53 protein-coding genes and 1 pseudogene (1 of these 54 running past the window's edge) are annotated in these 56,839 nt (G+C 65.0%); 24 read left to right on the top strand and 30 right to left on the bottom strand.

Features of this window, described 5'->3' with window-relative positions:
• Positions 1–233 precede the first annotated feature (233 nt).
• On the top strand, positions 234–2,198 hold the full coding sequence (locus tag ABIC16_RS07965; RefSeq protein WP_354290682.1) for a glycoside hydrolase family 84 protein: 1,965 nt from the start codon (positions 234–236) through the stop codon (positions 2,196–2,198).
• 42 nt (positions 2,199–2,240) lie between these two features.
• Here the strand turns inward: ABIC16_RS07965 and ABIC16_RS07960 are convergent, their stop codons facing one another.
• Positions 2,241–3,302, bottom strand: a complete 1,062-nt coding sequence (locus ABIC16_RS07960; RefSeq protein WP_354290681.1) for a lactonase family protein — start codon at positions 3,300–3,302, stop codon at positions 2,241–2,243.
• A 161-nt stretch (positions 3,303–3,463) separates the two neighbouring features.
• Between ABIC16_RS07960 and ABIC16_RS07955 the strand changes: the two genes are divergently transcribed.
• On the top strand, positions 3,464–5,209 hold the full coding sequence (locus ABIC16_RS07955) for a M1 family metallopeptidase (protein ID WP_354290680.1): 1,746 nt from the start codon (positions 3,464–3,466) through the stop codon (positions 5,207–5,209).
• Between the two features lie 19 nt (positions 5,210–5,228).
• Here ABIC16_RS07955 and ABIC16_RS07950 read toward each other — a convergent pair whose 3' ends face one another.
• Positions 5,229–6,431: a penicillin-binding protein activator gene (locus ABIC16_RS07950; protein WP_277971348.1), complete on the bottom strand. Its 1,203-nt coding sequence runs from the start codon at positions 6,429–6,431 to the stop codon at positions 5,229–5,231.
• Between the two features lie 11 nt (positions 6,432–6,442).
• Here ABIC16_RS07950 and rsmI point away from each other — a divergent pair, with 11 nt between their 5' ends.
• From rsmI to ABIC16_RS07925, 5 genes are all read left to right on the top strand, one after another.
• Positions 6,443–7,276: a 16S rRNA (cytidine(1402)-2'-O)-methyltransferase gene (gene rsmI, locus ABIC16_RS07945; protein WP_354290679.1), complete on the top strand. Its 834-nt coding sequence runs from the start codon at positions 6,443–6,445 to the stop codon at positions 7,274–7,276.
• 160 nt (positions 7,277–7,436) lie between these two features.
• Entirely contained in the window at positions 7,437–7,790 is a 354-nt protein-coding gene (locus ABIC16_RS07940) for a YraN family protein (protein ID WP_354290678.1), read from the top strand.
• A gap of 76 nt (positions 7,791–7,866) precedes the next feature.
• Positions 7,867–8,817: a glutathione synthase gene (gene gshB, locus ABIC16_RS07935; protein WP_354290677.1), complete on the top strand. Its 951-nt coding sequence runs from the start codon at positions 7,867–7,869 to the stop codon at positions 8,815–8,817.
• Positions 8,818–8,830: 13 nt separating this feature from the next.
• On the top strand, positions 8,831–9,430 hold the full coding sequence (locus ABIC16_RS07930) for a DedA family protein (protein ID WP_354290676.1): 600 nt from the start codon (positions 8,831–8,833) through the stop codon (positions 9,428–9,430).
• 90 nt (positions 9,431–9,520) lie between these two features.
• Positions 9,521–10,198, top strand: coding sequence for a type 1 glutamine amidotransferase domain-containing protein (locus ABIC16_RS07925; RefSeq protein WP_354290675.1), 678 nt, complete (start codon positions 9,521–9,523; stop codon positions 10,196–10,198).
• 42 nt (positions 10,199–10,240) lie between these two features.
• Here the strand turns inward: ABIC16_RS07925 and ABIC16_RS07920 are convergent, their stop codons facing one another.
• Positions 10,241–11,125, bottom strand: a complete 885-nt coding sequence (locus tag ABIC16_RS07920; RefSeq protein ID WP_354290674.1) for a tyrosine recombinase XerC — start codon at positions 11,123–11,125, stop codon at positions 10,241–10,243.
• 248 nt (positions 11,126–11,373) lie between these two features.
• Here ABIC16_RS07920 and ABIC16_RS07915 point away from each other — a divergent pair, with 248 nt between their 5' ends.
• Positions 11,374–13,542 (top strand): primosomal protein N', encoded by a 2,169-nt coding sequence (locus ABIC16_RS07915; RefSeq protein ID WP_354290673.1) that lies wholly within the window; start codon positions 11,374–11,376, stop codon positions 13,540–13,542.
• 93 nt (positions 13,543–13,635) lie between these two features.
• Here ABIC16_RS07915 and ABIC16_RS07910 read toward each other — a convergent pair whose 3' ends face one another.
• The 3 genes from ABIC16_RS07910 to ABIC16_RS07900 all read right to left on the bottom strand — a co-directional run bounded on the left by ABIC16_RS07910 (position 13,636) and on the right by ABIC16_RS07900 (position 16,691).
• Positions 13,636–13,893 (bottom strand): hypothetical protein, encoded by a 258-nt coding sequence (locus ABIC16_RS07910; protein WP_354290672.1) that lies wholly within the window; start codon positions 13,891–13,893, stop codon positions 13,636–13,638.
• Positions 13,890–15,107: a PepSY-associated TM helix domain-containing protein gene (locus ABIC16_RS07905; protein WP_354290671.1), complete on the bottom strand. Its 1,218-nt coding sequence runs from the start codon at positions 15,105–15,107 to the stop codon at positions 13,890–13,892. The genes ABIC16_RS07910 and ABIC16_RS07905 overlap by 4 nt, the downstream gene beginning before the upstream one ends.
• A gap of 117 nt (positions 15,108–15,224) precedes the next feature.
• Positions 15,225–16,691, bottom strand: coding sequence for a DUF389 domain-containing protein (locus tag ABIC16_RS07900; RefSeq protein ID WP_354290670.1), 1,467 nt, complete (start codon positions 16,689–16,691; stop codon positions 15,225–15,227).
• 212 nt (positions 16,692–16,903) lie between these two features.
• Between ABIC16_RS07900 and ABIC16_RS07895 the strand changes: the two genes are divergently transcribed.
• Complete coding sequence (locus ABIC16_RS07895) at positions 16,904–18,490, top strand: S1C family serine protease (protein ID WP_354290669.1); 1,587 nt, start codon at positions 16,904–16,906, stop codon at positions 18,488–18,490.
• On the opposite strand, the gene ABIC16_RS07890 is transcribed toward ABIC16_RS07895, so the two are convergent.
• From ABIC16_RS07890 to ABIC16_RS07875, 4 genes are all read right to left on the bottom strand, one after another.
• The gene (locus tag ABIC16_RS07890) at positions 18,479–19,366 is read right to left on the bottom strand and encodes a CPBP family intramembrane glutamic endopeptidase (RefSeq protein WP_354292276.1); all 888 of its coding nucleotides are present in this window, start codon (positions 19,364–19,366) and stop codon (positions 18,479–18,481) included. The genes ABIC16_RS07895 and ABIC16_RS07890 overlap by 12 nt on opposite strands.
• A 61-nt stretch (positions 19,367–19,427) precedes the next feature.
• Positions 19,428–20,465, bottom strand: a complete 1,038-nt coding sequence (ada, locus tag ABIC16_RS07885; protein WP_354290668.1) for a bifunctional DNA-binding transcriptional regulator/O6-methylguanine-DNA methyltransferase Ada — start codon at positions 20,463–20,465, stop codon at positions 19,428–19,430.
• A gap of 59 nt (positions 20,466–20,524) precedes the next feature.
• Positions 20,525–21,199 (bottom strand): dienelactone hydrolase family protein, encoded by a 675-nt coding sequence (locus tag ABIC16_RS07880; protein ID WP_354290667.1) that lies wholly within the window; start codon positions 21,197–21,199, stop codon positions 20,525–20,527.
• Between the two features lie 68 nt (positions 21,200–21,267).
• Positions 21,268–23,049 (bottom strand): methyl-accepting chemotaxis protein, encoded by a 1,782-nt coding sequence (locus ABIC16_RS07875; RefSeq protein WP_354290666.1) that lies wholly within the window; start codon positions 23,047–23,049, stop codon positions 21,268–21,270.
• A 220-nt stretch (positions 23,050–23,269) separates the two neighbouring features.
• On the opposite strand from ABIC16_RS07875, the gene ABIC16_RS07870 reads away from it, so the two are divergent.
• From ABIC16_RS07870 to ABIC16_RS07845, 6 genes are all read left to right on the top strand, one after another.
• Positions 23,270–23,824 carry a F0F1 ATP synthase subunit delta gene (locus ABIC16_RS07870; protein ID WP_277969600.1) on the top strand — a complete coding sequence of 185 codons (555 nt, stop codon included), beginning with the start codon at positions 23,270–23,272 and terminating at the stop codon, positions 23,822–23,824.
• Positions 23,825–23,831: 7 nt separating this feature from the next.
• Positions 23,832–25,361 carry a F0F1 ATP synthase subunit alpha gene (atpA, locus tag ABIC16_RS07865; protein WP_277969601.1) on the top strand — a complete coding sequence of 510 codons (1,530 nt, stop codon included), beginning with the start codon at positions 23,832–23,834 and terminating at the stop codon, positions 25,359–25,361.
• Positions 25,362–25,506: 145 nt separating this feature from the next.
• Positions 25,507–26,385: a F0F1 ATP synthase subunit gamma gene (locus ABIC16_RS07860; protein WP_354290665.1), complete on the top strand. Its 879-nt coding sequence runs from the start codon at positions 25,507–25,509 to the stop codon at positions 26,383–26,385.
• Between the two features lie 41 nt (positions 26,386–26,426).
• Positions 26,427–27,887 carry a F0F1 ATP synthase subunit beta gene (atpD, locus tag ABIC16_RS07855; RefSeq protein ID WP_277969682.1) on the top strand — a complete coding sequence of 487 codons (1,461 nt, stop codon included), beginning with the start codon at positions 26,427–26,429 and terminating at the stop codon, positions 27,885–27,887.
• 126 nt (positions 27,888–28,013) lie between these two features.
• Positions 28,014–28,265 carry an ATP synthase F1 subunit epsilon gene (locus ABIC16_RS07850; RefSeq protein ID WP_354290664.1) on the top strand — a complete coding sequence of 84 codons (252 nt, stop codon included), beginning with the start codon at positions 28,014–28,016 and terminating at the stop codon, positions 28,263–28,265.
• An 83-nt stretch (positions 28,266–28,348) separates the two neighbouring features.
• Positions 28,349–29,878 (top strand): TadA family conjugal transfer-associated ATPase, encoded by a 1,530-nt coding sequence (locus ABIC16_RS07845; RefSeq protein ID WP_277969604.1) that lies wholly within the window; start codon positions 28,349–28,351, stop codon positions 29,876–29,878.
• Positions 29,879–30,013: 135 nt separating this feature from the next.
• On the opposite strand, the gene ABIC16_RS07840 is transcribed toward ABIC16_RS07845, so the two are convergent.
• Positions 30,014–30,766, bottom strand: a complete 753-nt coding sequence (locus ABIC16_RS07840) for an NF038120 family PEP-CTERM protein (protein WP_354290663.1) — start codon at positions 30,764–30,766, stop codon at positions 30,014–30,016.
• A gap of 363 nt (positions 30,767–31,129) precedes the next feature.
• Between ABIC16_RS07840 and ABIC16_RS07835 the strand changes: the two genes are divergently transcribed.
• Positions 31,130–31,621 (top strand): cupin domain-containing protein, encoded by a 492-nt coding sequence (locus tag ABIC16_RS07835; RefSeq protein ID WP_354290662.1) that lies wholly within the window; start codon positions 31,130–31,132, stop codon positions 31,619–31,621.
• 33 nt (positions 31,622–31,654) lie between these two features.
• On the opposite strand, the gene ABIC16_RS07830 is transcribed toward ABIC16_RS07835, so the two are convergent.
• Positions 31,655–31,831: a hypothetical protein gene (locus ABIC16_RS07830; protein WP_277969607.1), complete on the bottom strand. Its 177-nt coding sequence runs from the start codon at positions 31,829–31,831 to the stop codon at positions 31,655–31,657.
• A gap of 12 nt (positions 31,832–31,843) precedes the next feature.
• Entirely contained in the window at positions 31,844–32,416 is a 573-nt protein-coding gene (gene phaR, locus ABIC16_RS07825) for a polyhydroxyalkanoate synthesis repressor PhaR (protein ID WP_277969608.1), read from the bottom strand.
• A 20-nt stretch (positions 32,417–32,436) separates the two neighbouring features.
• Here phaR and ABIC16_RS07820 point away from each other — a divergent pair, with 20 nt between their 5' ends.
• Both ABIC16_RS07820 and ABIC16_RS07815 read left to right on the top strand, forming a co-directional pair.
• The gene (locus ABIC16_RS07820; protein ID WP_502958292.1) at positions 32,437–33,537 is read left to right on the top strand and encodes an alpha/beta fold hydrolase; all 1,101 of its coding nucleotides are present in this window, start codon (positions 32,437–32,439) and stop codon (positions 33,535–33,537) included.
• A gap of 58 nt (positions 33,538–33,595) precedes the next feature.
• Entirely contained in the window at positions 33,596–34,768 is a 1,173-nt protein-coding gene (locus tag ABIC16_RS07815; protein ID WP_354290660.1) for an acetyl-CoA C-acetyltransferase, read from the top strand.
• Positions 34,769–34,890: 122 nt separating this feature from the next.
• Here the strand turns inward: ABIC16_RS07815 and ABIC16_RS07810 are convergent, their stop codons facing one another.
• Positions 34,891–35,931 carry an alanine racemase gene (locus ABIC16_RS07810; RefSeq protein WP_354290659.1) on the bottom strand — a complete coding sequence of 347 codons (1,041 nt, stop codon included), beginning with the start codon at positions 35,929–35,931 and terminating at the stop codon, positions 34,891–34,893.
• 33 nt (positions 35,932–35,964) lie between these two features.
• Positions 35,965–37,594 (bottom strand): annotated as a pseudogene (locus tag ABIC16_RS07805) (MFS transporter).
• 871 nt (positions 37,595–38,465) lie between these two features.
• Here ABIC16_RS07805 and ABIC16_RS07800 point away from each other — a divergent pair.
• The 4 genes from ABIC16_RS07800 (at position 38,466) to ABIC16_RS07785 (ending at position 40,980) form a co-directional block, all read left to right on the top strand.
• Positions 38,466–38,612, top strand: a complete 147-nt coding sequence (locus ABIC16_RS07800; RefSeq protein ID WP_354290658.1) for a hypothetical protein — start codon at positions 38,466–38,468, stop codon at positions 38,610–38,612.
• Positions 38,613–38,707: 95 nt separating this feature from the next.
• Entirely contained in the window at positions 38,708–39,166 is a 459-nt protein-coding gene (locus tag ABIC16_RS07795) for a hypothetical protein (RefSeq protein WP_354290657.1), read from the top strand.
• 99 nt (positions 39,167–39,265) lie between these two features.
• The gene (locus ABIC16_RS07790) at positions 39,266–40,753 is read left to right on the top strand and encodes a DEAD/DEAH box helicase (protein WP_354290656.1); all 1,488 of its coding nucleotides are present in this window, start codon (positions 39,266–39,268) and stop codon (positions 40,751–40,753) included.
• Between the two features lie 11 nt (positions 40,754–40,764).
• Positions 40,765–40,980, top strand: a complete 216-nt coding sequence (locus tag ABIC16_RS07785; RefSeq protein WP_354290655.1) for a DUF1289 domain-containing protein — start codon at positions 40,765–40,767, stop codon at positions 40,978–40,980.
• A 13-nt stretch (positions 40,981–40,993) separates the two neighbouring features.
• Here ABIC16_RS07785 and ABIC16_RS07780 read toward each other — a convergent pair whose 3' ends face one another.
• The 9 genes from ABIC16_RS07780 to ABIC16_RS07740 all read right to left on the bottom strand — a co-directional run bounded on the left by ABIC16_RS07780 (position 40,994) and on the right by ABIC16_RS07740 (position 47,872).
• Complete coding sequence (locus tag ABIC16_RS07780) at positions 40,994–41,614, bottom strand: glutathione S-transferase family protein (protein ID WP_354290654.1); 621 nt, start codon at positions 41,612–41,614, stop codon at positions 40,994–40,996.
• A 67-nt stretch (positions 41,615–41,681) separates the two neighbouring features.
• Positions 41,682–42,554 carry a dienelactone hydrolase family protein gene (locus ABIC16_RS07775; protein ID WP_354290653.1) on the bottom strand — a complete coding sequence of 291 codons (873 nt, stop codon included), beginning with the start codon at positions 42,552–42,554 and terminating at the stop codon, positions 41,682–41,684.
• Between the two features lie 49 nt (positions 42,555–42,603).
• The gene (locus ABIC16_RS07770; protein ID WP_354290652.1) at positions 42,604–43,695 is read right to left on the bottom strand and encodes an MBL fold metallo-hydrolase; all 1,092 of its coding nucleotides are present in this window, start codon (positions 43,693–43,695) and stop codon (positions 42,604–42,606) included.
• Positions 43,696–43,751: 56 nt separating this feature from the next.
• Positions 43,752–44,246, bottom strand: a complete 495-nt coding sequence (locus ABIC16_RS07765; protein WP_354290651.1) for an EF-hand domain-containing protein — start codon at positions 44,244–44,246, stop codon at positions 43,752–43,754.
• 2 nt (positions 44,247–44,248) lie between these two features.
• On the bottom strand, positions 44,249–45,283 hold the full coding sequence (queA, locus tag ABIC16_RS07760; protein ID WP_354290650.1) for a tRNA preQ1(34) S-adenosylmethionine ribosyltransferase-isomerase QueA: 1,035 nt from the start codon (positions 45,281–45,283) through the stop codon (positions 44,249–44,251).
• A gap of 34 nt (positions 45,284–45,317) precedes the next feature.
• The gene (locus tag ABIC16_RS07755) at positions 45,318–46,076 is read right to left on the bottom strand and encodes a peptidylprolyl isomerase (protein ID WP_354290649.1); all 759 of its coding nucleotides are present in this window, start codon (positions 46,074–46,076) and stop codon (positions 45,318–45,320) included.
• A 131-nt stretch (positions 46,077–46,207) separates the two neighbouring features.
• The gene (gene coaD / locus ABIC16_RS07750; RefSeq protein ID WP_277969683.1) at positions 46,208–46,726 is read right to left on the bottom strand and encodes a pantetheine-phosphate adenylyltransferase; all 519 of its coding nucleotides are present in this window, start codon (positions 46,724–46,726) and stop codon (positions 46,208–46,210) included.
• A gap of 2 nt (positions 46,727–46,728) precedes the next feature.
• Positions 46,729–47,622: a polyprenyl synthetase family protein gene (locus ABIC16_RS07745; RefSeq protein ID WP_431358388.1), complete on the bottom strand. Its 894-nt coding sequence runs from the start codon at positions 47,620–47,622 to the stop codon at positions 46,729–46,731.
• Positions 47,623–47,632: 10 nt separating this feature from the next.
• Positions 47,633–47,872, bottom strand: a complete 240-nt coding sequence (locus tag ABIC16_RS07740; RefSeq protein WP_277969624.1) for an exodeoxyribonuclease VII small subunit — start codon at positions 47,870–47,872, stop codon at positions 47,633–47,635.
• 111 nt (positions 47,873–47,983) lie between these two features.
• Here ABIC16_RS07740 and ABIC16_RS07735 point away from each other — a divergent pair, with 111 nt between their 5' ends.
• Complete coding sequence (locus tag ABIC16_RS07735; protein ID WP_354290648.1) at positions 47,984–49,330, top strand: NAD-dependent succinate-semialdehyde dehydrogenase; 1,347 nt, start codon at positions 47,984–47,986, stop codon at positions 49,328–49,330.
• A 127-nt stretch (positions 49,331–49,457) separates the two neighbouring features.
• On the opposite strand, the gene leuB is transcribed toward ABIC16_RS07735, so the two are convergent.
• The 5 genes from leuB to ABIC16_RS07710 form a co-directional block, all read right to left on the bottom strand.
• Positions 49,458–50,510: a 3-isopropylmalate dehydrogenase gene (gene leuB, locus ABIC16_RS07730; protein ID WP_277969626.1), complete on the bottom strand. Its 1,053-nt coding sequence runs from the start codon at positions 50,508–50,510 to the stop codon at positions 49,458–49,460.
• Positions 50,511–50,562: 52 nt separating this feature from the next.
• A complete protein-coding gene (gene recO / locus ABIC16_RS07725; RefSeq protein WP_354290647.1) occupies positions 50,563–51,189 on the bottom strand; it encodes a DNA repair protein RecO in 627 nt (208 codons plus the stop codon).
• A 108-nt stretch (positions 51,190–51,297) separates the two neighbouring features.
• Positions 51,298–52,254: a polysaccharide deacetylase family protein gene (locus ABIC16_RS07720; protein ID WP_354290646.1), complete on the bottom strand. Its 957-nt coding sequence runs from the start codon at positions 52,252–52,254 to the stop codon at positions 51,298–51,300.
• Positions 52,255–52,327: 73 nt separating this feature from the next.
• Positions 52,328–53,731, bottom strand: coding sequence for an NAD(P)H-dependent flavin oxidoreductase (locus tag ABIC16_RS07715; RefSeq protein WP_354290645.1), 1,404 nt, complete (start codon positions 53,729–53,731; stop codon positions 52,328–52,330).
• 67 nt (positions 53,732–53,798) lie between these two features.
• Positions 53,799–54,935 (bottom strand): glycosyltransferase, encoded by a 1,137-nt coding sequence (locus ABIC16_RS07710; protein WP_354290644.1) that lies wholly within the window; start codon positions 54,933–54,935, stop codon positions 53,799–53,801.
• Positions 54,936–55,373: 438 nt separating this feature from the next.
• On the opposite strand from ABIC16_RS07710, the gene ABIC16_RS07705 reads away from it, so the two are divergent.
• A complete protein-coding gene (locus tag ABIC16_RS07705; protein ID WP_354290643.1) occupies positions 55,374–56,057 on the top strand; it encodes a GGDEF domain-containing protein in 684 nt (227 codons plus the stop codon).
• Positions 56,058–56,298: 241 nt separating this feature from the next.
• Here ABIC16_RS07705 and ABIC16_RS07700 read toward each other — a convergent pair whose 3' ends face one another.
• On the bottom strand, positions 56,299–56,839 hold the 3' portion of the coding sequence (locus ABIC16_RS07700; protein ID WP_354290642.1) for a hypothetical protein. 596 nt of this gene lie beyond the right edge of the window; the window shows 541 of its 1,137 coding nt (coding positions 597–1,137); its start codon lies off the right edge, out of view; the stop codon is at positions 56,299–56,301.

The raw sequence follows: 56,839 nt of genomic DNA, 5'->3' as shown, positions 1-56,839 counted from the left end.
GGCTAGCGCCGCCGCCATCAATCGTCACGCGATTTTGCAGCGGTGCAATGGCCCCATCATGCCGCGTCATCGCCGGTCGCGACATGGTTGCGCATCGGGATCTTTCGACTCCGGATTGAAAGATTGGGCTTATTTTGGTTTTATCGCGAGCTGTCGCGATCGCTCGGGTTGCCGATCTGCTTAAAGAAGGTTAGGTTATTTAATAAGACCACAACAATACCGGGGAAGTAGCGATGCGACGTTGTGCCAAGTTCGGACCGCTGACCGCGCTCGCGACGGGACTGGCGATCATCGCCGCAAACACGATCGCTCCCTCGGCAGCCACGGCCCAACCCGACGCGGCATCGTCGCGCCTCCCGGAAATTTTCCCCGCGCCCGTATCGATGACGCTCGGCGCGCGCAGCTTTGCACTCGGCGAGGCGGTGGAACTGGTAGCCGCCCCTGGAACCGAAGCCGGCACCCTCACGCTGCTCCGGCAAATCCTGACGTCGGCCGGTGTCGAAACGATCACCACTGCGAAAACCCCGTCTGCAAGGCCTGATGTCACGCAGATCCTGGTCGGGCTGGCTAGTGCGCCCCAGATTCGCGCGACGCTTGGTCGCAGCGGAACCGTCGTCGACGACCACGCCGAAGGCTATACCATCGCGATCGTTCCTGCCGGGCGTGCGGGCAAGGTCACGCTCGCGGGGCACGATGGCGATGGCCTGTTCCACGCGGTCCAGACGTTCCGCCAGCTCGTCCAGCGGCAACGGCTTCCGGCGCTCGTCGTCCAAGATCATCCGGCTATGCCGATCCGCGGCACGATCGAGGGATTTTACGGCAAACCCTGGTCGATGGCGGAACGCTCGAAGCACCTCGACTTCCTGGCCACGGTCAAGGCGAACACCTATGTCTATAGTCCGAAGGACGATCCCTTCGCCCGCGATCGCTGGCGCGAAGCCTATCCCGCCGCGACGCTGCAATCGCTGGCTGCGCTGGTTGCGACCGCGCGGCGCAACCATGTCGACTTCGTCTATGCGGTTTCCCCAGGCCCGTCGGTCTGCTTCTCGGATCCCGCCGATGCGCAAGCGCTCGAGCGCAAGTTCGCTGCGCTGCGAACGATCGGCGTGCACAGCTTCTACGTCGCGCTCGACGATATCGAATATAAGAAGTGGAATTGCGCGCGTGACCAAACCGCTTTTGGCGCGTCCGGCGCCGAGGCCGCCGGAGTGGCGCAAGCGCGATTGCTCAACGCAGTGCAGGCGCATCTGATCGCGACCGACCCCGCGTCGCGCCCGCTGATCATGGTGCCGACCGAATATTACGACGCGAAGGAAACGCCTTACAAGGCGGCGCTTAGAAAGACCCTCGACCCGCGTGTCGTCGTGCAATGGACCGGCACCGATGTCGTCCCGCCCGCGATCTCCATCCCGGATGCGCGGACGGCGACCAAGGCGTTCGGTCGAAAGACCCTGTTGTGGGACAATTACCCGGTCAATGATTACGCGCAGACCACCGGACGCCTGTTGCTTGCGCCCTATGCGCGGCGCGAGGCGGGCCTTTCCGGCGAACTGACCGGAATCCTGTCCAATCCGATGAATCAGGAGGCACCGAGCCGAGTCGCCGTCACGGGTGTGGCGGCATTTGCGTGGAACGACACCGGTTATGATGCCGAGCGGACGTTGCATTTCGCAGCGCGAGAGCTTGCGGGCGGCGATGCGCGCGCTGCCGATGCGTTGCTAACCTTCTTTGACACGCAGCATATGGCGCCGACGTTCGGAAGCCAGCCATGGCAGGAACAAGCCCCGCGCTTGAAGGCGACGCTGGATGCCGTGCGCGAAGCGATCGCCAGCGGCGACCAGACCGCACGCCATAAGGCCATCGCCACGTTGACCACGCAGGCCGACGCGTTGACCAATGCTCCCGACGCAATTCGCGCAGGGGTTGTCGACCCGAGCTTTGCGCAACAGGCGCGACCGTGGCTCGACGCGATGCAGCTCTGGGGCCGCGCCTTGCAGTTGACCGCGGCGGGGCTCGACGCGGCGGAGAGCGGCAACACCGCCGCCTCGCGCTATTTCACGGATGCGGGCACGTTGGCGGCGCAAGCGGCGGCAGTCCAGAGCATCCCCGGCGCGACTCGCTTCGACGGACCGATCAAGATCGCCGACGGTGTGCTCGATCGCTTCGTGAAGGATGCGCCTTCGCTGATTGCGCAGTGAGGGTCGGTCAGGCCGTCGTTCCCCAGATGGCGGGTCGAGACATCACCCGCCGCTAGGCGCAACTTCGAGCACATACGCCACGCCGGGAATGGCGAGCTCGACGCCCGTTGGCGCCAGCCGCCCCGTCTGGTCGATTGCGAGCGTCGTCACCGTCTGCGATTTCTCATGCGCCACGACCATCGTCTGCCGATCCTCGAGCAACAGGAAAAATCGGGGATACGCACCCCCGCTCGCGATATGCTCCAGCACGGTCGGCACACCGTCCGCATCCAGAGCGAACACTGCGATGCTGTCATGCCCCCGGTTCGAAACGTAGAGCCGCGTCCCGGCAGCGTTGATCGCGACATGCGCAAGGATACTCTCGCCGGTCCAACCATCGGGCAGCGTCGACTGGATGCGCGGGTTGCCGAACGTTCCGTCGTCGGCGCGGTCCAGCGTCGTCAGGGTGCTAGCCATTTCGCTCACGAGATACGCGCGCGCCTGCAGATGCGGATGCAGCAGCAGATGCCGTGGCCCGGACCCCGGCGGCGCAGCGTATGCGATGCGCGGTTCGCCCACCGCCCCCGCCGCGTCGATCGCAAAGGCAAGCACTGCGTCGGTCCCGAGGTCGGTCTGGTACAACCACCGACCGTCCGGGCTGAACCCGACCCAGTGGGCGTGGGGCCCTTCCTGCCGTTCGACGTTCGGCCCGCTGCCGCGGTTGGCGCGGACGTGCACGGGGCCTTCCGGCAAACCACTGCGCGGATCCAGCCGAACCACCGACACGCTACCGCTCGCGTAATTCGCAACCGCGAGCAGCGTCCCGGCGGGATTGAGCGCGACATGGCACGGCGCGCTCCCCCCGGTTTCGACCGAGGCGAGCTTGTCCCACCCGTCCGTCGTGTGCCGGAAAACCCCGACGCGCCCGACAGCGCCTTCGTCGACGATGTAATGCAGCGCATGCCGCGCCAAATGGACGCTGAAGGATGCGTTGGGCGCGTCACTATAGCCGTTCCCGACGCGCCACCCTTCGCCATCACCGGGCCAGAGCGGGTGCACCCCCTGCCCGCCGCCGCCGGCATAGGTTCCGACAGCAAGGACAGGCACGGCGGTGGAGTCGGTCATGGCGCAATCCTGTGCTTCGATCTCAATGCTCCCGCGCGATTGCCCGATCCCGGACAGAATGCAGCGGACGCAGGTGCGTTCGCGCCGGTTTGTGCGTATCACGCCAGCAGGCCGCTTCCGTGCGGTCACGATCCTGGAATATCAAGGGAGTTCGGTTCGGCATGAAGGTGTCTCGGGTTGCAGTCGTGCTGGCCTCTCTGGCGTCGACCGCCGCCGCACGTCCGCAGGACACGCTCCCCGGCAAGGGCGAACCCGCGATCACGGCCCAAACGCAGAAGTCGGGCGGGCCGATCGATCCCGACCAGCAGAAACTCACCTTCGCCGCGGCCGACCTCGCGTTCGAGGTGCTGCCCGATACGCAGACGCTGCGCGGTGTCGCAACGCTCGACTTCGCTGCGCGCGCGCCGCTCGATCGGCTCGTGGTCGATCTGGACCGCAACCTCCCGGTCGATGCGATCACGATCGACGGCACCCCGCTGCCGCGCGATGCGTGGAGCAACCCTGAAGGCCAGTTGCGGATCGCGCTGCCGCGCCAAGTAGCGACCGGACGTCACGTGATAGCGCGGATCGTTTACGGCGGGCAACCGCACGTCGCGGTCAACGCGCCGTGGGATTCGGGGATGGTCTGGTCGAAGACGCCGGACGGTGCGCCGTGGTTCGCGACGACGGCGGAGGGCATCGGCTGCGACCTGTTCTGGCCGTGCCTCGACTTTCCGTCGGGCAAGCCGGGCGTCGTCACGGTGCACATCACCGTACCCAAGGGCCTCAAGGCACCCTCCAACGGCATCCTGCTCGGCGTGGATCAGCTTGCCGATGGCCGGTCCCGCTGGAACTGGCGAATCAAGCGCCCGACGACCTACGGCATCGCGCTCAACGTCGGGCCGTATGAGGAGATCTCGGGCGTCTACAAAAGCCGCTACGGCAACACGATCCCGATGTTCTACTGGTACCTCCCCGGCGAGGCGGAGCAGGCCCGCGCGCTGTTCGCGGAATTCGCCCCGACGCTCGATTTCTTCGAAAGCGAAATCGGGCCGTACCCGTTCGGCGGCGAGAAGGTCGGCGTGGTCGAAACGCCCCACAAAGGCATGGAACACCAGACGATCAACGCTTACGGCAACGGCTATGCGCAGGCGCCCGAAGGGTTCGACTGGCTGTTCCAGCACGAATTCGCGCACGAGTGGTTCGGCAATCAGCTCACCGCCGCCGATTGGGACGATTACTGGCTCCACGAAGGTTATGCGCAATACATGCAGCCGTTCTACGGCCGCTGGCGCGAGGGTGAGGCGCGCTATGCGGTCATGCTCGACGATCAGCGCAACCGGATCGCCAACTTGCGGCCGATCGTCTCGGGCACGGTCCGCACCGAAGAGCAGGTGTACGAGATCGCCAAGGGCGGCCCCGGGCAGGATATCTATTACAAGGGCGCATGGATGCTCCATACGCTGCGCGACCTGATCGGTGACCGCGCGTTCCGCGAGGTGACGCGGCTCGCGGTCTATGGCCGGCTCGATCCGCGTCCGGGCAATTTCGCGCCGCGCTATGGGAACACCGCCGAATACGAACGCTTCGTGCGCCGGGTCACGGGGAAGGACTATGGCTGGTTCTTCGACGTCTACCTGCGACAGGCCGCGTTGCCGCAACTGGTCGAAACCCGCAGCGCGGGACGGCTGACGCTGCGCTGGGACGCACCAGGCGGGCGCCCCTTCCCGCTGCCCGTCGAGGTGCAGGTCGGATCGCGGATCATTCGGGTACCGATGACCGCTGGGGTCGGTAGCGTGGCGGTTTCGGCAGGAACGCACGTCGTCATCGATCCGAACGCGCGCGTCCTGCGCCGCTCGGAAGCGGTCGAACGCTATCAGGGTTGGCGCGACGCGCAGGTGCGCAAAAAGGCACCTGCGCAGAACTGACCGGCGCGAACGGTCCCGTTCAGAACCCGCTAGGTGCGGGTGATACGGTGATCGTCGTCCCGCCGCGAATCTCCTGCACTTCCAGCGCGCGCTCGGCGACGCTGTCGCGACCGAAGCGGAAGGCGCCGTCGATCCCGGAGAAACCACCGCGATCGCGCAGCCGGTCTTCGGGGAAGGTCGCCGCCATCGGCCAGTCGCGCATGATGCGGATCGTCAGCAGCACCGAATCATACCCCAGGCTCGACAGGCGGAACGGTGCCGCCCCGAAGCGTGCGCGGTATTTGGTGGCATATTGCCGATACAGCCCATCCGACACGCTCGCGAACCAGGCGCCTTCCAGCGCGGGCTTGCTCGCGATCGAACTGTCCGAATTCCACAATTCGGTACCGAGGATGCGCGCGCCGCCCATCCCGTTGCGCCGCAGCACCGGGACACCCGCCGCCGCCGCATTGCCGCCGTCGGCGATCAGCACAGCCTGATACGGCGCGCTCTTGGCCATCCGCGTGATTGCGGCGCCCATCGATCCGGTAACGCGGTCATAGGTCTGGAGCGACCCGACTCGCCCGCCCGCAGCCTCGACCGCGCGGAGGAACGCGGTGGACGCACGCTCGCCGTAAACGCCGTTGGGGACGAGCCCGCCGAAGCTGCTGACGCCGTGCGCGGTCGCATAATCGACCACGCGGCCGATCGACTGCGCGGGGACATATCCCATCAGGTACACGCCGTTGCCCGCCGCGGTCGTGTCGTTCGAATAACTCACCACGGGGACATGCGCCTGCCGCGCGATCGGGGCGACCGCCCGGACGTCATCGGCGAGCAACGGCCCCAGGATCAGCTGGTTACCATCCGACAGCGCGCGCTGCGCCGCCGCCGCCGCGCCGGGCGCGGTGTCATACGTCGTGATGCGGACCGATTCGTTGCGCGAATCAAGCAGCGCGAGCTGGGTCGCATTCGCAAGGCTCCGCCCGACTCCCGCGTTGTTCCCGCTAAGCGGCACCAGCAGCGCAACGCGGTGGCGTGCGGTATCGGTAGGGATCCCCTGTTCGACCACCGGCTGCTGTGGCTTGCTGGGGCGCGGCGCCGCCGGACCGGGGCGCGGCACGGCTCCGCGCGGCACGACCGTCTGGCACCCGCTGAGCACGACCGCACCCGCCACCAGCGTCGCTTGCGAAAGCCGCCTTATTCCGCTGCGCCGTTGCGCCCCCGTGTCCCGCTCTGCCATGACCGCTCCTGATGACCAATGATCTTTCCCCGGGCCTCTACATCGTTGCCACCCCCATCGGCAATCTCGGTGACCTGTCGCCGCGCGCCGCGCACATCCTGAGCCATGCCGCTGTGATTGCGGTGGAAGACAGCCGCGTAACGGCGAAGTTGCTGCATCACATCGGGGTCCGGCGCCCGATGGTGCCGTATCACGACCACAATGCGGAGGAGGTCCGCCCCGGCCTGATCGCGCGGATGGGGATGGAGCCGGTCGCTTTGGTGTCTGACGCGGGGACGCCGTTGATCTCGGACCCCGGCTACAAACTGGTGCGCGACGCGCGCGCGGCGGGGCATACGGTGTGGACGATCCCGGGGCCGTGCGCGGCGGTGGCGGCACTGACGCTGGCGGGCTTGCCGACCGACCGTTTCCTGTTCGTCGGTTTCCTGCCCTCCAAAACGCAGGCGCGCGCCGCCGCGATCGCAGAGGTGGCGACGGTTCGCGCGACGCTGGTTCTGTATGAATCCGGCCCACGGCTTGGGGCGACGCTGGCGGCGCTGGCCGAGGGGCTCGGCGACCGCGAGGCAGCGGTCACGCGCGAGATCACCAAGCATTTCGAGGAAGCGGTGACGGGAACACTGTCGATGCTCGCCGCGCGCTACGCCGACGCGCCGCCCAAGGGCGAGATCGTCGTGGTGGTGGCGCCACCGGGGGCGCCCGAAGCCGCCAGCGCCGAGGACGCCGACACCGCGCTGACCGAAGCACTCACTCGGCTGTCGACCGGCCAGGCGGCGAGCGAAGTGGCCAAGAAGCTCGGGCTGGACCGAAAGACATTATATGCAAGGGCGCTGGAATTGAAGGCGTGAACAACGCCCGCCCCCCTTCACTCCCCTCCCTGGAAGGGAGGGGGTGGGGGTGGGTCGGCCCATTGGTCGCGCGGCGGATATCCCCCATAACAACCCACCCCCGGCCCCTCCCTTCCAGGGAGGGGAGGAGCGCCTGTCCTCGCGAAGAGCGCGAAAGTTGGTGAGGGACCGCCGCCTTGCTGAAACCGCCGGACGTCGTGGCGAACGGCTCGCCAGTTGGTGGCTCCGACTCCACGGTTGGGATATTCTCGCGCGGCGCGTCCGCACCCCCGCGGGCGAAGTCGACCTGATTGCACGCAAGGCGAACCTCGTCGCCTTCGTCGAGGTCAAGCAACGCAAGTCCGCCGCTGCACTCGATTTCGCAATCGACGAGCGTCGCCTCGCGCGCGTCGCCGCCGCAGCCGAAGTCCTGATGCCGCGCTTCGCCGGCCCCGGCGACGACATCCGAGTCGACGTCATCCTGCTCGCCCCCGGCACACGCCCGCGCCACATCGAGAATGCGTGGATCGGCTGATCATCCTCCAACCGGCGGGTGACAGGCGACGCTGCACACCCTATCTCCCGCGCAATTCGGGACGGAGTTACGATCGATGAGCCTTACAGTCGCCGTCCAGATGGACCCCATCGCCGCCATCAACATCGCAGGCGATTCGACCTTCGCGCTGATGCTGTCGGCGCAGCAGCGCGGGCACAAGCTGTTCCACTACAACGCCGAGGCGCTCAATTATTCGAACGGCCGGGTCTGGGCGAAGGCCGAGCCGGTCACCGTCCAGCGCGTGGTCGGCAACCATTTCACGCTCGGCGAACCGGTGAACCTCGACCTCGGTGACGAAGCCGACGTCGTGCTGATGCGCCAGGATCCGCCGTTCGACCTCGGCTACATCACCGCAACGCATCTGCTCGAGCGGATCGCGCACAAGACGCTGGTGGTCAACGACCCCGCACAGGTGCGCAACGCGCCCGAAAAGGTGTTCGTGCTCGATTACGCACAGTTCATGCCGCCGACGCTGATCACGCGCTCGCTCGACGAAGCGAGGGCCTTCCTCGCCGAGCATAAGGAAATCGTGATCAAGCCGCTCCACGGCAACGGCGGCAAGGCGATCTTCAAGGTCGGTAGCGACGGTGCGAACCTGTCCGCGCTGATCGAAGTCTTCAACACCATGTGGCGCGAACCGCACATGGTGCAGGCATTCCTCCCCGATGTCGCCAAGGGCGACAAGCGGATCGTGCTGGTCGATGGCGAAATTGCCGGCGCGATCAACCGCTTGCCGGGCGAAGGCGAGATCCGCTCCAATCTCGCGGTCGGCGGGTCGGCGGTGAAGACCGAGCTGACGGACAAGGAGCGCGAGATCTGCGCGGTGCTCGGGCCGGAGCTCAAGAAGCGCGGGCTGCTGTTCGTCGGAATCGACGTGATCGGCGGCGAGTGGCTGACCGAGATCAACGTGACTTCCCCCACCGGCATCGTCGCGATCGAGCGGTTTGACGGTACCGATGTCGCGGGGATGATCTGGGACGCGATCGAACGCAAGGTGGCGGGCTGACGCCGCGTTCGCGATGACCGATCTGATTATCGATCTGACCGCCTGGGGCGGCTATTTCGGCATTTTCCTGCTGATGGTGCTGGAAAACGTATTTCCGCCGGTCCCGTCCGAAGTCATCATGGGCCTCGGCGGGATCGCGGTCGCGCGGGGGCAGATGACCCTTGTCCCGCTGATCGTGGCGGGGACCGCGGGAACGGTCGCGGGGAATTACTTCTGGTATGCGATCGGCCACCGGCTCGGCTATCACCGGCTGCGCCCGTTCATCGACCGGCATGGCCGCTGGCTGACGCTCGACTGGCAGCATGTCGAAAAGCTCGAAACGTTCTTTCGCGCGCGCGGCCAATGGGTAGTGTTCGTGTTCCGCTTCATGCCCGCGTTCCGGACGATGGTGTCGCTCCCCGCCGGGATGGCGCGGATGCCGCATGTGCGCTTCATCCTGTGGACTGCGGCGGGCTCGGCGATCTGGAACACCGGGCTGGCCTATGCGGGCTATTATCTCGGCGCGAATTTTCGCGAGCTCGATGCGTTCATCGGCCCAGCCGCAGTTGCGCTGACGATCGCGATCGTTGCCGGGTACGGTTGGCGGCTGCTGACGTGGAAACCGCGCGGCTGAGCCCGGCTTTGCTGCGCTGCGGTGGAATTGTGGCAACCCGCCTCCCATCTCTGCGCCATCACCGGCTCATCGCCGTATGGAGCAAAGCGTATGAAAATCCTGATCGTCCTCACTTCGCATGACAAGCTCGGCGACACTGGCGCCAAGACCGGCTTCTGGCTCGAGGAGCTCGCCGCGCCCTATTATGTGCTGAAGCAGGCCGGCGCCGAACTCACGCTCGCCTCCCCGAAGGGTGGCCAGCCCCCGCTGGACCCCAAGAGCGCGGACGAAAGCGCGAAAACTGACGACACTCGCCGCTTCGAGGCGGATGCGGAGGCCAAGGCGCAGCTGGCCGCCACCGTCCGGCTCGACTCGGTCAAGATCGAGGATTTCGACGCGGTCTTCTATCCCGGTGGCCACGGACCGCTGTGGGATCTCGCCGAGGACGCAACGTCGCGTGCGCTGATCGAAGGCGCAATCGCCGCCGACAAGCCGGTCGCCTTGGTGTGCCATGCCCCGGGCGTATTGCGCCATGTGCAGGCAGCCGATGGGACGCCGCTGGTTGCAGGCAAGAAGGTGACGGGCTTCACCAACACCGAGGAAGCCGCGGTCGGGTTGACCGACGTGGTGCCATTCCTGGTCGAGGACATGCTGACGCAGAATGGCGGTCAGTACTCCAAGACCGAAGACTGGGGCGTCCATGTCGTACGCGACGGGCTGCTCATCACCGGGCAGAACCCGGCATCGTCCGCCGCGGCGGCAGAAGCGCTGGTCGACGCGCTGCGCTGAGGTAATGCGTCATCCCCTCGGCAAGTGCCGGGGGGATGCGGTTCAGGCGCGCGGATGCGCGTTGCGATAGACGTCGAGCAGATGCGCCGCATCCACCTGCGTATAAATTTGCGTCGAACTCAGGCTCGCGTGGCCGAGCAGTTCCTGTAACGCGCGCAGGTCCGCGCCGCGCCCGAGCAAGTGCGTCGCGAAGGAATGACGCAAGGCATGCGGTGTCGTCCGCTCGGGAAGCTGGAGCCGCACGCGCGCCCGCTGGACCGCGCGGCGGACCAGCCGGGGCGACAGCGGCCCGCCCCTCGCGCCGCGAAACAGCACCGCGTCGCGCGCGGTGCCGTAAGGGCACGACGCGACATACGCCTCGATCGCCTCGCGCACTTGCGGCAGCAACGGTACGATCCGCGTCTTGTCGCGCTTGCCGGTCACGACGATCGTTTCTCCGAGCGGGAGCGCCGCACCGGTCAGCCCGAGCGCCTCGGCGACGCGCAATCCCGCGCCGTACAGCAGCAGCAATACCGCGAAATCGCGCGCACCGATCCATGGTTGTTCCGGGTCCTCGGACACCTCCTCGGTAAGCGCCATCACCTCATCGGGCGAGATCGGCCGCGGCACGCCCTTGGCGACGCGCGGGCCTTTCACGCGCGGCGTTGCACCCGCGCCGGTAACGTGATCGAGGAACCCCCGCACTGCGGACAATTCCCGCGCGGCGGAAGCGTTGCCAATCCCCTCGCCCCGGCGCGCGGCGAGGAAGGCGCGCACGTCGGCGGTGGTGACGCGCGTGAGCGACGCGGGGTCGATCGCTTCGCCCCAATGAGCCTGGAGAAAGCCGCACAGCCGGACGGCGGTGGCCTCATAGGCGCGAACGGTGTGCGGGGATCGCCTACGGTCGCGCGCGAGATGCTCGGCATAGGCGCGGGGGAGGTCGTTCATTTTGGCGGTGTAGCGGATGCGTAAGCCAAAAAGAATCCGCTTCTTCTTTCTAAAGCCCCTCCCCTTCAGGGGAGGGGTTGGGGTGGGGCCGAACAGCAGAACTCAACTCTCTGTGAGACACGGCCCCATCCCCAACCCCTCCCCTGAAGGGGAGGGGAGAAGAGGGGTACCCCCGTCTCCGAGGGAAAGGGGCTTGAGAAAAGCAGCTCCCCTTTGCACCCGCCCCCGCAACCCGCCATATGCCCCCTATGTCCCGAGCCCGCGTCATTCTCCTCAACGCCGCCCTCGGGCCGCTGGACTACCGCGTCCCGCACGGCATGCACGTCGAACCCGGCTCGATCGTCGTCGCCCCGCTCGGGCCCAGACAGTTGCTCGGCGTGGTGTGGGAAAGCGAGCACATGCCCTCCGATGCCGAGGTCGGCGACAATCGCCTGCGCAACCTCGTCAGCGTCCTCCCCGTCCCCCCGCTCGCGGCCCCCTTGCGACGGCTGGTCGAATGGACCGCCGATTATTACCTCGCCTCGCCCGCGTCGGTGGTGCGGATGGCGCTCGCCTCCACCTCCGCGCTGGAAGGCGCGAAGACAATCGTCGAATATCGCGCGACCGGCACGCTCCCCGACCGCCTCACCCCGCAACGCGAGCAGGCGATCGAACGGATCGGCACCACGCAGGGCCTGATCCGCGAACTCGCCGCGATCGCCGAAGTCTCCGACGCGGTGATCCGCGGGCTCGTCAAGGTCGGCGCGCTGGAAGCGGTCGAGGTCGATATCGACAGCCCCTTCCCGCTTCCCGACCCCACCTTTGCCGCCCCAGCGCTCTCCGCCGACCAGCGCGCCGCTTCGGGCGTCCTGGTCGCGGATGTCGCCGCAAAAGCATTTAAACCGACGCTGCTCGACGGCGTCACCGGCTCGGGCAAGACCGAGGTCTATTTCGAAGCCGTCGCCGAGGCGATCCGCGAAAACCGCCAATCGCTCGTCCTGCTCCCCGAGATCGCGCTGACCGAGCCGTTCCTCAAACGCTTCGCCGCGCGCTTCGGGGTGCAGCCGGTCGCGTGGCACTCGGGCCTGCGCTCGTCGCAACGCCGCCGCGCATGGCGCGCGATCGCGAGCGGTCAGGCGCTGGTCACGGTCGGCGCGCGCTCGGCGCTGTTTCTCCCTTACGCCAATCTTGGACTGATCGTCGTCGACGAAGCGCATGAGACGAGTTTCAAGCAGGAGGAAGGCGTCCATTATCACGCGCGCGACGTCGCGGTGATGCGCGGCAAGTTCGAGCAGATCCCGGTCGTGCTCGCCTCCGCCACCCCCGCGATCGAGACGCGCCAGCAAGTCGCCAACGGTCGTTATGCCGAGGTCAAGCTCCCCGGCCGCTGGGGCGCTGCCGAAATGCCGTCGATCCAGGCGCTCGACCTGATCGCCGACCCACCGGAGCGCGGCCGCTGGATCGCACCCAAGCTCGTCACCGCGATCGGCGAGACGCTGGCGCGGCGCGAACAAGTGCTGCTGTTCCTTAACCGGCGTGGCTATGCGCCGCTGACGCTGTGCCGGACGTGCGGGCATCGCTTCCAATGCCCCAATTGCACCGCGTGGATGGTCGAGCACCGGCTCGTCCGTCGCTTAGCGTGCCATCATTGCGGGCACACCGAGCCCGTCCCACGCGTCTGCCCCGAATGTCAGAACGAGGACACGCTCGCGGCGGTCGGCCCCGGGGTCGAGCGGATCGCGGACGAAGTGGCGGCGATGTTCCCCGATGCGAAGACTGCGGTCGTCACATCGGACACTATGTGGTCCCCCGCCAAGGCCGCCGAGTTCGTCGCGCGGATGGAGGCGCATGACATCGACATCGTGGTCGGCACGCAGTTGGTCACCAAGGGCTATCACTTCCCCAATCTGACGTTGGTGGGGGTGATCGACGCCGATCTCGGGCTCGACGGCGGTGACCTGCGCGCGAGCGAGCGGACCTTCCAGCAGATCATGCAGGTGGCGGGCCGCGCCGGGCGCGGGGCGAAGCCAGGGCATGTCTTCATCCAGACGCACAGCCCCGATGCGAGCGTGATGCGCGCCCTGGTGTCGGGCGATGCGGAGGCGTTCTACACCGCCGAGACCGAGCATCGCCGCGAGGCGGGCGCGCCACCGTTCGGGCGGTTCGCGGGAATCGTCATCTCGAGCGAGGACCAGGGCGCGGCGCTTGAGACTGCGCGCGCGATCGGCCGCTCCGCGCCGTCGCATGAGGCGATGGAAGTCTACGGCCCAGCCCCCGCCCCGCTGGCGATGCTGCGCGGGCGACATCGCTACCGGTTGCTGGTCCATGCGCGACGTGCGTTCGATGTGCAGGACATGCTGCGGGCGTGGCTCGGCGGGGTGGACTGGCCGTCGAAAGTGCGGGTCGTGGTGGACGTGGACCCGTACAGTTTCGTGTGAGCCCCCGTCAGGGACGAATTGTCGACCATGCTTACCTAGCAGAAGCCAAGGCCAAGCAAAAACTGCTAAAGTAGCGACGGGTGACGGGCCGGCTTACTCCGCAGGCACCTGTGTCAGCGGCATGGCCACGAAGGAAGGTATGACACGAGCCCGCGCCACCGATCGAACGGGTCGCGGTGTACTCGAAGGGTGCCCGGCCCGTGCCATCGCCCACCCCACCGCAGCGACCGGGATCGCCAGCGCGATCCACGCCGCGGCGTCGCGCCAACCTTCACCGGTCAACGCCGCGACCAGCCCGAACACGGTTGCCAGCGCAATCAGCGTCGGCACGGCAAAGGTCGATCGGATCATCGTGAAATACCCTTCGATGCGTTGGTTTGTGCGGAGACTGGCAGTCTCGGGACCGAGGTCGCCGACACGGAATGATCCTCGCGCCGCCCCATCGGATCGCGGAGACCCTTCCGACGTGCGATCCAAAGATAGACGCCGGACCCGAGCACGACGATCGTGAACAGATCCAGCACCGCCCACAACAGCTTGAGCGGCAGCCCGCCGTAATCCCCGAAATGCAATGGCCGCGACAGTGACAGCGCCTTGAAATACCACGGCATCGGCCGTGCATCGGTCAGCTGGCCGGTTTCCGCATCGACCAGCGCGGTCGTCAGCAAATTCTCGGTCAGCGGCGTCGCACCTTGGAAGAAGACCGCGTAATGATGCCCGCTGCTATACGATCCGCCCGGGAAGGCGATGAACTGCGGGTTCATGCCGGGGATCGCGCGGCGCGCAGTCGCCATCGCCACGTCGATCGACCCGTAGCGCGACGGCGGCAGCGCTGGCCGGCCCGCGTACCCCCGCGTCATATCCGCGAGTTCGTTCGCCTGCCACAGCGTGGTGATTGGCGTGACGAACGCGTTGATGACCCCGGTCAGCCCGACGACGGTCATCCACGCAAGCGCGACGATGCCGACAAGGTTGTGATAGTCGAGCCACTTGACCCGACGGCTCCGCGCCGTTCGCAAGGTTCCGAAATCAAGCTTGCGCATGAAAGGCGCGTACAGAACGACGCCGGAAACGATGGCGACGAAGAAGATCAGCCCCATCACGCCGAGGAACAGTTCGCCCTTCAGGCCAAGGAACATGTCGATGTGGAGCTGCAGCAGGAATTCGGTGACCATTCGCCCGCCCGCCTTGCCGTCCGCGACGATCTCGCCGGTCAGCCGGTTGATCTGCTGTATCTTCATACCGCTCACCGGCACGTCAGGGCGTGCGCCGGTGGTGACCGTCATCAGCGGGCGATCGTCATAGAACGCCATGTACAAGGGGACTTCGCCCGGTCGCGCCGCGAGCGCCGTTGCTAGAATCGAATCGAGCGATCGCAGTTCCGGAGCGTCGCGCGAAGCAGGAATCCCTTTGATCTGCGATGCAGGGTCGCCGCCGATTCCGTTGATTTCGTCATGGAAAATCAGCGGTAGCCCAGTGATGCACAACATCAGAAGGAACAGCGTACAGACCAGGCTCGTCCACTTGTGCACCTGCGCCCAGACACGGACCGTTTGGGCGGTCACCTTGAGCAGCCAATGTGAGTATTGCGACGCATTCTCAGCAACTACCGCGATCGCTTGTTGCGAGCAAGTCGCAATTTGCCCGGGACGCGGTTTGGATCTGAGCCCCGGCCTCTCCCGTCAATCGGTACGCGCGATCACAGCGGGTTCGTCCCAGCGGAGTCGCAACCGGCCACCGGGTACCCCCGTTCGTGCCGCCCCGCCCCGACTCGCAATCCCGTCCGCAACCGCGCGGCGTTGCGCGAACGTACCGCCATCGACCAGCAACGGTCGTTTCAGCCGGTCGGAAGCCCAAGCGGCGGTATCGAGCATTCCGCCGTCGACGACGCCTTCCACGACCGCCACCGCGGGCAGCGGCGCATTCGCCGGGGGTGCCAACGTCACGCTCCATTTTGCCGTCGCGCGTGCCGCACGCGTTTCCAAGGCACGATAGCCCGCGAGAGGTAGTCCCGGAAGCGGTGCCGCGGTCGCGCTGAGGCGCTGGTTGACGGAGTCGATCGTCACCGCGGCCTGGTCGACCCCCGCGATCAACGCGAGATCCGCGACCGCATGCTGCTGTCGCTCGGAATCCGTGGGTCCGGTCGCTCGGCTGGCTTGCGCGATCTGTGCGGCCTCGACACTGCCCCCGTCGGGCGAAACGCGCACCTGATCGACGTGGACGTCGATCGGTCGTGCAAGCCGCTTGCGCAGATCGGCGGCGAGGATCGCATCCGCCTTCGCATCGAGCGTTGGCGTCAAGACGACGGCGCGAATCCGGATCGGATCAGTGCTGTAATCGATTTCGAGCTGGCTGAGCCGGGACGGATTGGCGAACCGTTCACTGATCGTCTCGCGCACTTGCCGTCGTGCGACCGATTCGAACGCGATCTGGCGCAAGGCGGACCCGAGCGGCAGCGACAGCAACCCGACCGCGACGATGAACAACACCAATTGCCACCCGGTGTGCTGCGGCGAAAGATGGCTGCCGAAACCATAGACGCGCGCGACCATCGCCGCGGTCAGCGCGATCGTAATCGCGTTGGTCAAGAACAGCAGAAGCGCGCCCGCAAACACCGTCCAGTTGAGCGTCGCAATCCCGAAACCGACGACCACCAGCGGCGGCATCAAGGCGATCGCGATCGCCACGCCCACGACCGTGCCCCCACGGCCGCGGATCAGGGCATAGGCGCCCGCAACCGCCGACAGCAGCGCGACGAGCAGATCGAACAGCGTCGGGCGTGTTCTCCCGGCGATTTCACTCGTGATCGTCTGGATCGGCGAAAGCGACACAAACAGGACCGATAACGCGACTGCGATGACCGATCCGGCGACCAAAGCAGTCGCGGATCGACGCATTTCGCGCGGATCGACGGTTGCGATTCCGAACCCGAGCCCGATGATCGGCATCATCAGCGGCGACAGCAGCATCGCCCCGATCAGCACCGCAACCGACGGCATCAACAGCCCGAGAAGCGAAATCGCGGCCGAAATCACGATCAGGAACGCATATCGCCCGGACCATCCGGAATCCTCGGTGATATGGCGCAGGACCGCGTCATGATCCACGCCGCGGATGAACCAGGCATTCCACCGCTGTTGTAAACTCACGAGGTAACGTGCTGTCGCTACGGCCATTTCTGTATTCCTCCGCCGTCCAAGGTAACTTTCGCTAGGGCAATTTTGGTCGAGATGCGACCTTCAAGCGCCCGGCCAGAGCGCTCGACTGATGCCGTCCCTGCGCGCCACACGCCCGCACGGCGCCCCGTTTCCTCGATTTCCCCTGTCTTCCACGGCAGCTTCCTGCCAGAATCGCGAGCATCATGGCTTTCGCATCTTTCTACTGCCCAACCCCCTTCCAGCCGCGCGCCAAGGTGTTGCTCGCTGCGCTGGTGCTGATGCTAGCGACGCTGTTCGCTGGCGCCCCGGCCCGCGCCGACGATATCTCGGCCACTGCGCGCAGCGTCGTCCGCGTCGTCACCATCGCGATCGTCGATGACGAGGTCGTCGGTTTCGGCCACGGCAGCGGCTTTGCGGTCGCGCCCAACCGGATCGTCACCAACGCGCATGTTGTTGAACTCGCGGCGCGTTACCCCGGCAACGTGGTCATCGGCGTCGTGCCGTCGGAAGGAACGAAGGGCTTCGAAGGCAAGGTTATCGCGATCGATACGGTCCACGATCTCGCGCTGATCGAATTCACCGGCGCGCGTCTGCCGACGGTCGCGCTCTATACCGGCCCCGTCGATGAGGGCAGCGCCGTCACGGCATTGGGCTACCCAGGCAACGTCGATCTCGCGACCGCACGATCAGCCGCCGATTACATCCATCCCCTGGCGCCGATCCGAACCGGAGGCGTCTTTTCCGGACGGCGACAGATGGAGGGGACCGCGGTGATGCTGCACACCGCAGGCATCGCACGCGGCAATTCGGGCGGCCCGCTGCTCGACCCGTGCGGGCGCGTGGTCGGAGTCAATTCGGCGATCACGCAAGGGGAAGAAGGCGACGCCAATTTCGGCTTTGCGATCGCGAACAGCGAATTGGCGGCGTTCCTTGCGCGTGCCAAACAGCCTTACGCCTCGGTCGGCACGCAGTGCACCAGCATCGCGGACATCGACAAGGCGGATCGCGACGCAGACGCACAAGCGCTGGGTCTCGCAGAGGTGACCAGACGCGACGCCGCGGCGCGGGCCGCTCTGGCGCAGGAAGCGGCATTTGCCGCGGCGCGGATGACTGCAGACCGCCACCGCGAGAACATCATGGCGATCGCCACGCTGCTGCTGGTGCTCGGCGCGATGGGAATTGGCGCCGGAACGCTGTTCGAGATGCAAGGCAAGCGCAGCGCCGCAATCTGGGGCTGGGGCGGTGGCAGTGCGCTGATGCTCGGCGCGATCATCGTTTTCGTGCTCCGCCCGACCGGCGAAACGCTGCTGCCCAAAGGCACCTCGGCCCCATCCCCGACCGTTTCGATCACGCCGGTGTCGTCGACCAAGGCGCTCGGCAAGCTGGTGTGCCGGTTCGTCCCGGATCGCAGCCGCGTAATTTCTTCGCAAACCACCGATGTCCCACTCGACTGGGGCACGGCGGGCTGCATGAACGGGCGCACGCAATACGCAGAGAACGGCAGCAAGTGGGACCGCATCCTGGTTCCGGATCAGGAACAGACCGTGTCGCTGATGCAATTCGACCCCGCCACACGGCAATACGTCACGCGGCGGTATTTCCTATCAGCGGAGCAAATGGACACGATCCGCAAGATCCGGTCGCAAGTGACGCTGAAGGCCTGCTCGCCCGATGAGGCGGGACGCGCCAACCTGGCAACGCAACAGGCCGCGATCCGGACTGCGCTACCGCCGCAACCTAATGAGAAGATCGTCTACACCTGTACCGCCGACAGCCGGTCAGGCGGCTAAGCGCCCGCGCTTCCACACCGGCGCGACGAATCGCCCGCGTCGGTGCGCCGCAACCAGCAACGCAACTCCGAACGCGGTGTCGATCAGCACCGCCGGCACCGACGCTTCCGCACCGAAACTGCCGCCGGTCAGCCACGCGGGCCCCTGCACCGAGGGCACGAGCAAGCCGGTCTGCTTGAAGCCCGACACCGCAATTCCGTAAAGACCGCCCTGTGCGAAGTTCCAAGCCGCATGGAGGCCGATCGCGGCCCACAACCGCCGTGTCAGCATGTACAGCGCAGCCAGCATGACGCCCGCTTCCAGCGCAATCGCGCAAGCCGCCAAAAGCGTCGCGCCGGGGTTCCCAAGGTGGAGCGCACCAAACAGCGCCGCAGACAGCGCAAGCGCGATCCAACTGCCCAGCAGCCGTTCGAGCAACCGAAAGAACAGCCCGCGGAGCACGATTTCCTCGATCACCCCCGACAGGATCGCCATGGCCGCCGCCGGGTACAGCGATGCGACCGCGCCCATTCCGACAACGCGGTACCCCCCAAACACCGCGATGACGCCGATCACCGCACTGAACAGCAGCAACCCAGCAACCAACCCGGCCCCCAGTTCGCGAGCCCAGCCGCTCCGCCCGAACTCGACCACCGGTCGCCGTTCGATCAGCCGCACGAAGGCGACATAGGCGCCCGCAATCAGCGCTGCGAAGGCGGCGGCTTGCAGGATGCTGACCGGTGTCCCCTTCAACGGGGGCGACAGCTTCGCAAACATGCTCGCGACGATCTGCCCGCCGAAGACGAAGACGAACCCGATGAACAACAGCACCAGCGGAAAATGGATGACGCGCCAGATCCGACTGTTCGGCGGCGTGTTCGGCTCGGTCGGCAACATGGTCACTGGTTCCCCCATTGAAAGACCACGCTATCCCGCATGACCTTCCACAGGGCAACGCTCAGTCGGGCCGCTCGCGCTTTTGCAAGGCGATCTTGCGATCGACGCCGTACGCGTATCCGCCAGGCGTCCCGTCGCCGCGCTGCACGCGGTGACAGGGCACGACGATCGCGACCGGGTTAGCGCCACAGGCCGTCCCTGCCGCCCGGACTGCCGCCGGGTTGCCGACCATCGCGGCAAGATCCGCGTAGCTGCGCGTCTCGCCCCGCGGGATAGCCCGAAGCGCTTGCCAGATCGCTTCCTGAAACGCCGTGCCACGCACGTCGAGCGGCAAGTCCTGGTCGCGGTCGGGCGATTCGACGCTCGCGACGACTTGGGCAGCCAAGGTCGCCAGCGCGGCACCGCCTTCGACGATCTCCGCATTGGGAAACCGAACGCGGAGCGCGGCGACGTCCTCGTCGAACGAAACGCGGCACAGTCCCTTGTCGGTCGCCGCGACGAGCATTTTCCCAAGGCTGGTGTCCGCGATCGTCCAGCGGATCGTCACCCCCGCCCCGCCGCGCCGCCACGCGCTGGGGCTCATCCCCAACCGCTTCGCGCCATCCTCGTAAAAACGGCTGGGCGCGGAATAGCCGGCGTCGTAGATCGCGGCGGTGACGCTCGCCTCCTGCGTCAGTGCGATCGCGGCACGACGCGCGCGCAGGGCACGCGCATAGGCCGCGGGAGTCACCCCCGTGGCGCGCTTGAACAGGCGGTGGAAATGGTGCGGCGCATATCCGACCTGCAATGCGAGTTCATCGAGACCGAGCATGTCCTCCGCCGCCTCCAGCAAGGCCACGGCGCGCGCAACCGCAATCCGGTCGCGCCCGACTTCGTCGGGTTTGCAGCGCAGACACGCGCGATACCCTGCCGCACGCGCCGCGGCAGGATCGCGGTAGAAGCTGACATGTTCCCGCTTCGGATGACGCGCCGGGCAGCTCGGCTTGCAGTAGATGCCAGTGGTCCGCACCGCGCCGACGAAACGTCCGTCGCTTTGCCGATCACGCGCTTCGAACGCGGCCCAGGCGATATCAGGATCGAGAAGAGAGGTCTGCGTCATGCAGACGGCTATACGCTTCGGCGGAATGCCAGGACATCCCGCCGTTTGCGCTCAAAGCGTCAACCGCCGTTCGCGGCGAACAGATCGAGCGTGCGCTGCCTGGCGAGCTTCGCGCTTTCGGCATCATAATCATCGCGGCGATCGGAATTGAAGCCGTGTCCGGCGTCGTACAGATACACCGTCGCGTTGGGCCAATCCTTCGCGATGACCTTCTCGACGCCCGCCAGCGGGATGTGATCATCCTTCTTGCCGAAGTGCAGGATCGTCGGAACCTTGGGCTCCTCATCCGCCGCATCCGGAATCATGCTTCCGTAGTAACCGGAGACGGCCGCAACATTGCGAAGCTGTGTCGCCGCCTTCCAGGCGACCGAACCGCCGTAGCAATAGCCAACGACGAACACCGGCCCCTTGTCTGCCAGCGTGTCGATGCACGTCTGCACATCGGCTAGCGTCAAATCGAACGGATGCAGTTTGCTGGCAAGCTCGACCCCACGCGCGAACCCGTCGCCCGAATATTCGGCTTCGAACCCAGGGTGCTCGCGGTCGAACACTGCGGGCGAAAGCACTTCGAAGCCATCCGCGGCATAGCCGTCGCACAGGCTGCGGATATGATCGGTGACGCCGAAAATCTCCTGGACGAGCACCAGGCCACCACGGCGGTGGCCAGTGGGTTCCGCATGATAGACGGCAATCTCGGCACCGTCGGACATCGGCATTCTGATCATGGCGGGCATATGCAACTCCTTTACAAGGCGGTGTCCATAGCGCGTCGACGACGCCACGCTAAACCTTTTCCCGCGGTTTACGCAGCGCGCACGTCGGCGATCAGTCCGTTGATCTGGCCCCGCAAGGCCTCCACCCCGCCGGCAACATCCGCCGCAGTGCGAGTCACTGCGTCGGCGCTGTGGCGCGACCGTTCGGCGCGGTCGCGCAGCGTTTGCATGTTCGCGGCGGCGTCAGCGGTGCCATCCTCGACTTCCGCAATGGCGCTTACGATCGCCTCCGTCATTCCGCGCTGCTCGTCTACGGCGCGGGCAACATTTGCGGAGGAGCGGCCGAGGTCTGCCACCAACCCGTCGACCGATTCGATCGTCGCCAGAACGGTGTCGCTCGCGACCCGTACCGCTCTTAGATTGCCATCGATCCGACCCGCCGCGAGTTGCGTCTGACGCGCTAGGCTCTTCACCTCGTCGGCAACGACCGCGAACCCGCGCCCGGCGTCCCCCGCGCGCGCCGCCTCGATCGTGGCGTTGAGCGCAAGCAGGTTTGTCTGCCCCGCCACGGCTGCGATCATGTCGAGCACGAGCGAGATCTCGCCAACCAAAGTGCCAAGGGACTCCGCATGTTCGCGTCCCTCGAGTGTCCGAGTACGCGCGGTCGCGGCGCTCGTCCGCGATTCGTTCGCTTCGCGGCTGATCTGCTCGATCGCCCCTGCCAGCGCCGAGGCCGAATGCGCGATCGACCGAGCGCTGCCCGCGCTTTGCTCGGTCAGCGCCGCGGTCGCCAGCGCCTGCTGCTGCGTGGCCCCCGCTTCGTCCGCCAATGCAGCGGCCATCTGACGCAAGGCCGGTCCTGCCGAGGCTAGCGTCTGGACCGATCCCCGCGCCTCCTGTTCGAACGCCTGAAACAACGCTTCCAGATGCGTGGTCCTCCGGGACCGAGCGGCAACGTCTCGCCGTTCCCGGTCGTTCAGAGCGTCCGCGGTGCGTCGCGCTTCCTCGCCCGACTTGCGGGCCGCGATCGACCGGTCTCGTGCGAACGCGAGCGCGCGCGCTATTGCCCCGATCTCGTCCGTCCGGTCGAGCGCTGGAATGACAACGTCGGCGCGGTCGAGCGTGATATCACGCGTCACCGCAGCAATCTCAGCGAGCGGTCGTTCGACCCGCCGCGACACCATCCGCATCCCCCACCACGAAACGCCGATCGCACCCAAGGTGATAATAGACATGAACAGGTACACGGTGCGAAAGCCCTGATCCAACGCAGTACGCTCCTGCAGCGCATCGTCCCGCAACGCCGCGATCAATGTTGCGCTCGCCCCCGTGAGAGGATCGATCGCAGCATATAGGGCGCCGCTGAGGAAGAAATCGAGCTGATCGACACGGCCTGACCGCAACAGAAGCAGCAGTTTGTCGAGCGCCGCATCGGCATCGCCCCGGGCGCTGGCAACCTCCGCAACGGCCGCGTCGCGGCGGGGATCGCGCTTGTGTCGCGCGAAAGCGTGCCAATTCGTGTCGATCTGACTGCGAGTTTGCTTAATCAATTCGATGGCGCCGACCGCGCTCATATTGCCGCTACGGACTTTGTTCGCCGTCAGCAAAGCCGTAGTGTAGCCCGCCGTGACGGACTGCAATTCGCCGATGGGATACAGTCGATCCTGCACCAGGACCGAGACGCGATGGCTGGTGGCCAGCGTGGTACCAAAGAGAGTGACGGCAAACAGCACTTGCAGCGCGAGCAAGACCCCGACGACACGCCGCAGTTGCGCGCGGATGTTGCGTTCCCCCTCCCCCCATTGGATGAGCAAACGTCGCCATTGCTGGCGCAGGTGGCGGGTCAACGGCAAGGATGATGCGCTGGTCATGCCGCCGCTATTGCGCACTCAAGCGCTGACAGATCGTTAACGGAATATTACAGTTAGATGAAACTCGGAACGGCATCGTACCGTTTCGGACACATTTCAGCGCACGGCTTGCATCCCCGGCGACCCGATGCTAGCGAACCGGCAACCCATCTGGAGGCGCGTTTCGTCGCCTTCATTCCCCGTGGGGCCACCTAATGACGTCCAAGAGGATCCCAATCGCGTGGAGACATCCGGCGGTATTCAAGCAAGCTTAAGCGGACGTTATGCCACCGCATTGTTCGAGCTTGCCCGAGACACTCGTAGCATCGACGCGGTCGAGGCGAGTCTTGGTCGTGTGCGTGAAGCACTGGCCCAGTCAGACGAGTTCGCAGCGCTGGTCGCCAACCCGGTGATCTCGCGCGCTGCCGCTGCCAAGGCAGTCGCTGCAGCCGCGGAGATGATCGACGTCGACGACACGACGAACAAGTTCCTCGGCGTCCTCGCCGACAACCGTCGCCTTGCGCAATTGCCCGCCATCATCCGCGCGTTCCGCGATCTGGCAGCACGCCACCGCGGCGAGACGACCGCAGAGGTCACGTCGGCGCATCCGCTTTCGGACGATCAGGTCGACGCGCTCAAGCAGCAGCTGCGCACCCGCATCGGCACCGACGTTTCGGTCGACCTGTCGGTCGACCCCGCACTTTTGGGAGGGCTGGTCGTGAAGATTGGCTCGCAGATGATCGATTCGTCGATCCGCACCCGTCTCAACACCCTCGCGCACGCGATGAAAGGCTGAAGTCGTAATGGATATCCGCGCCGCAGAAATCTCGAAGGTCATCAAGGACCAGATCGCATCGTTCGGCACCGAGGCGCAGGTCTCGGAAACCGGCCAGGTGCTCAGCGTCGGTGACGGCATCGCGCGCATCCACGGGCTCGACAACGTCCAGGCGGGCGAAATGGTCGAGTTCTCGAACGGCGTGCAGGGCATGGCGCTCAACCTCGAGGCCGACAATGTCGGCGTCGTGATCTTCGGCTCGGACAGCCAGATCAAGGAAGGCGACGTCGTCAAGCGGACCGGCACGATCGTCGACGTTCCCGTCGGCAAGGGCCTGCTCGGGCGCGTCGTCGACGGCCTCGGCAACCCGATCGACGGCAAGGGCCCGATCGTTTCGGACCAGCGCAGCCGCGTCGAGGTCAAGGCACCGGGCATCATCCCGCGCCAGTCGGTCAGCGAGCCGGTCCAGACCGGGCTCAAGGCGATCGATGCGCTCGTTCCCGTCGGCCGTGGCCAGCGCGAGTTGATCATCGGCGATCGCCAGACCGGCAAGTCGGCGGTCGCGATCGACACCTTCATCAACCAGAAGGCGGCGCACCAGGGCGACGACGAGTCGAAGAAGCTCTATTGCATCTACGTCGCGGTCGGCCAGAAGCGTTCGACCGTTGCACAGCTCGTCCGCACGCTGACCGAGCAGGGCGCGATGGATTACTCGATCGTCATCGCGGCGACCGCGTCCGACCCTGCCCCGCTCCAGTTCCTCGCGCCCTACACCGGTTGCGCGATGGGCGAGTATTTCCGCGACAACGGCATGCATGCGGTCATCGTTTATGACGATCTTTCGAAGCAGGCCGTTGCGTACCGTCAGATGTCGCTGCTGCTGCGCCGCCCGCCGGGCCGCGAAGCCTATCCGGGCGATGTCTTCTATCTTCACTCGCGTCTGCTCGAGCGTGCGGCGAAGATGAACGACAAGGAAGGCGGCGGCTCGCTGACCGCACTCCCGATCATCGAGACGCAGGCAGGCGACGTGTCGGCCTACATCCCGACCAACGTGATTTCGATCACCGACGGCCAGATCTTCCTCGAGACCGACCTGTTCTTCGCGGGCGTCCGTCCCGCCATCAACGTCGGCCTGTCGGTGTCGCGCGTCGGCTCCGCTGCGCAGACCAAGGCGATGAAGAAGGTGTCGGGTTCGATCAAGCTCGAGCTCGCGCAGTATCGCGAAATGGCAGCGTTCGCGCAGTTCGGTTCGGATCTCGATGCGTCGACGCAGCGCCTGCTCAACCGCGGTGCGCGTCTGACCGAGCTGCTCAAGCAGGCGCAGTTCCAGCCGATGCCGTTCGAAGAGCAGACCGTGTCGATCTTCGCGGGCACCAACGGCTTCCTCGATACGGTCCCGGTCAACGCCGTCGTCCGCTACGAGCAGGCGATGCTGTCGACGATGCGCAGCGATCACGCCGATCTCCTCAAGGACATTCGCGACAAGCGCGACCTGTCCAAGGAGACGACCGAAGCGCTGAAGACCGCGCTGGGTGCGTTTTCGAAGACGTTTGCGTAAAGGGAAGCTGACGGCGGACACCCTCCGCCGTCACCCTGAACTTGTTTCAGGGTCCACCGCGAAACGGCCCCAGGGCGCGCAAGCGGAGGAGTGGATGCTGAAACGAGTTCAGCATGACGGCAGGTTGGGAATGGTGACGAACTAAATGGCATCCTTGAAAGCCCTCAAGATCCGCATCGGCTCGGTGAAGTCGACGCAGAAGATCACCAAGGCGATGAAGATGGTCGCCGCTGCCAAGCTGCGTCGCGCGCAGGAAGCGGCCGTCGCCGGTCGCCCCTATGCCGAGCGGCTCGAGCAGGTGATGGCGAGCCTCGCGTCGAAGGTCTCGGTCAGCGAGTCGAGCCCGAAGCTGCTCGCGGGCACCGGCAGGGACCAGGTCCATCTGCTGATCATCGCGACCAGCGAGCGTGGCCTCGCGGGTGCGTTCAACTCGAACATCGTCCGCGCCGCGCGCCGCAAGGCCGAGGAACTCGAAGCCGCGGGCAAGACCGTGAAGTTCTACGTCGCAGGCAAGAAGGGCCGGGTTATCCGCCGCTTCTTCCCGACGCAGATCGCTGCCGATCATGAAATGAGCCACATCAAGACGGTGTCGTTCACGGATGCACGCGCGATCGCCGATGACGTCATCGCGCGCTTCGAAGCGGGCGAGTTCGACATCGCGCATCTGTTCTACGCCAAGTTCCAGTCGGCGCTGGTGCAGACCCCGGTCGGCAACCAGATCATCCCCGTCGCGATCGACACCAATGCCGCTCCGGTTTCGGACGGTGGTGCCGCGGTCGAATATGAGCCCGACGAGGAAACGATCCTCGCCGATCTGCTCCCGCGCAACGTCGCGATCCAGATCTTCCGCGCGCTGCTCGAGAATGCGGCATCGGAGCAGGGTTCGCGCATGACCGCGATGGACAATGCGACCCGCAACGCGGGCGACATGATCAAGCGTCTCAGCATCCAGTACAACCGCGCACGTCAGGCCGCGATCACGACCGAGCTGGTCGAAATCATCTCGGGCGCCGAAGCGCTCTAAGCAGTCGATACGAGGAAAGAACCATGGCAACCGCCCCCGAAATGACCACGCCTCCCAAGGCTACCACCAACAGCGTCGGCCGCATCAGCCAGGTCATCGGCGCCGTCGTCGACGTGACGTTCGAGCAGGATCGCCTCCCCGCGATTCTCAATGCGCTCGAGACGTCGAACAACGGCAACCGCCTCGTGCTCGAAGTCGCGCAGCATCTTGGTGAGAACACCGTCCGCACGATCGCGATGGACTCGACCGAAGGTCTCACCCGCGGCCAGGAAGTCACCGACACCGGCTCGCAGATCCGCGTTCCCGTCGGCCCGCAGACGCTCGGTCGCATTCTCAACGTCATCGGCGAGCCGATCGACGAGCGCGGCCCGGTCGGCCACACCGAGACGATGCCGATCCACGCACCCGCGCCGCTCTTCGTCGACCAGTCGACCGAGAGCGCGATTCTAGTGACCGGCATCAAGGTCATCGATCTGCTCGCGCCGTACGCAAAGGGCGGCAAGATCGGCCTGTTCGGCGGCGCCGGCGTCGGCAAGACCGTGCTTATTCAGGAACTGATCAACAACATTGCCAAGGGCCATGGCGGCACCTCGGTGTTCGCGGGCGTCGGCGAGCGTACCCGTGAGGGTAACGATCTGTATCACGAGTTCCTCGACGCAGGCGTCATCGCCAAGGATGCCGACGGCAACCCGACCCCGCAGGGATCGAAGGTCGCTCTCGTGTTCGGCCAGATGAACGAGCCGCCGGGCGCACGCGCCCGCGTCGCGCTCTCGGGCCTGACGATCGCCGAATATTTCCGCGACGTCGAAGGCCAGGACGTGCTGTTCTTCGTCGACAACATCTTCCGCTTTACCCAGGCGGGTTCGGAAGTGTCCGCACTGCTCGGTCGTATTCCGTCGGCAGTGGGCTATCAGCCGACGCTGTCGACCGACATGGGCGCGCTGCAGGAGCGCATCACGTCGACCAACAAGGGCTCGATCACCTCGGTGCAGGCGATCTACGTTCCCGCAGACGATCTTACCGATCCGGCGCCGGCAACCTCGTTCGCCCATTTGGACGCGACGACCAACCTCAACCGTGCGATTTCGGAGCTGGGCATCTACCCGGCAGTGGATCCGCTCGACTCGACCAGCCGCGTGCTGACCCCGGCAATCGTCGGCCAGGAGCATTACGACACCGCCCGCCGCGTCCAGGAGACGCTGCAGCGTTACAAGTCGCTCCAGGACATCATCGCGATTCTGGGTATGGACGAGCTGTCGGAAGAAGATAAGTCGACCGTGTCGCGCGCGCGCAAGATCCAGAAGTTCCTCAGCCAGCCGTTCCACGTCGCAGAGGTCTTCACCGGCATCAGCGGCAAGTTCGTTCAGGTCGAAGACACGGTCCGCTCGTTCAAGGCGGTCGTCGACGGCGACTACGATCACCTGCCCGAGAGTGCTTTCTACATGGTCGGCGGCATCGACGAAGTCGTCGCCAAGGCCGAGAAGCTCGCCAAGGAAGCCTGATTTATCAAAGCCCCTCCCCCTCGGGGGAGGGGTTGGGGTGGGGCAGTTCAGCAGTGCTGATGCTCGGTGAGACACCCTCCGCCCCCAACCCCTCCCCTGAAGGGGAGGGGCTAAGAGAGAAGAACGATGCTGCACTTCGAACTCGTCACGCCGGAAAAGCTGGTCCGCTCGGAAGCGGTCCATATGGTCGTCGTCCCCGGCACCGAGGGTGACTTCGGTGTGCTCGAAGGCCATGCGCCCGTGATGTCGACGATCCGTGACGGTGCCCTGTCGGTGTATCGCACGCCCGACAGCGTTCCCGAGACGATCACGATCGAAGGCGGTTTCGCCGAAGTAAGTGCCCGTGGCCTGACCGTTCTGGCGGAACGCGTCGCCTGATCTAGCCCTGCCTGACAGACGTAGTTAGGCAAATATCAACCGTTCGCTCTTAACCCTGATCGCATCATGGGAAAGACAACGGCATGAGCGCATTCGGACGGCGACCAGGCATCGCAGGCGCGGGTGCCCGCCCCGCATTCGGTGTTGCGCGCCCGATGCAGGGTAGCCCAGCCCCACGACAGACGGAAACGGAGCCTGGCGGTGATCAATTCCCGCCGCTCCCCATTCCCCCTTTCCCCGGCGAACTCGATCCTTTCAATACCGTCCCTCCCCTCCAGCAGGACGCGATGCAGCGGCTGGCTGACCGTCAGGCGTCGTCTGGCGAAGCGGGGAACTCCAAGGTCGAAGGCTTCGAAAGCTCGATCCACAAGATCAAGGAGCAGGTGCTGCCGCGCCTGCTGGAGCGAGTCGATCCCGAAGCCGCGGCAACGCTGAACAAGGACGAACTCGCCGAGGAATTTCGTCCGATCATCGGCGAAGTGCTCGCCGAACTGAAGCTGACGCTCAACCGCCGCGAGCAGTTCGCGCTCGAGAAGGTGCTGGTCGACGAATTGCTCGGGCTCGGGCCGCTCGAGGAATTGCTCGCCGACCCGAACATCACCGACATCATGGTCAACGGTCCCGACCAGACCTATGTCGAGCGCAAGGGCAAGCTTGAGCTCGCCCAGATCCAGTTCCGCGACGAGGAGCATCTGTTCCAGATCGCACAGCGCATCTGCAACTCCGTCGGCCGTCGCGTCGACCAGACCACGCCACTCGCCGACGCTCGCCTCAAGGACGGTTCGCGCGTCAACGTCATCGTACCCCCGCTGTCGTTGCGCGGCACCGCGATCTCGATTCGTAAGTTCTCCGCCAAGCCGATCACGCTCGACATGATGGCGGGGTTCGGGTCGATGTCCCCCAAAATGGCGACTGCGCTGAAGATTGCGGGCGCGTGCCGGTTCAACGTGGTCATTTCGGGCGGTACAGGCTCGGGCAAGACGACGATGCTCAACGCGCTGTCCAAGCTGATCGACCCTGGCGAACGCGTGCTGACGATCGAGGACGCGGCCGAACTCCGGTTGCAACAGCCGCACTGGCTTCCACTCGAAACCCGCCCCGCCAACCTCGAGGGCCAGGGTGAGATCAGCATTCGGGATCTCGTCAAGAACGCGCTGCGTATGCGCCCCGATCGCATCATCCTCGGCGAAATCCGTGGCAGCGAGTGCTTCGACATGCTCGCGGCAATGAACACCGGCCACGACGGCTCGATGTGCACGCTCCACGCCAACTCCCCGCGCGAGGCGCTCGCGCGTATGGAAAATATGGTGATGATGTCGGACATCAAGGTGCCCAAGGAAGCGATCAGCCGCCAGATCGCGGACTCGGTCGAGATGATCATCCAGGTGAAGCGTCTGCGCGACGGCTCGCGCCGCGTGACGAACGTGACCGAGGTGATCGGCATGGAAGGCCCCGTGATCGTCACCCAGGAGCTGTTCAAGTTCGAGTATCTCGACGAATCGGCCGATGGTAAGATCATCGGCGAATATCGCTCGATGGGCTTGCGCCCCTACACGCTCGAAAAAGCGCGGACCTTCGGGTTCGACCAAGCCTATCTCGAGGCATGCCTGTAGCCACCCGATGTCGTTCCGCGCGCGAAAATCGATCAAACCCCAACACCGTCTTGCGACACGTTGATCGACGCCCGCGCGGACCTCTCAGCGGCTTACCCTGCGCTCCGCAATACGATTAGTGGGTGGAACCAGGCCCTACGAGAAAGAAACCAGGGGCTTGATGCTCCGACGGCGCACTGCGAAACCGACCATGCCGAAGCCGACCAGCATCATTGCCCATGTACCAGATTCCGGGACTGTTCCGACTGACGCATCGGCAAAGCGGAGGTTATCGAGCGCAAACTGGCCTTCGTTGGTCTGGAACGCCGAGCACGCCCCCGTAGCATCGCAGCGGAAGGCATAAGCGAAATAACTGATCGCAGCAGGCGCACTGGCAACCTGATACGTGTGGAACGCAGTCGTCCCGCCCGCACCAATGGCACCGAAATTGTAATAAGCGCTCGAAAAGCTACCGTCCGCGAAATTCGTTTGAATTCCCAACAGGCCCGGCACGTTCATCGGAGTGGCGTCGGGCGATGCCAAAAACGCCGCGTCGAAGCTCAACAGGCTGGTGTTGCTCCCGTCCACTTTGCCAAATTCGACGATACCATCGTTCAGTGCGGCAATATACTTTGTAGCGTTACCCGCTGGGCATTGGTCACTAAGGCACGTGCCAGGGTCTGCTCCGTTGATGAGCGCGCCCACCAGCGACCCGGATGTGCGGTTCAGGTCGAGGCCCCGGAAATAGTACCCGCCCTGTGTCACATAATCGCCGTCCGCGATGAGCCCTCCAAGCGGGGCGTGGGTGGTATCGACAGTCTCGAGATCAATCACGGCAGCCTGCGCATCGTCTGCGCCAATATTTACGAAAATCGCAGCTATAGCAGCCAGATATATTCCGATTTTCATAGTTTCCCCCATGCCCGCCAACACGCAACTTTTCGTCACGATACTATACGTTAACAAGGCATTGACCTCATGTCACGGATACAAGCCGATGACATGATTCCTTTCTTCCAGATCGCAACAGCCAGGCCGATTTTTCTCTGGTCACATCTTGATAGCATGCTTCCCACCCGCCCAGACGATACAGGACTAGTGCAAAGCCTTGGCACTGGTACGACGCTGTGCAGTACTCGCCATCCATGCCGCGCCGTCTTTCCGAGCCTCGAGAAACCTTATCGCTGGCGCTGATCAGGCCATGTCGGCATGATCGCGATCGAAGGTGACGCTTGCAGTGCGTGACGTCACCACGTCTGAGGGAGGATCGAGATGGCTCTGACGCGGCATGACGGTGGACGCGGCGTTATCCTTGCGGCCTTTGCGCTGTGCAGCATGGCCAATGCGGCGCCCGCAGACCCGACCGGCTTTGCCTCCCCCGCCGATGTCGCGTCCCAAGTCGCGGCGATGGACCGCGACATGAAGCCAGGCCAAGGCTTTGCCTGGAAGCCTCTGCTGAAAGACGGCGACACCATTGCGGCGCTGGAGATCTGGAAGAAACCCGGGCGCCCGGCAGTCCACCCAGATCAGGCGGAATATACGACCGTCATTGCGGGGAACGGCACGCTGATTTCAGGCGGCACGCTCGAGCAGCCGAGCGCAACCAAACCCGATCTGACCGAGGGGTCGCGCATTGTCGGCGGCACGACGCGGGCGTTGAAGACCGGAGATGTCGTGCTCATTCCCGCAGGCGTACCGCACTGGTTCGGGATCACCGGAGAACGGCTGGTACTGCTGGGGACGAAAATTTCCGTCAAGCGCTGACCGGGCGAATAGGACTTCAACGCTTCCCCAGCATCATCCGTGCTGCGCAACGATCACGCACAATGCTGCGCCGACCAGCGCGGCCATCTGGACAGTACGCCAATCGACGAGGCCGAAGCGGTCGAGGTCCTCGCGCCGAGTGCGCCGCCAGTCAGCCACCCCCGCGAGCACCGCCACGCCAACCGCAATTGCCGCTCCGCCCCACCACATCTTCGCCGTCCGTCAGCTTCCGAGCTTCTCTACCTTGTCGTTGAGACGACCTAGCTCGGCCTTGAGCGCAGCGATCTCTTCGTCCTTGCTCAATCCGGCCGCAGGCGTCGCAGCGGCTTCCCCCGGCGTTCCTGGAACCGTACCCGGTTTGAACGCGGCGGTCGCGGCTTCGAACATCGCCATGTTCTGCTTCGCAAGTTCCGCGAATGGAGAATTCGCGAACGCACCCTCGACCGCGGACTTGAACTGCTGCTGGTTGCGGCGGAAGCTGTCCATCGATGCTTCGAGATAGCCCGGGACCATTGCCTGCATCGAGTCGCCATACATGGAGATGAGCTGTCGCAGGAACGGCACCGGAAGCATCGTCTGCCCACGCTGCTCCTCTTCCATGATGATCTGCGTCAGGATGTTGTGCGTGATGTCCTCCTCGGACTTGGCATCAATCACCTTGAAATCACGCCCCTCGCGCGTCATCGCAGCAAGGTGTTCCAATGTTATGTAAGACGACGTCTCGGTATTATAGAGGCGGCGGTTTGCATATTTCTTGATCGTCACCGGGCCGTCGCCCGGAATGGTCTTCTTCATTGAGAAGGGCTCCCCGCCTTATGGTCTCGGCGACCCTACCACCTTTTATTGCCGCGCTGCAACACGGGGAACCGGTGGAAATCCCGGTTGGGCCGCGACCACTTCCCTTATTTCTCGATATGTTACACGCCGAGACCGCATCGTCGCCGGAACGCCGCGCCGCAGCACTCGCCGGACTCCGGGCCTATCAGCAGGCGCCCAGAGGGGGGGGCCGCAAGCCTGCGCCCGCCCGGTTCCGCAAGGGCACGGCGCGAGTCCGTGACTATGCGCACCGTGGTGCGACGGGGCGTCCCGTTTTGGTCGTGCCATCGCTGATCAACCCGCCGCACGTTCTCGATCTCCTTCCCGACCGTTCGCTGCTGCGGTGGCTTGCAGCGCAGGGGCACCGGCCGTTCCTGCTCGACTGGGGAACCCCGCGTCCTGACAAGACGCTCGATATCGATGCGCATGTCGAACGGATCCTGCTTCCCCTGATCGCCAAATTTTCCCAACCGCCGGTGCTCGTCGGCTATTGCCTCGGCGGAACCATGGCGCTTGCTGCAGCTACGCTGACGAAAGTGGCCGGCCTTGCGATGGTCGCGGCGCCATGGCGGTTCACAGGTTTGGGCGCGGCGGCGCGCACCGACATCGCGCAGTTGTGGAACAGCGCGCGACCTTTTTGCGAACGGATCGGGCTGGTTCCGATGGAAGTCTTGCAAAGCGGGTTCTGGCGGCTCGACCCCGCGCGGACGATTTCAAAGTACGAAGATTTCGCGCGGGTCGAGCCCGGCTCGGCGGCGTTCCACCTGTTCGTCGCGATGGAAGATTGGGCCAATGCGGGCGCGCCCCTACCCTTCGCGGCGGGGAAACAACTGTTCGAAGACTTCATTGCACGGGATTGCCCGGGAACGGGCGCCTGGTCCCTTTCGGGTCGGAACATCTCCCCGACCGCGCTTGATTGCCCCGCAATTGACCTCGTCTCGCGCAATGACCGCATCGTGCCCGCCGCAACCGCCGCCAACCTAGCCGATCGCCGCGATCTCGGGGCCGGCCACGTCGGCATGATTGTCGGCAGCAATGCGCAAACGCAATTGTGGAAGCCATTGTCGGACTGGCTAAACGCGTTGCCGGAACCTAGATAGATCTTCTCTTTTGTCGCCCGCCGTTTCCTTAGCGACGTTTTCGAACCAGGAGCCCGCCATGCAGGACATCGTCATTACCGCCGCCAAGCGCACCCCCGTGGGCAGCTTCCTCGGCGCGTTCGCCACCACCCCGGCGCATGAGCTTGGCCGCATCGCGATCGAAGCCGCGCTGGCACAGGCGGGTGTCGCGGGCGAAGACGTATCGGAAGTGATCCTCGGGCAGGTGCTGACTGCGGCGCAGGGACAGAACCCGGCACGCCAGGCATCGATGGCGGCGGGCATCCCGAAGGAAGTCCCGGCCTGGGGGGTCAATCAGGTTTGCGGATCCGGCCTTCGTACGGTTGCGCTGGCGGCGCAGGCGATCGCGTGCGGCGACGCCACGATCGTGGTCGCCGGTGGCCAGGAATCGATGTCGATGAGTGCGCACGCCCAGTCGATTCGCGGCGGGCAGAAGATGGGTGACCTCAGCTTGATCGACACAATGGTCAAGGACGGCCTGACCGACGTCTTCAACGGCTATCACATGGGGATCACCGCGGAAAACCTCGCCGAGCAATATCAGATCACACGTGGCGCGCAGGACGAGTTCTCGGTCCGCTCGCAGAACCTCGCCGAAGCAGCGCGCGCGGCCGGCCGCTTTCGCGACGAGATCGCCCCCGTGACGATCAAGGGACGCAAGGGCGACACGATCGTGTCGGATGACGAGTACATCCGCGCTGGCGCAACGCTCGACAGCGTTTCGGGCGTCCGCCCGGCGTTTAAGAAGGACGGCACGGTCACGGCAGCGAACGCGTCAGGGCTCAATGACGGCGCTGCTGCGCTGGTGCTGATGACCCGCGCCGAAGCCGAGCGCCGCGGGTCGCCGATTCTGGGGCGGATCGCGAGCTGGGCGTCGGCGGGGGTGGATCCGTCGGTGATGGGCATCGGCCCCGTTCCGGCATCGCGCCGCGCGCTTGAGAAGGCCGGCTGGACGATCGGCGATCTCGACCTGATCGAAGCGAACGAGGCGTTTGCCGCGCAGGCGCTGTCAGTCGGCAAGGAACTCGGCTGGGACGCGGAGCGTGTCAACGTCAACGGCGGCGCAATCGCGATCGGCCATCCGATCGGCGCATCGGGCGCCCGCGTGCTGACGACGCTGCTGTACGAGATGGCGAAGCGGGATGCCCACAAGGGCTTGGCCACGCTTTGCATCGGCGGTGGCATGGGGATCGCCATGTGCATCGAACGGTAACGGGACGGACAGGACGGGGCCCGCGCCCCGTCCGGACGCGGGACCAGTAATACGGCTACGCCCCGGACCGTTCTCAAGGTTCCGGGGCGTTTTCGTCAGAACCGAACCGTTTTGGCGATCCGTTACATCCAAATCCGGTCGAACCGGGATCCGAGCCCGGTCAGCAACTCATATTGCGACATCCCCGATAGCGCGGACGCTTCGGGCAAGGCGAAGTCGAGCGTCACCCAGTCACCTTCCGCTAGCGTAGGCAGCGCATCGACCGAAATCGCGGTCAAATCCATCGATACGCGCCCAAGCACCGGCAGGACCGCATCCCCCGAACGCGCCCGACCCGCGTTGGTGAAACCGCGCCAATATCCGTCGGCGTACCCGATATTGAGGATCGCAACCTCGACCGGCGCCGTGGCGGTGTAACGCGCGTTATAGCCGATCGAATCCCCCGCAGCGAGCACGCGGCGTTGCAGGATCTGCGCCTGCGGCGTCACGACTTGCTGCAACACCGGCGCCAGTTCCCCGCGCGGTACGCCGCCATACAAGGCCAGGCCGGGACGCGTGAGGTCGTACGCATAGTCCGGCCCCAACGCGATACCCGCCGAATTGGCGAGACTCATCCGCCGTGCCTGGGTGACCCCGCGCAGCGCATCCATCCGGCTGCGTTGCTGCGCATTGGCTGCGCGATCTTCATCCGCACAGGCCAGGTGGCTCATCAGCGTGTCGATCGTGAGGCCTTGCAATAGCCCATCCGCTACATCCTGCGGCGAGACGCCCAACCGGTTCATCCCGGTATCGACCATGACGTCGCACGCTCCGCCGCCCGCAGCACGCCATCGCTGGACCTGTTCGATCGTATTGAGGACCGGCCTGGCAAACCCCTGCCCTCCAAGCGCCATGTCCTCGGCACGCACGCCGTGCAGCACGCTCAACCCGATCGGCGCCTCCCCGACCAGATTGGCGATGGCGGCGGCTTCGTTCCAGCTCGCCACGAAGAAGTCCCGTGCGCCAGCCTGAATCAACCGCTCGACGACGCCGCGCGCGCCCAAACCATAGCCGTCCGCCTTGACCGCCGCGCCACACGCCGCGCTGCCACTCAGGCGATCGAGCGCCTGCCAGTTGGCGACGAGAGCAGCAGTATCGAGCGAAAGACGGAGCGGCGCATTCATGCGACCGCGAGTAGCGGCCCGAATGGCGTTCGGCTAGCCTGCGTTCGACCGGGCGGGGCGTACGTCCTCCAGCCAGAGCGTTGTGACGACCAACGCCATCGCCACCACCGCGAACGTGTACCACAAGCCGGCGTAGGGATTGCCGGTTCGGGCGACGATGAACTGGCTGATAAACGGCAGGAAGCCCCCGAAATAGCCGGTGCCGACATGATACGGGATCGACATCGAACTGTAGCGGATCCGCGGCGGGAACATCTCCGTCAGCAGCGCCGCGACTGGACCGTAGGTGATTCCCGACAGCGCGCTGAGCACGAGAATCGCCGCGAGGATCAGCGCGATGCTGCCCGGTCCGGGCACGACCGGATCGAGATTATATCCAGCCGCGACCAGCGCCGCGTCGAGCCCTGCACTGCTTCGGTCGGTCACCGGGGTACCGCCGATGATGACGAGCGTCACCGGGGTATGCGCCTTCTGGTACGGCACTCCCTTGCGGGACAACGTATCCAGCAATTGCCCGCAGGCATCCGCCTGCTTCGCGGCGAACGGATTATAGGCGCAGGACGGACCCGAGACGACGACTGGAGCGTGCCGGGCGGCCTCGGCAAGCCGTGGATTGGCTGCGCTGCCGATGACCCAGAACACTGGGAACAGCAGCGCAAGCGTCAGGAAATAGCCGATGATAATCGGGTTCTTGCGGCCATACCGATCCGACAAACGCCCGAATAGAACGAAGAAACCTAACCCGCCCAGCGCGCCTGCCCCGACGATCAACTGCGCGGTGGTTTCGTCCACGCGCATCGGGCCCTTCCAGAAAAGACAGGACGGTAAACATCGCGGTATACCAGATCACCGTGAGCCCCGCCGCGATCCCAAACAACGCAACTGCCAGCCTCTTCAGGTTTCCCGGGAACGTGAAGCTCTCGACGAACGGATTGCGGGCGGTGGTGCCCGCTGCTTTCATTTGCTGGAACACCGGGCTTTCGGCCAGCTTCAGCCGCATGAACAGCGACACGGCCAGCAACACCAAGGAAAAGACGAAGGGGATGCGCCAGCCCCATGCGGTCCAGGCTGCCGATCCCAACAGACCGCGGGTGACCAGCACGACCACGAGGCTGAGAATGAAACCGCCTGCAACGCTCGCCTGAATGAAACTGGTATAATATCCGCTCTTGCCGGGAGGCGAATGCTCCGCGACATAAATCGCGGCACCGCCATATTCACCGCCAAGCGCGAGCCCCTGCAGGATACGCAAGCTGAGGACGATAAAAGGCGCCGCGAGCCCGATCACCGCTGCCGATGGCACCAGCCCGACTGCCGCTGTGGCGAGGTCCATCATCGAGATCGTGACGAGGAACGTATATTTCCGTCCGAGGCGATCGCCGAGAAATCCGAACAGAATTGCTCCGAGCGGTCGGAAGCCGAAACCCACCGCGAACCCGGCCCAGGCATAGAGCGTCTGCAGCAGTTCGCTTTGCGCGGGGAAGAACGTCCGCCCGATCACCCCGGAAGCCGCGAGCGTCCCGTAGATGAAGAAGTCATACCACTCAAAGATCGTACCGAGCGACGAGGCGGTAATGATCAATTGGATATCGCGGCGGCTCGGCTGCGGTACCGCGTCGGGCGGAACGTCCGCCGTCCTGCCGCGCACCAAATTTGTCGCCATCGTCCACCCCGCATTGTCACCGTTTCCGGCATGGGCGCGACGATAAGCCGTTTTCGAGTTGCGGCAAGCATCCGCGGATGGCCGCGAATCACGCCGTCGGCATGCCCTTGCACGACAGTGAGCCAGAACGGCGCAGCTACGAGCTGCATTTCGCCCCTTAGTCCCACGCCAAGGGAGAATTTATTTTCATGCTTCCGTGCCGCGGTTGCGAAGGAGAAAATAGGGTACAAAGCCGCGTCGAACGGCTGGCCTTCGGATCAGTAATAGACGCACTGCCAACCGGGCCCAACGTTACCCCTTCCGAAATCGCCCCGAGCGTTCGGGTCGCAGCGAGGGAATGCCGCCGCGTTGCACCCTGCAAACGGTTGCGCAAAACGGACTACCCACGAGAACGACCGTGCGCCGAAAGGCTTGCGCCGGTTCGCGGCCAAGCGCGACAGCCCTCTATCGGTGAAACAGGGTTTCACCCTTAAAAAGCACGGAAAAAGGGGAGTATCGCATGCGCCGTGCAGGAGCCGCGTCGGAATTTCGGGCTTTCCGAATGACCGCACGCGCGCAGATCACCAAGTAGCGGCTTTCGCCGGCGGGACAGCGCCGGATTACCTTCGCAAGCGACTTGAAGGGTCAAGTGTTCGGCCGCACCTCACCAACGCGGCCTAAATCGCGGTGGTTGTGCGACACTGTCGCTGCTTCTGCGGGAACCGTCCTCATTCCTTACGCCAGCCCATACCGCTGCGATCAATGTTGCGACGCAGCAACGATCCTGGTCCGTCGCGCGGCAATGACCGTGAACCAACGCTTGCATCGCCCGTTAACCTTATTCACCAGTGAGGGGTGGACCCCAAGTAGAGGGCTTCGCGTAGGAGCGATTATGATGCGTATCGAGTGGACGGATCACGGGCGGTTGACGACAAGTTCCGGCGGACGACCACTGTCGGCGACCACTGGCTTCATCATCGCAAGCTTGATTTCGCTGCTGATGTGGGCAGTAATCGTGGGAGTCGCGATCGTCCTTTGATCGCTGTCCAGAGCGATTTTGCAAGGGTGCGATCCATCGTGAATGACGATCAGTTCAGCAACGGTTCAAACCCATAGGGTAACCCAACGTTACCCATGGCCAACGTCGTCCTACCTTTCATCCTCATGCTTGCCCTTGCGCCGTCGGCGCCGGCGGACCCTTTTGCGTTCGATGGCGTCGAGATCGCACAGGTGTCGATCCGGCAGAGGATCATCATAAGAATCCCACGGGTGCTTGGCGGGCATCCCATGCCGGAAGCGATGCCAAACCGGTCCTTGCGATGGAATGAGAAGCGCGGCCCCCGCTGTGTCTCCGCTGATCTGCTAGAAGGCGCCGTGATCACAGGGGCCGACAGCGTCGACCTTATTGTGGCGGATGGCAGCCGTTTGCGAGCAGAACTCGACGATCATTGTCCCGCGCTGGATTTCTATTCGGGCCTGTATCTGAAGCAGACCAGCGACGGGCTGGTTTGCGCTGACCGCGACTCCATTCGCGCTCGATCGGGCAGCATCTGCAAAATCGATCGATTCAAGCGTCTCGAAGCGAGACGCTAGCGCGAAAGTTGCCGTTTATCTTGACAATTGCCGCCCAATCCGCAAGCGCTTGACACCGTTTACGGGCGCTTTCGCCCGGACGATCATTCCGGACACCGCATGACATTTGCCGATCTCGGCCTCTCCGACGAACTCCAGCGCGCCGTCAATGAGTCCGGCTATACGGAGCCGACTCCGATCCAGGCGAGCGCGATCCCGTCGATCCTGATGGGGAAAGACCTCGTGGCCGTTGCGCAGACCGGGACCGGCAAGACTGCCGCTTTCGTCCTGCCGATGATCGACATCCTCGGCGAAGGTCGTAGCCGTGCGCGGATGCCGCGAACGCTCATTCTCGAACCGACGCGCGAGCTCGCCGCGCAGGTCGCGGAAAATTTCGAGAAGTACGGAAAGTATCACAAGCTATCGATGGCGTTGCTGATTGGCGGCGTATCGATGGGCGATCAAACTGCTGCGCTCGAAAAGGGCGTCGACGTCCTGATCGCGACGCCGGGACGGTTGATGGACTTGTTCGGGCGCGGCAAGATCCTGCTGACGGGCTGTTCGATGCTGGTGATCGACGAGGCGGACCGGATGCTCGACATGGGGTTCATCCCCGACATCGAAGAGATCTGCACCAAGCTGCCCAAGACGCGGCAGACGTTGCTCTTCTCGGCGACGATGCCGCCGCCGATCAAGAAGCTGGCGGACAAGTTTCTCGCCAATCCAAAGACGATCGAGGTTGCCCGTCCCGCGACGGCCAACGTCAACATCAAGCAGTGGCTGGTCAACGTCACCGCAGCAAAAAAGCGCGACATGCTGATGAAGCTGCTTCGCTCCGAAGAGGTCAAGACCGGGATCATCTTCTCGAACCGGAAGACGACCGTACGCGAGCTCAACAAAGCGCTTCAGCGCGCCGGCTTCGCGTCGAGCGAGATTCACGGCGACATGGAACAGTCGCAACGGATTGCCGAGCTTGACCGGTTCAAGAAGGGTGAGGTCAACATGTTGGTCGCATCCGACGTCGCCGCACGCGGGATCGACATCAAGGGCGTCAGCCACGTCTTCAATTTCGACGCGCCGTGGCATCCGGACGACTACGTCCACCGGATCGGGCGCACCGGACGCGCAGGCGCTACCGGTGTCGCCTTCACCTTCGCCACGCCGGACGATGCCGAAAACATCCAGAACATCGAGAAGCTGACGGGCCTCAAGATCGAACGCTACGCGCCGACCGAGGCGGCCGCTGTTCCGGAAGAAGCGCCCGTTGCCGACGACAGCGAGACACCCGCGCCGAAGAAGCGCCGCAGCCGTTCCAAGGCTAAGTCCGAGACGACTCCGGCAACCGCCAGCACGCAGGACGCCGTGGACGAAGCCACACCGGTCGTGGACGCCGCTCCGCCAGTACCGGTCGAGGATCCTGAAGCCGAGCGTGCGCCCGTGCCCGAACGCGCCCGACGCGAACGCGAGCCGCGTCGTGGTCGTTCGCAGGATCGCGCAGTACCGGTTGCGCAGCCGGTTCAGCCGACTGAGCCAGACGAGCCTTCGTTTGCCGACAGCGACTGGAACGGCCCGGTTCCGAACTTCCTTCTCGCACGGTTGACCTACTGATCGGACGGAACGTGGCGGCGGCGCTTCTTGCTACCGAGTCGCCAATCGCGAGCCCATGCATATCGTCGTGCCGGATCGATCCGGCCGATGCCGTTTGTACGGGATGCGGACGGACGCTGGACGAGATCGCGGCCTGGTCCGCCGCGACCCCCGGGTGGCGCGCCGATGTCATGAAAGCGCTCCCCGACCGCCGCGCCGCTTATCGCGAGCGCAATCCGGCGGCTTGACCTCGGCGTCCGCTCACCCCGCCGCGGCCGACGCCGCGATGAGCGCATCGTCAATCTGCGCCCCCCGACCATATGCGGAACGGCTGGTGACTCGACTGGCGTAATCCTCGAACACGGCGTTCTTGGGGATCGATCCGAACTGCATTCCCCAAAGGATTTGCGAACCGGCGTATACGTCGACGGCGCTGAACGATTGTCCGGCAAAATACGGGTTCACCGTCAGCGCCTTGGTCAAGGTCTCGATCGTCAGGTCGAACGTTCCGTATCCCGCCATGCGCTGCTGCTGTGCGTCAGGCGTCACACCCAACGCCTTGTTGGTCACCGCCTGTTCGACCGGCCCTGCCGCGAAGAACAGCCACCGGTAATAATCCGCGCGATCGGCAGGCGATGGCGCCAGCCCGGCTTCGGGGAAGGCGTCCGCCAGATATGCACAGATTGCGGCACATTCGGTCACGATATGCCCGTCGTGAACGATTGCCGGGACCTTCCCCATCGGGTTGATCCCGAGATACGGTTCCTCTTTCATCGTCGAAGCATAGTCTAGCACGACCGTCTCATACGGTACGCCGACTTCCTCGAGCATCCATCGCGCCATTCGCCCACGCGACATCGGATTGGTGTAAAATTTCAGCATCGTCGTTGCGCCCCCGAATCAACCTGGAACAAGAGTAGAACGCGCCCGTCGATCAGGTCAATTCCCCTCAGAGCGTCCGCCCAAACAGCGCAAGCATCCGCTCCCACGCCCGGTCCGCCTGCTTCGCATCATAGACCCGGCTGTCAGGCGGGCACCAACCATGCTTCGTCCCGGTGTACACCTCGATTTCCGCCGGAAGCTTGGCGGCAGCGAAGGCCGCCTTGAGCGTATCCTTGTCGGTCGGCGCCCGCTGATCGTCATTCTCCGCGATCGCGATGAGGTACGCCGCTTTCATTTGCGGGATCAGCTTGTCCGGTGCGTCGGCGTCGGTGCCGACCAGCCCACCACCGTGGAAGGTCGCCCCCGCCTTGATTCGGCCCGGCACGGCTGCCGCCGTCCGCATCACCATTGGCCCGCCCATGCAATACCCGGTCGATGCCATCCCGCGCTTGCGGTCGACCTGCGGCTGCGCGTCGAGGAAGGTGGTGAACGCCACCGCGTCCTTCACCGTTCCAGCCGGGCTCAGCGCCTTGGTAAACGGCATGATCTTCGCCCGAACCTCGGGCTGGTCGAAGGATTCTCCAGGTGCCAGGAACGGCGATTTGGTCGACCGGTAGAACTGATTGACGACGAGGACGGCATAACCCGATTGCGCCAGTCGATCCGCCATCTGCCGGAAGGCGGGGCGCAGCCCCATGATGTCGGGCCAGATCAGGACGGCCGGATGCTTCCCCGTCGCTGGCGCAACGAAATAGGCGTCCGCGGTGCCGTCCGGGGTCTTTACCGCGACGTCACGCCCCTTGATCGCTGCGGCATTGGCCGGTGCCGGAAGCAGCATCGCCAGGCCGGCCGCACCGCTCATTGCGCCGAACTGGCGGCGCGAAATCGACCCTGTGCCGACGAACGCGTCGTTATCGGCTGCGGTATGCTCGTCGCACATGGCACTCTCCTGCTGATTCGCCTCTGGGCGCTTGACGCAGGCTAGCCGGTCAGAGCGCGCGATACCACCAGACGCCGTCGATGGTTTCGCGCACCGCACGGCCTTCGACTTCGAGTCGTCGCAGATGCGCGAGCGCTTCCCCGGTCGCCATGCCGAGCATGTCCGGGCCAATCGCGCGGCGGAACAGGCGGCCGAAGCAATCCACGGACCGACGCGGTTCGGCGAGAAAGACCGCAAGTTCGTCCAGCCGCTCGCGATGTTCGCGATCCATCGCATCGAGGCGGCGATGAAGCCCGGTGAACGGGTCGCCATGCCCCGGCAGGACAAGCACGTCGTCGGGCACCTGCTTCAACCGGGCGATCGACGCGAACCATTCGCCCAGCGGGTCCGCTTCCGGCTCGGTCACGCCGAGCGATATGTTCGGGCTGATCCGCGGCAACACCTGATCCCCCGCGATCAGCACCGCGCCGACTGGATCATACAGGCACGCATGTTCCGGACTGTGCCCGGAGCCGACGATGACCTGCCATGCCACATCCCCGATCGTCAGCGTGTCGCCGTGCACGATCCTGCTGTACCCGAGCGGCAGCGGCGTGACGATCTTCCTGAAGCCCGCCCAGCCGCGTGCCTCGGCATGCGCGATCTGCGCATCGTCCCACCCTGCCCCACGCCAGAACGCGATCATCTCGGACGGCACCGCATCGCGCGCATCCGCGACCAGCATGCGCGCGGTCAGCCATTCGCCGCGCGTCATCACCAACGGTGCTGCATGCCGATCACACATCCAACCGGCCAGACCGATGTGATCGGGATGGAAATGCGTCCCGATCATGCGCGTCACCCGAACACCGGCCAACGGGCCGCGCCACAGCGTCTTCCAAGCATCGCGGGCGGAGTCCGTGTTCATGCCCGTGTCGATCAGCGCAACGCCGTCGCCACGGGCGTCGGTATCGTCAAGCAACCAGCAATTGACGTGCCGCAACGGTCCCGGGATGTGCAACCGGACCCACTGGATCCCCGGCCGGACGGACATAGTCTCCCCCAGTGCGGGCTCCTGCCCGCCGAACGGATAGATCAATCCCTTGTGCGTGGTGGGTGCGAAATCCTGCGTCGGCAGGCGGACAGCGGGCGCGATAGACATCAGTTGCAAATAGCAACGCGGCGCGCGCCAAGTCACGCGCTATGTGACACCCGCCCTCAGCGGCGTTTGCGCTTGCCGCTATCGACCGGGAGGAGGCCGCTGCGGATCGACAGCACTTCGGCGCGCGTCACCACGCCGTCCCGGTCGCGGTCGTAGCGGTTGAACAGTCGCGTGAACTCCGCCTGCAGTTCATCCGGCGTGATGCGATTGTCCTGATTGGCATCGACCCCGAACGGGCTCGGCAGCGCGTTGCGATCGCCGAGCCACAGCAGCGCCCAATCGGCGTACCCGATATAGCCGAGCGACCCGCTGTTGCCGGTGTCGATCCGCGCGAAACTGCGGGTCACGCATGCGGTCAGCTCGGCGCGCGTGGTGCGCCCGTCCGCATCCTGGTCGCACGCGGCGATAAACACCGCCGCGGGCTCCGCAACGATCGTCGCGGTCGGCTGCGCGGGCGCGGGCGGGGTCGCAACCACGGCCGGCGGCGTCTGCGCCGACGCGTCGCCAGCAACCGAAACCAACGCGAGCACTCCGGCCAGAACAGCGCGCATCTTTACCCTCTCGATGGAAGCAACAGGCTCGCATCGCCATAGCTGTAGAAACGATAGCCGTCGCGGATCGCATGGTCGTACGCCTGCTGCATCCGGTCGGTGCCCATCAGCGCGGACACGAGCATGAACAGCGTCGACCGCGGCAGATGAAAGTTGGTCATCAGGCCATCGATCCCACGGAACCGATACCCCGGGGTAATGAAGATCGCGGTATCCCCCTCGTACGGGCAAATGACGCCCGCTTCATCGGTCGCGCTTTCAATCAGACGCAGGCTGGTCGTACCCACCGCGATCACCCGCCCGCCCTTGGAGCGCACGGCGTTCAACCGGTCCGCGGTCGCCGCATCGATCCGGCCCCATTCCGCATGCATTTTGTGCTCGGTGGTGTCGTCCGCCTTGACCGGAAGGAACGTCCCCGCGCCGACGTGGAGCGTCAGCGTGGCATACTCCACCCCGGCATCGGCGAGCCGTGCCAGTAGCTCGGGCGTGAAGTGCAGGGCCGCGGTTGGCGCTGCCACCGCGCCCTTTTCCGCCGCGAACATCGTCTGGTAATCGTCCGCGTCCTGCGCATCCGCCGGGCGGCGTGCCGCGATGTACGGCGGCAACGGCATCCGGCCTGCGCGTTCGAGCAGCAGTTCGACGGGTTCGTCGCCTTCGAACTCGAGCGCGAAACTGCCGTCCTCACCCCGGTCGCACGCACGTGCGATCACGCCTGCACCAAAGTCGATCGCGTCATCCTGCTTCAGCCGCCGCGCATTGCGGACGAAAGCGCGCCACCGTCGCGGCCCCTCGCGCTTATGGAGCGTCGCGCCGATCTTCGAATCGCCGCGTCGCCCTTCCAGTTGCGCCGGGATGACGCGCGTATCGTTGAACACGAGCAGATCGCCCGCGCGCAATTCGCCGGGCAGATCACCGACCGACCGGTCGCGCGTCACGCCTGCGTCGAGCACCAGCATCCGGGCGGAATCGCGCGGCGCAACCGGACGGAGCGCGATGCGCTCCGGCGGCAACGCGAAATCGAACAGATCGACTTTCATGACGGACCTCTCCCGTGCCGAAACGGCCGGTGGATTACGCCGCCTTCTTGCGCGGTACGGCAGTCGTCGCTGGCTTTGCCTTCGGCGCCAGCTTGATGACGCCGGCCGGCGCCGGGAGCGCGACGGGCGCCGGCGGCGCAGGAACGTACGCCGGCGGGTTGTCCGTACCCAGATACGCATGCAGGATCCGCGACGGTGCCGTCGGCGGCTCGCCACGCGCGATCGTGTCGACATATTCCATGCCGGAGATGACACGACCGAACACGGTGTATTTCTTATCGAGCTTCATCGTGGGATTGAAGACGATGAAGAACTGGCTGTTCGCGCTGTTCTCGGCCTTGGTGACCGCTTCGACGGTCGCGCCTTCCGGAGCGCCCTCACGCGCCGCCGACACCGCGCCGCGCACGTGCGGCAGCCAGTTGAATTCCGCAGGAACGTTCGGCAACGTCGAGCCGCCGGTGCCATCACCCTTGGGGTCACCGGTCTGCGCCATGAACCCTTCGATCACGCGGTGGAACAGCAGGCCGTCATAGAAATGCTGGCTTGTCAGCAGCTTGACGCGCTCGACCATTTTGGGCGCAGCATCCGGGCGCAACCAGATCACCACGCGGCCACCGGTCGAAAGATCGAGATACCAGAGGTTGGCCGGGTCGGTGACGGACGGAACCGGAGGCCGGTTGTCGGTGACGACCTTGGCGTCCTTGACCTCGATCTTCTCCTTCTTCTTGTCGGCAAAAGCAGGGCCGGAAACCAGCGCCAGAATGAAAGCAAGAAGGGTGGCTACGAAACGCATCAGGTCCCCGCGAAAATCTCGGTGAATGGTCGCTTAGACCAACTCGTCGCTTGCGCCAACGTGAACGTCACCGCCAGCGTGTTTGCGGCAGATGCCGTGCGAAAGCGACCAGAATAGGGCCGTGGCTGAAATCAGGGCCGCTGCCGATGCGCCTCGCCCTTGCGGCCGATGCGATCGACTCGCTCAGCGACCTCCGCGGCGACCGTGGCGGTCACGAACCGATCGATCGGGCCGCCGTACAGCGCGATTTCCTTGACCAGTCGGCTCGCGATCGGCTGCAGCGAGACGTCCGCCATCAGGAAGACGGTCTCGACCCGCGGATTGATCTGCTGGTTCATCCCCGCCATCTGATATTCATATTCGAAATCGGCGACTGCGCGCAGACCGCGAACGATGATCTTCGCGCCTTCCCGCTCGGCGAAGTCCATCAGCAGCGAATCGAAGCTGACGACATGGATTTCGCCCGCGACGCCCTCGACCTCACGCTGGACCATCGCCATCCGCTCCTCGATCGTGAACATCGGGGACTTGGACGGGTTGGTCGTCACGCCGATCACCAGCCGGTCGACCAGCTTGGCGCCGCGCCGGATGATGTCCATGTGCCCCAGCGTGACCGGATCGAAGGTGCCGGGATAGACCCCCGTGCGGATCGTCACCGATCTCTTTCGAGCGTGAACCGGGCGATCTCGCGGAGCAGGTCTGCTTCAGGACCGTAATGCTTGAGATGATCGATCGCCTGATCGACCAGCATCCGCGCCTGTTCGCGCGCGCGCGGCAGACCGAGCAGCGACAGGAAGGTCTCCTTGCCCGCGCCGGCATCCTTGTGGAGCTTCTTGCCGACCGCCGCTTCGTCCCCCTCGACGTCGAGGATGTCGTCGGCGATCTGGAACGCGAGACCAAGGTCTCGGGCGTAGCCACGCAGGCCGGTGCGCCCTTCCGGCGGCAGCTTGCCGAGGATCGCGCCCGCCTCGACCGAACAGGCGATCAGCGCGCCGGTCTTCATCGCCTGCAACCGTGTCACCGTCGGCAGGTCGAAGGTGGTCTTCTCCGCTTCCAGGTCCATCGCCTGTCCGCCCGCCATTCCGGCGGGCCCAGCGGCACGCGCCAGATCGAGCACCAGTTCGCTCCGTACGAACGGATCGGCATGGGTTGCAGGGTCGGACAGGATCTCGAACGCCAGCGCATGCAGGCAATCGCCCGCCAGGATCGCGGTCGCTTCGTCGAACGCCTTGTGCACGGTCGGCTTGCCGCGCCGCATGTCGTCATTGTCCATCGCGGGCAGATCGTCGTGGATCAGCGAATAGACGTGGACGCATTCGATCGCCATCCCGGCGCGCCCGACGCAATCGCGGTCGACCGCGAACAACCGCGCGGTCGCCATCACCAGCAACGGGCGAAGCCGCTTGCCGCCGCCGATCGCGGCGTGGCGCATCGCGCGGTACAGCGGCGCACGTGCGTCGTCAGGCACGGCGATCAGCGAATCGAGCCGACGGTCGATATCCACGCCGACCTCGGTCAGCGCCTCGGCGAGCGACAATGGCGCCATGTTCACGGGGTCAAGCTGCCGCAAAGGGCTGCGTGCCGATGGCCCGCCCCTCGCTGTCGGTGCGGATCGCCTCGATCCGCGCCTGTGCCGCGTTCAGACGATCGTCGCAGCGTCGGCGCAACTTGTCGCCACGCTCGTACAGCGCGATCGCCTGATCCAGCGGCGCGTCCCCACTTTCCAGTCTCGACACGATCCCCTCCAGTTCCTTCAGCGCCGCTTCGAACGTCAGCTCTTCGATCGGTATATCCATTTCCAACCTATGCGGCAGGCAAGCGACGGGGGTCAAGGATACCTCGGCAAGACTTTGCGTTTGTCCCTGCATATTCCCGCATCCACTGTAAAATTCCGGAGCCTTCCCGCCATGTTCACCAGCATCAACCCCGCAACCGGCGCACCTGGCGAGAGCTTTGCCGAACTGACCAGGGACGAGATCGAAAGCAAGGTCGCCCGCGCGCACGCTACTTACCGCGAATGGCGGCTGACCCCGCTCGCCGAGCGGGCCGCGCTGCTGGAGCGGATTGCGGAGCAATTCGATGCCAACAGCCACCGACTGGCGGAGATCGCGACGCGTGAAATGGGCAAGACGCTCAAATCGGCGATCGCCGAAGTCGAAAAATGCGCCGCCGCGTTCCGGCATTACGCGCAGCAGGGGCCCGCGATGCTCGAACCCCGCGCCTTCGCCGGCGCGACCGCGACGTGGCACCCGATGGGGCCGGTTCTGGCGGTGATGCCGTGGAATTTCCCGTACTGGCAGGTCGTCCGCTTCATGGCGCCGACGATTCTGGCGGGCAACGTCGGACTGCTCAAACATGCCTCGAACGTCCAGGGCTGCGGCGCCGCGCTTGAGGAAATGGTGGTCGCGGCGGGCGGGCCAGCCGGGCTGTTCCAGAACCTCGCGATCAAGTCGGATAAGGTCGCCGCGCTGATCGCGGACGACCGGATCGTCGCGGTGACGCTCACCGGCAGCGAAGGCGCGGGCATGAAAGTCGCCGAAGCCGCCGGTCGCGCGCTCAAGAAGGTCGTGCTCGAGCTCGGCGGGTCGGACCCGTTCATCGTGATGCCGTCCGCCGATCTTGACGAAGCGGTCAAGCAAGCCGTCACCGCGCGGGTCCAGAACACCGGACAATCCTGCATCTGCGCAAAGCGCATGATCGTTCATACGGAGATTTACGACGCGTTCCTCGAAAAGTTCTCGGCCGCGATGAAGGCGGTCGTGGCAGGCGACCCATTCGACGCGGACAGCACGATGGGGCCGCTATCAAGCGAGGAACAGCGCGAGACAGTTCTCGGGCAACTCAAGCTGTTCGAACAGGCGGGGGCAAAGCTGCTGTTCGGCGGGGAGACGCTGCCCGGCAAGGGCGCGTTCATGTCGGCGGGAATCATCGTCGACGTCCCACTGGATCATGCCGTTGCCGAGGAAGAACTGTTCGGGCCGATCGCGATGCTGTTCCGCGCGGACAACATCGATTCGGCGATTGCGCTCGCCAATGCGGTGCCGTTCGGGCTCGGGTCGTCGGTCTGGACCAACGATGCCGACGAACGCGCGCGGTTCGAGCGCGACATCGAAGCCGGGATGATCGCGGTGAACGCGATGCTGTCGTCGTCGCCGGAAGCGCCGTTCGGCGGGATCAAGCGGTCTGGACACGGCCGGGAACTCGGGCCGTACGGGCTGCACGAGTTCATGAATTTGAAAACCGTGTTCGGCTAACGTCCTTAGCCCCTCCCCTTCACGGGAGGGGTTGGGGTGGGGAAGTCCAGCAGAACGAATCTCTCTGCGAGACACTGCCCCACCCCCACCCCTCCCCTGAAGGGGAGGGGCTTAAAGAAGAAGAAAGTTACTTCAGCGCCGCAAGCACCGCATCGCCCATCTGCGCCGTGGTCAGCTTGCCCCCCAGATCGACCGTCCGCGCCCCATCGGCAATCGCGGCGCGCACCGCCTGCTCGACCCGAACCGCAGAAGCCTCGTCCGACAGCGAGTGCCGCAGCAACAACGCCGCCGACAGGATCGCCGCGCAGGGATTGGCCTTGCCCTGCCCCGCAATATCGGGTGCAGACCCGTGGATCGGCTCGTACAGCCCGCAACTGCCCTGCCAATCGTTGAGCGACGCGGACGGCAGCATCCCGATCGACCCGACGCACATGCTCGCCTGGTCGGACAGGATGTCGCCGAACAGGTTGCTCGTCACGATCACGTCGAACGCGCCCGGGTTGCGGACCAGCTGCATCGCGGCGTTGTCGACATACATGTGGCTGAGCTTGACCTCGGCATAGTCGCGCGCGATCTCGTTGACGATCTCGCGCCACAGCTGCGACGTCTCGAGCACGTTCGCCTTGTCGACCGAGGTCAGCATGCGGTTGCGCCGTGCCGCCATCTCGAACCCGACCCGCACGATCCGCGCGATCTCGACCTCGTCATACCGCATCATGTCATGCGCCTCGCGCAGGCCGGTATGCGAGAAGCCACGGCTCTTCTCACCGAAATAGACGTCGCCGGTCAGCTCGCGGACGATGACCATGTCGATCGCGCGCGCGATTTCGGGGCGGAGCGCGGACGCATCTTCCAGGCCCGGCATCATCGTCGCGGGGCGCAGGTTGGCGAACAGGCCGAGTTCCTTGCGCAAGCCCAGGATCGCCTGCTCCGGACGCACCGAGCGTTCGAGCCCGTCCATGTCGGGGTCGCCGACCGCACCGAACAGGATCGCATCGGCGCGGTGCGCCAGCGCGAGCGTCTCGGGCGGGAGCGGATGACTGGTCTTGCGATAGGCCGCACCGCCGACAAGGCCAGGCTCGAACGTAAGGTCGAGCCCGAGCGCCTCGAGCACGCGGCGCGCCTCGTGCGTCACTTCGGGGCCAATGCCGTCTCCAGCGAGGATTGCGATCAGTGCCATGGTCCGTACCGCTCCGTGATTTGAAGGCGCGGCCATGCCGACCCTTGGCGCATCACGCAACCGCCCTTTTGAGCCGATCTGTCAAACGAGCCCGCGATTCGAGAGTTACGGCCCGCCGATCGACCAGAATTTGCGCCCCGAGTGCCTCCCCCAGTACGGAAAGGGCCGCGAACACGGCGTGCCAGTCGTTAGCGGCAGGGTCCGTCAGCGCGGCGGGCAAGGCCTCCGCGTCGAGCCCATAGCCAAGTTCCGCCAGCAGCAATTGCTCGTACCGCGCGATCGACAGGACCCAGCCGCGCGCGGCGGGTGCCAGCGCGATCGCCTCGATCACGGCATCCAGCGCCAAGTACAACCGTGAGTATGGCAGCGCCTCGGGAAGTGCCGCCGCCGTCAATGCCGTTACCCAATCGAGCGCGAGCGCCGGCAACGGTTCGGCGTACAGCGGCGCGCGGCTGGTGACGAGTTCGACCGTCAGGCTCGCGAGTTGATCGTCGGTCCGCGCGCGCCATTCACCCGCGACCCGGTTGGCGGGTTGCAGGATCGGGCGAATTCGGCTCGATCGCCCCCCGCGCACATAGCCCGCCTGCAGACCGTCGTCGGGGGTGAGCGCCCGCACGATCGCGCCATGCTCACCGTGATGGCGGACGCCGAGGATCAGGGCTTGGGTGCGCAAATGCATAAGCGCGTGTAGCGCGCCCGTGGCGGTGTGGGAACGATAAGGGGTGGGATGCTGCGTGGCCGTAGTCGTCTCGGTAGTTCTCCCGGTCTACGCCGGGGTCGCGCAACCCTATGCCGCGCGTTCCGCTACCAGGTTCGACCACAATTGCTCCGCCTGGCGCCAGCGCGTCCGCAGCGGATCGGGTGACAAGGGCGTATCGGCGTGGCCGGTTCGCAGCGCCGGGAGATCCGCAAAATGCTGCGTCGGCATCGCGTCCGCCCTCGCCGCGAGCAGCGCACACAACGCCTCGAACCGGCGGACATGGACGGCATTGGGGCGCGTGCCCGTCCGGTTGGCGAGTTCGAACCCGTGTGTCACGATCGTCACCGCGGCATGCTCCCGCGCAACCGCATGATCGAGCGCGGCGCGCATCTCACCGAGCGACAGCGCGCAGACCTGGAAATTGCGCAAGTGCCCCGGACGTTCTTCAATCAACGTGACCGGAACCTCGACGATCCCCAAGCGCTCGACCGGCGCGATCTGGCGAACCGGCAAGTCGATCTGGCTCGGCCACGGATGTTCGCTGCCGTTGTGGCTGCTGTCATAGGCGATTCCGTTGCGCACCAGCGCGCGCAGCGTATCGTCGTTCGCGCTGTACGACCCCGCACGAAACGCGACCGGGCGCGGCGCACCCGCAGCCACCAGCAGGTCAATTCCCCCTGCGATAAGGTCGCTCTGGTCGTCGTGCGAATATTCCACCATCTGGAACCGGCTGTAGCTCGCGCCGCCATCGTCCGCCGCGGCGCCCGACCAATTGGGGTGCAAGTGCAATTGCACCTCCTGCCCCGCCTGCAGGATCGCTTCGACCACACGACGGATCGGGTCGAGGCCAAAGACCAGCGCCGGCATCGGATCGACAAAGAAACACGCCTTCAACCCGGTCCGCGCCAAGGTGGCCAGCATGTGCGCAATACCGACCCCGGCGGGCTCGAACGAGCGGGCGAACAGCTCATCGACGGAAAGACGCGCAGCATGATGCCGCCACATCAGCTCGGTATCGACGGTCAGGAACACGGGTACACTCACCTCCCGGCCCTAGCGCGCGGGAGGTGAAAAAATCGCCAACCAATCAGTTACGAAATGTTGCTGGAGCGGGAGATCAGTCGCCCGTCAGGATACGGTCGACCAGTTGCTTCACGGTCGGCACGAACCCGTTGGAATAGAACGGATCGCGCTTGAACTGATACGCGCCATGCCCGGCGAACATCAGATTCTGCTCGACGTCGCCGCCATGCGCGATGTCCTGCAGCGTCTTCTGGATGCAGAAGCTGCGCGGATCGGCAAGGCGTCCGGTCGAGTTGGTCTCGGTATCCGACCAGGACGAGAAGGAGCACTGGCTGAGGCAGCCCATGCAATCCGCCTGGTCCTTGCGGATCACGCCCTTGTCCTCCGGCGTCACGAACACCAGCGTGTTGTCCGGCGTCTTGAGCGCATCCGTATAGCCCGCCCCGAACCACTCGCGCGCGCGGAGCAGGTCGTTGCGCGTCACCCAGAAGTTCTTGCCCTTCACGCCGACGTCGAGCTGGAACGTGTGATCGCCCGCGCTTTGCGTCGAGAAGGCGATCTGGCGCTCGGAACGCGCCTGCAAATGCCGCAGGAACGGGTTGAGCACCGCGCTCGAATAGAAACCGGTCGGGGAGAAGCGATGCAGCAGCACCTCGCCTTCCTGAATGTTGGTAAGCCGTGCCTTCCAATCCTCCGGGATCGGGCTTTCCTGCGTCAGCAGCGGTCGCGTGCCGAACTGGAACGCGATCGAGCCGAGCTCGGGATTGTCGATCCAGTCGGACCAGTCGCGCAGATACCAGACGCCGCCCGCCATCACGATCGGGACGTCATCCGAAATCCCGCCTTCGCGCATCGTGTCGCGCAGCGCCTTGACGCGTGGATAGGGATCCTGCGGGACCAGCGGGTCTTCCGCATTGGACAGGCCGTTATGCCCGCCCGCAAGCCACGGATCCTCATAGACCACCGCCGACAGATAGTCCGCCGCCTTGGAATAGGCGCGCTTCCACAGCGCGCGGAAGGCACGGCCCGAGCTGACGATCGGCAAATAGCTGACCTCGTAAGACGAGGCGATTTCACTAAGCTTGTAGGGCATCCCCGCGCCGCAGGTAACACCCGCGACGAGCCCGCGTGTGCGCTCCAGCACGCCGTTCAGGATGCGTTGCGCACCGCCCATTTCCCACAGGACGTTGATGTTGATCGCACCCTGGCCGCCCGCGATGTCATGCGCGCGCTGCACCTGCTGGACCGCGCCCTCGATCGCGAATTCGATCAGTTCCTCGTGGCGTTCGCGCCGGGTCAGCTTGGTGTAGACCTGCGGAATGATCTTGCCGTCGGGATCGTAGCTGTCGGCGTTGACCGCCGAGACCGTCCCGATCCCCCCCGCCGCGGCCCAGGCGCCCGCGCTTGCATGGTTGGTCGCGGCGACGCCCTTCCCGCCCTCGACGAGCGGCCAGACCTCGCGGCCTCCATAAACGATGGGCTTCAAACCTTTGAACAAGTGACCGGCTCCCGGATTAACATACGTGCGATATAGGCGTTGGATGCCACGCGCGGCAAACCGTGAATTACCCCAAGCGGCCTGGCTGGCCGAGGACGGTGGAATACAATGCGCGATAGCGCGCAATCATCGTCGCCTCGTCGAATTCCGCGACCGCCTTCGCGCGGTTCTTCTGCCCCAGATAGCCCCGCTGCTCAGGCGTGGCATCACATAAGGTCTGCAATGAATCGCGCAAAGCCACTTCGTGCGTCCGCCGATCGATAAAACTATGATTGTCGGGGGATACCATCGCGAGGATGTCGCCGACCGGCGTCGCGACGATCGGCAGGCCCGCCGCCATTCCCTCGATCACCGCGATCGGGAATTGCTCGCTCTTCGACGACAGCGCCATGATGTCGAACAGGCCGATGTAGCGATGCGGCTCGGGCAGGAAGCCGGGCAGGACGAGCTGGTTCTCCATTCCCATCCGCTCGGCCGTGTCGAGGATTGTCTGGCGCTCGGGCCCCTCGCCGACGATTACCAAGCGCACGCGCCCCGACAGACCGCCGACCGCGCGCACCAGCATCGGCAGGTCCTTGACCTCCCTCAAGCCGGCGAGCGTGCCAATGACAACTTCACCGGGCTTGCGCTTGAAACCAGGGATCGCCTTCGGATCGGGCTTCTTGGCGTAAAGCGCAGTGTCGATCCCGTTGGCGATCCGGTGCACTCGGTCGCGCGGCTGCTTCCACGTCTTGAGCGCGATCGCCTCGAGCGTTTGCGACGGCACCACCAGTGCCTCGGCCTTGGTCAGCGCAAACCGGCGATACAGATTGCGTTGCGGTTTCAGCCCGTCGGCTTCGTCGGCGTTAAAGCCGTCCTCGTGATGCACCACCGGAGGCATCCCCTTGGACGACACGCGCTTCGCCATCACCCCGTCGATCGCGCCCCAATTATACGTCAGCACCAAGTCGAATCGCCGCATATACGCCGCGATCGCCTCGTAGCGCTGGACCGACGGGCCACCCGTCAGCGGCGGCGGGTTCTGCGCGATCTCGTAATCGATGCCCGGCGCAATCGCCGCCTGCGCGCCATACTGTCCGTCCATGCTCGACACGATCGTATGCCGCGCATGCGCGCCGAACGCGTTCATCAGCCGCACCGCACGCGCCTCCTTCCCGCCGAGCGAGAAGGTGGAATGCAGGTGGAGGATGTTCACGGGTCGCATTGCCCGCGTGCTTACCGACTCCGCGGCGCAAAACCAGCCCCGTCGTGTCGCGGGCTAAACTGTGCGCAATGGGCGAGGTAGCGGCGCACCGAAGCTGCGTCGATGCAGTCCCTCACCGCGATGCGACCTACCGAAGCCCTGGTAACACAATATTAACCTTCTGCTCGTTACGGACCCTTAATGAATAGGCCATCGTCTCTTCAAGCAATGCCGACCCCACCGCGCTGGCATGACCGGCTGGACGTGCTCATTGCTTGGACGACCCGACTCTCCCGCGCGCAGGCGCGCACCATGACCGTCGCAGCGGTCGTCATCGCCGGACTCGCCGACTACGCGAGCGGGACCTCGCTATGGTTCGGCCCGATCTATCTGCTGATCCTCTGCTTGCCCGCTTGGACGCTGGGGTGGCGTGAGGCCACGCTGACCAGCGCCGCGTGTGTGGCGGTATCGCTCGCCGCGAACGGGCTCGAGGCGTATCCGCTCGGTCACACGGCGATCGCATGGAACATGGCCATGCGGATTCTGGCGGTGGCGATGATCATCATCCTGATGGCCGGCACACGCCGCTCATACGATCGCGAATGGCATCGCGCGCGCAGCGACCCTTTGACGGGTCTCGTCAACGAGCAGGCTTTCTACGACAACGCCGGTGCGGTTGCGCGGCATCGCGCATGGGGCATCCTCGCCTATGTCGATCTCGACGGCTTCAAGCAGATCAACGATCGGGACGGCCATGCCGCGGGGGACGAAGCTTTGCAGGCCTTCGCAAACGGAGTTCGTGCATTGATTCGACCGGGCGACGTGTTCGCCCGGATCGGGGGCGACGAGTTTCTTCTGTTTCTGCCAGTCGACAGCGAAGCCGAAGGCTACCGGCGCGCCCAAACCTTGCATTTGCAGATGAACTGCATGCCAACCCCGTACGCGCTGGGCTGCAGCATCGGCGCGCTGGTGTTGAACTTGCGCGAAACCAGGGTCGACAAAGCGCTTGTCGGCGTTGCCGACCGACTGATGTATCAGGCCAAGAACGAGGGCGGCACGGTCTGGATCCGTACGCCCGGCGTCCCGGAAAGCAGCCGTCTGAGCGGCCCCGGCGACGACCAGCAATCATCGCATGCTGCGTAGGATTATCGCGGTCTCAACACCTGCGGAGTCCCCCCGTCAGGGGAGGTTCGCTTGTCCCCTCCCCTGCTGGAGATCGAAGGCCGCCACCGCTGGGGGGGGGCACGCGCTACAGGCTGTATCGCGGCGCGGCCGCAACGGCTGTGAACGGGGAGCATTGGTGTCCGTTTTACCGGTCCTCGATCGATGCAAGACGTGTGGATGATGCACTTAAGGCCACCGACGGCACGTCTTACAGGCCTCGTTATGACCGTTTCGCGGACGCGGCCATATCGGGCTGCGTCAAGTCGAGCACTTCCAATCTCGGAGCGCCGCTTCGCCGTCTGATCAGGCTTCCCAACGGAACATCGTAGGTACCGCGCAAAGTAAACCGTTCGACACGATAGACCCCGCGATCAGCGTTGCTGGTCGAGAAGCCGGTATAGCGTCGTTCGGAAACCTGTTTGAGAAGCGATCCCGCCCATCCCGTCGGGGGCGAGCCGCGCAGGATCTCGGGCTCGTTCGTCTTGCCGTCAGGCGCGATCCAGAATCCGATATCGACCCATTCGATCGGATCGACGTCGGTTGAGCGCGCGGGAAAGGGATTGAACGTGTCGAATTTGGCTGCAGCCTTCTGCGCTGCAGCTATTTCGGTGAGTTTATAGGGAGGAGCCCAGATCAGCGCAGGCCCGCTCGCCCCCTCGTGACCGATCGTGCGAACCATCTTATCGATTTGCGCATTGTCTTTCCGCCCCGCCGCCAGGCGCAACCGCACGACCTGCAATGCCGTACGCAGCTTTGGATCA

The sequence above is a fragment of the Sphingomonas sp. PvP055 genome (genome assembly GCF_040546365.1).
GTDB classification, from domain to species: domain Bacteria; phylum Pseudomonadota; class Alphaproteobacteria; order Sphingomonadales; family Sphingomonadaceae; genus Sphingomonas; species Sphingomonas echinoides_A.
Note: the sequence above shows the minus strand (reverse complement) of the source record. Positions and strands in the feature narration are given on the sequence as shown.

Coding starts and splice junctions, on each gene's coding strand:
- ada (WP_354290668.1), bottom strand. CDS start 20,465: ATGACGCAGACCTCTCTTCTCGATCCTGATATCGCCTGGGCCGCGTTC.
- ABIC16_RS07955 (WP_354290680.1), top strand. CDS start 3,464: ATGAAGGTGTCTCGGGTTGCAGTCGTGCTGGCCTCTCTGGCGTCGACC.
- ABIC16_RS07790 (WP_354290656.1), top strand. CDS start 39,266: ATGACATTTGCCGATCTCGGCCTCTCCGACGAACTCCAGCGCGCCGTC.
- ABIC16_RS07815 (WP_354290660.1), top strand. CDS start 33,596: ATGCAGGACATCGTCATTACCGCCGCCAAGCGCACCCCCGTGGGCAGC.
- recO (WP_354290647.1), bottom strand. CDS start 51,189: ATGCATTTGCGCACCCAAGCCCTGATCCTCGGCGTCCGCCATCACGGT.
- ABIC16_RS07830 (WP_277969607.1), bottom strand. CDS start 31,831: ATGTGGTGGGGCGGAGCGGCAATTGCGGTTGGCGTGGCGGTGCTCGCG.
- ABIC16_RS07835 (WP_354290662.1), top strand. CDS start 31,130: ATGGCTCTGACGCGGCATGACGGTGGACGCGGCGTTATCCTTGCGGCC.
- ABIC16_RS07930 (WP_354290676.1), top strand. CDS start 8,831: ATGACCGATCTGATTATCGATCTGACCGCCTGGGGCGGCTATTTCGGC.
- ABIC16_RS07820 (WP_502958292.1), top strand. CDS start 32,437: ATGGTCTCGGCGACCCTACCACCTTTTATTGCCGCGCTGCAACACGGG.
- ABIC16_RS07775 (WP_354290653.1), bottom strand. CDS start 42,554: ATGTGCGACGAGCATACCGCAGCCGATAACGACGCGTTCGTCGGCACA.
- ABIC16_RS07800 (WP_354290658.1), top strand. CDS start 38,466: ATGATGCGTATCGAGTGGACGGATCACGGGCGGTTGACGACAAGTTCC.
- ABIC16_RS07965 (WP_354290682.1), top strand. CDS start 234: ATGCGACGTTGTGCCAAGTTCGGACCGCTGACCGCGCTCGCGACGGGA.
- leuB (WP_277969626.1), bottom strand. CDS start 50,510: ATGGCACTGATCGCAATCCTCGCTGGAGACGGCATTGGCCCCGAAGTG.
- phaR (WP_277969608.1), bottom strand. CDS start 32,416: ATGAAGAAGACCATTCCGGGCGACGGCCCGGTGACGATCAAGAAATAT.
- atpD (WP_277969682.1), top strand. CDS start 26,427: ATGACCACGCCTCCCAAGGCTACCACCAACAGCGTCGGCCGCATCAGC.
- ABIC16_RS07795 (WP_354290657.1), top strand. CDS start 38,708: ATGGCCAACGTCGTCCTACCTTTCATCCTCATGCTTGCCCTTGCGCCG.
- rsmI (WP_354290679.1), top strand. CDS start 6,443: ATGACCAATGATCTTTCCCCGGGCCTCTACATCGTTGCCACCCCCATC.
- ABIC16_RS07850 (WP_354290664.1), top strand. CDS start 28,014: ATGCTGCACTTCGAACTCGTCACGCCGGAAAAGCTGGTCCGCTCGGAA.
- ABIC16_RS07710 (WP_354290644.1), bottom strand. CDS start 54,935: ATGCGACCCGTGAACATCCTCCACCTGCATTCCACCTTCTCGCTCGGC.
- ABIC16_RS07950 (WP_277971348.1), bottom strand. CDS start 6,431: ATGGCAGAGCGGGACACGGGGGCGCAACGGCGCAGCGGAATAAGGCGG.
- ABIC16_RS07915 (WP_354290673.1), top strand. CDS start 11,374: ATGTCCCGAGCCCGCGTCATTCTCCTCAACGCCGCCCTCGGGCCGCTG.
- ABIC16_RS07845 (WP_277969604.1), top strand. CDS start 28,349: ATGAGCGCATTCGGACGGCGACCAGGCATCGCAGGCGCGGGTGCCCGC.
- ABIC16_RS07860 (WP_354290665.1), top strand. CDS start 25,507: ATGGCATCCTTGAAAGCCCTCAAGATCCGCATCGGCTCGGTGAAGTCG.
- queA (WP_354290650.1), bottom strand. CDS start 45,283: ATGAAAGTCGATCTGTTCGATTTCGCGTTGCCGCCGGAGCGCATCGCG.
- ABIC16_RS07840 (WP_354290663.1), bottom strand. CDS start 30,766: ATGAAAATCGGAATATATCTGGCTGCTATAGCTGCGATTTTCGTAAAT.
- ABIC16_RS07890 (WP_354292276.1), bottom strand. CDS start 19,366: ATGTTGCCGACCGAGCCGAACACGCCGCCGAACAGTCGGATCTGGCGC.
- ABIC16_RS07735 (WP_354290648.1), top strand. CDS start 47,984: ATGTTCACCAGCATCAACCCCGCAACCGGCGCACCTGGCGAGAGCTTT.
- ABIC16_RS07895 (WP_354290669.1), top strand. CDS start 16,904: ATGGCTTTCGCATCTTTCTACTGCCCAACCCCCTTCCAGCCGCGCGCC.
- ABIC16_RS07770 (WP_354290652.1), bottom strand. CDS start 43,695: ATGTCTATCGCGCCCGCTGTCCGCCTGCCGACGCAGGATTTCGCACCC.
- ABIC16_RS07780 (WP_354290654.1), bottom strand. CDS start 41,614: ATGCTGAAATTTTACACCAATCCGATGTCGCGTGGGCGAATGGCGCGA.
- atpA (WP_277969601.1), top strand. CDS start 23,832: ATGGATATCCGCGCCGCAGAAATCTCGAAGGTCATCAAGGACCAGATC.
- ABIC16_RS07920 (WP_354290674.1), bottom strand. CDS start 11,125: ATGAACGACCTCCCCCGCGCCTATGCCGAGCATCTCGCGCGCGACCGT.
- ABIC16_RS07880 (WP_354290667.1), bottom strand. CDS start 21,199: ATGCCCGCCATGATCAGAATGCCGATGTCCGACGGTGCCGAGATTGCC.
- ABIC16_RS07765 (WP_354290651.1), bottom strand. CDS start 44,246: ATGCGCGCTGTTCTGGCCGGAGTGCTCGCGTTGGTTTCGGTTGCTGGC.
- ABIC16_RS07755 (WP_354290649.1), bottom strand. CDS start 46,076: ATGCGTTTCGTAGCCACCCTTCTTGCTTTCATTCTGGCGCTGGTTTCC.
- ABIC16_RS07875 (WP_354290666.1), bottom strand. CDS start 23,049: ATGACCAGCGCATCATCCTTGCCGTTGACCCGCCACCTGCGCCAGCAA.
- gshB (WP_354290677.1), top strand. CDS start 7,867: ATGAGCCTTACAGTCGCCGTCCAGATGGACCCCATCGCCGCCATCAAC.
- ABIC16_RS07910 (WP_354290672.1), bottom strand. CDS start 13,893: ATGATCCGATCGACCTTTGCCGTGCCGACGCTGATTGCGCTGGCAACC.
- ABIC16_RS07810 (WP_354290659.1), bottom strand. CDS start 35,931: ATGAATGCGCCGCTCCGTCTTTCGCTCGATACTGCTGCTCTCGTCGCC.
- ABIC16_RS07925 (WP_354290675.1), top strand. CDS start 9,521: ATGAAAATCCTGATCGTCCTCACTTCGCATGACAAGCTCGGCGACACT.
- ABIC16_RS07740 (WP_277969624.1), bottom strand. CDS start 47,872: ATGGATATACCGATCGAAGAGCTGACGTTCGAAGCGGCGCTGAAGGAA.
- ABIC16_RS07960 (WP_354290681.1), bottom strand. CDS start 3,302: ATGACCGACTCCACCGCCGTGCCTGTCCTTGCTGTCGGAACCTATGCC.
- ABIC16_RS07745 (WP_431358388.1), bottom strand. CDS start 47,622: ATGGCGCCATTGTCGCTCGCCGAGGCGCTGACCGAGGTCGGCGTGGAT.